This is a genomic window from Methylobacterium sp. P3_A11, from assembly GCF_056403155.1.
On the sequence record NZ_JBFUGA010000001.1, the window covers coordinates 1 to 55558 of the forward strand.

The window sequence follows — 55558 nt, forward strand, 5'->3', positions numbered from 1 at the left end:
GCACCGGCGCGGCGCGTGCTCGTCCGCCTCGCCCGCAACGGCACCGCCCTGGCCGCGCTCGCCGTGCTCACCGCGGTCGCCCTCGCCTGCCTCATCGGGCCTGGATTCACGGGCCATGATGCCGAACGCGCCTATCCCGACCTCCGTCAGCTCCCCGCGGGGGGCGCGGCGCAGCCGGATGCCGCGCATCTCGGCCCGGCCCTCGAGCGTCTCGCCTTCCGGATGCGGGCGAAGCTCGACGTAGTCGCCCGCGACGGCGACATGCTGCGGCTGACGCTCCGTTCCGATGCGGGTGTCGATCGACGCAGTCTGGTCTACCTGCCGCGCTCGGCCCTGTTCGGAACACCCACGGTCGTGGACACGGGGGATGGCGGCCGCAGCCTCGTGGTTGCGGTGCCGATCCAGCGACTGCACTTCCTCCTCGGCACGGACGTGCAGGGCCGCGATCTCCTGACCCGTTGCCTCGTTGCCGGCCGGATCTCACTGGCGATCGGCCTCGCCGCGAGCCTCGTGGCCCTGCTCATCGGCGTCGCCTACGGCGCCACGGCAGGTTTCGTGGGCGGGGCGCTCGATGCCGTGATGATGCGTTGCGTCGACGTGCTCTACGCCCTCCCCTTCGTGTTCTTCGTCATCCTGCTGCTGGTGTTCTTCCGACCGAGCCTGCTGCTGATGCTGGCGGCGATCGCCGCCGTGGAATGGCTCGACATGGCCCGAGTGGTGCGCGCCGTGACCCTGTCGCTGCGCGAGCGGGACTTCGTCCGCGCCGCACACGCCCTCGGTCTCGGGACACCCCGCATCATCCTCCGGCACATCGTACCCAACACCCTCGGTCCGGTGGCCGTGACGGCGACGCTCCTCGTGCCGCAGGTCATCCTGCTGGAGAGCTTCCTGTCGTTCCTCGGGCTCGGCGTGCAGGAGCCTCAGACGAGCTGGGGCGTGCTGATCGCCGAGGGCGCCCGTTCCATCGAAGCGGCCCCCCACCTGCTGGCCGCTCCGGCGACCTTCCTGATCGCCACCCTGGTGGCGCTCAACCTGCTGGGCGATGGCCTCGCCGATGCCCTGGACCCGCGCGCCGCCTAGCGTCAGCCCAGCGTCCGGATCGGAGATCCTGCGAGCCACGCCTCGATGTCCTCCACCGCCTGGGTGAAGAACGTCCGGTAGTTGTTGCGCGACACGTAGCCGAGATGCGGCAACGCCAGGACGTTCGGCAGCCGGCGAAACGGGCTGTCGGCGGGCAGCGGCTCGGTCTCGAACACGTCGAGGCCGGCGCCGGCGATCCATCCTTCCTCCAGCGCCCGCACCAGAGCCGTCCGGTCGACGATCGGCGCCCGGGAGGTGTTCACCAATAGCGCATCCGGACGCATGCGTCGCAGTTCGGCCTCGCCGAGAAGGCCCCGCGTCCGGTCGCCCAGGACGAGATGGATCGTGACCACATCGCTCGCTTCCAGCAGCGCTTCCTTGGAGGCCGCCCGCTCCACGCCGGCCGCTGCGGCCCGCCCGTCATCGAGATTCGGGCTCCACGCGATCACCCGCATGCCGAAGGCGCGCCCGATGGCGGCGACCCGTGCCCCGATCTTGCCGAGACCCAGGACGCCCAGCGTCGCGCCGGCGAGATCGGTACCGATGGTGCTCTGCCAGGGCCCGCCCGCGCGCAGGGTTCGGCTTTCCGGCGCGAGGTGGCGGGCCAGGCCGAGGATCAGAGCCCAGGTCAATTCGGTGGGCGGGGTCGGGCTCGAATCCGTTCCGCAGACCACGACGTCGCGCGCGCGGGCCGCCGCGACGTCGATGGCGAGATTGCGCATGCCGCTGGTGACGAGGAGTTCCAGCCGGGGCAGCCGCTGCAGCAGATCGCCCGGGAACGGCGTGCGCTCCCGCATGATCACGAGGATCTCGGCCTGCGCGATCCGCGCCACGAGAGCATCCGGATCCGGGATATGCTCGGAGATGGCGGATACGGTCACCCGGTCGGCGAGGCGTCCCCAATCGGCGAGCCTCAGGGCCGCGTTCTGGTAATCGTCGAGGATCAGGCAGTTCCGCATGGCGATGGTCCCAGCGCATCCCGGCAGTCGGTGGCGCGGGGGCCCCGGGGGGACGTCTCGAGCCGCCCGCGCCGGTTAGGCGCGAGCCGGCATAGCGTCAACCGCAGGTGCGCGTGCCGCGGCAACCTCAGGGCGAACGGGCTAGTCCCTCACGCATCCGCCAGCGCCGCGAAGGCCTCGGCGACGCCGGCGGCTCCCGGATCCTGGACCCCCGCGAGATCCGCCGTCGCCAAATAGCTGGACCGGCCGGCACCCGCCCGCTCCATCCGGGCCGTAGCGTCGGCACCGGCTCGGGCGGCCGCGGAGGCGGCGCGTAGATCGCCAGTCTTCAGAGCCTCGACGGCGGGGATCAGCGCGTCTAGGAGGGTCCGGTCCCCGGCGGCGGCGCCGCCATAGCCCTGTACCCGCGCCACGCCCCGGCCGAGGGCCTCCGGCTAGGCTGCGCCCTCTGCCAGGGCGGAGGCCGTGGCGGCGAAGAAGATCGAGCCGAGCACGCCGCTCGACCCGCCCACGGCTCGCCCGATCCGCTCGGCCAACGCCCGGCACAGGGCCGCCGGCTCCGCCTGCGGCAGACGGTCGAGATCCGCCAGGACCGCGCGCGCGGCGCCCGCGAAGGTCGTACCGGCATCGCCGTCGCCGACCTCCGCATCGAGGGCGTTGAGCGGGCCTTCGGCGGCGATCAGGGCCTTGGCTACGGCGGCGATCCGGCTCGCCGTGACGGCATCGTGCGAAGGCGTGAAGGTTTCACCCGCCAACCCCTCCGGCATGGGCCTCAGGACCGGCGGCGCGATCCGAACGGCGCCGGGCCAGGCCGGCACCGGCACGGGCGCCGCGAGCGCCGCTTCGCGGGCCTCGTCGAGTGGCAGGACCGACAGCGAGACGCCGTGCATGTCGAGCGCCGTCATCAGCGGCGCGGGACCGAGCAGCAGGGATACGCGCTTGCCGAGATCGGTGGCGAGGACCGCCCGCGTCAGCACCTGCATCTCAAGCGCGGTGGCCGAGCCGAGGTTGTTCACGAGGAGCGCCAGCCGATCGGCGCCGGCGACCGACTCGGAGAGCCGCTCGGCCATCATGCGGGCGAGGTCGCTCGCCCTCGGCAGGGTGATACGCTCCACGCCCGGTTCGCCGTGTATGCCGAGGCCGAGTTCGGCCTGCCCTTCGGCCAGGCGCTCGCTGCGCGGCGAGCCCGGGATCGTGCAGGTCGAGACCGCGAGACCCAGGGATTTCGCGGCGGCCGCGGCCCGCCGCGCCAGGCCGGCGACGGTCTCCAGCGGCGCCCCGGCTTCGGCGGCGTGGCCCGCGATCTTGTGCACGAACAGCGTGCCGGCGACGCCGCGGGGTTGCTTGGCCGCCGGCAGAGCGATGTCGTCGGAGACGATGACGGTCTCGATCCTGTGGCCCAGCGCCCGGGCGCGTTCCGCCGCCAGGCCGAAATTCAGACGGTCGCCCGCGTAGTTCTTGATGATGAGCAGGCACCCGGCCGGCCCGGTCACCGCGAGGATCCCGGCCAGCACGGCGTCGACGCTCGGCGAGGCGAAGACGTCGCCGCAGATTGCGGCACTCAGGAGCCCCGGTCCGACGAAGCCCGCATGGGCCGGTTCGTGGCCGGAGCCGCCGCCCGAGATCACCACAACCTTGTCGGGATCCGGCGCCGCACGCAGGACTACGCGGATGCCGGGATCGCCCTCGAGCCGCGCGAGGCGTCCGCCGCTGGCCGCGAGCAGCCCGTCGAGGGCGTCGTTGACCAGGGTGGATCAGGCGTCGATGAAATGGGCCATGGCGTGACCTTCAATGGGGCCGGTCCGCGATTCTGCGCTGGCGGATCCGCGCGCATTCTCCGCGTCATCGAGCCCTGCTGGCAACGGTGTCCGTCCTTGCGAGCGCAGCGAAGCAATCCAGTCAGCGCCACGTCGGCCGACGTCCCGCCGCCCTGGCTCGCTTCGCTGCGCGCGCGATGACGAAGGTCTGAACCGTCCCCTTACTCCTTCACTGCGCCGGTAAGTGCCGAGACGTAGTACTCGACGAAGAACGAGTAGAGGATCACCAGCGGCAGCGAGCCGAGGAGCGCGCCGGCCATCAGCGAGCCCCACTTGTAGACGTCGCCGTCCACGAACTCGCTGACCACGGCGATCGGGACCGTCTTGTTCTGGGTCGAGGACAGGAACGTCAGCGCGTAGATGAATTCGTTCCAGCACAGCGTCAGGGAGAAAATCCCGGCCGAGATCAGGCCGGGGAAAGCAAGCGGCAGAACGATCTTGGTGAGGATCTGCCACCGACTGGCGCCGTCCATCAGGGCGCATTCTTCCAGCTCGTAGGGAATGGTCTTGAAATACCCCATGAGCAGCCAGGTGGAGAACGGAATCAGGATCGTCGGGTAGGCGAGGATCAGGGCGATCGGCGAATCGAACAGGCCGTAGGCCTGGATGATCGTGGCCAGCGGAATGAACAGGATCGAGGGCGGTACGAGGTAGGCGAGGAAGATCGCCGCCCCGACCCAGCCCGCGCCCCGATAGCGGACGCGCACGCAGGCATAGGCAGCCAGCACGCTGGCGAACAGCGACAGCATCGTGGCGGCGACCGACACGTACATCGTGTTCCAGAGCCAGCGGGGATACTGCGTCTCGAACAGCAGCTTGTGGATGTGCTTGAACGTCGGATCCACGACCCAGAACGGGTTGAACCGCTCCATGTCGATCAATTGCTCGTCCGGTTTGATGGCTGTCAGTGCCATCCAGTAGAACGGGAACAGCAGCACCGCGAGAATGACCAGGAGCGGCAGGTAGGTGGTCACGAGGCGCCGGGGCAGGCGTTCGAGATAGGCCATGCCCTCGGAATTGTCGGTGAGCCCGGCCGGCCGCGCCTCCATCACCGGAGCGAGGTGCGGGTCGGCATGGGCCGGCGGTGCGGGCGCGCTCATCGGTCGGACTCCCCGGCCTGCCAGGCCCGGCGCTGCAGGCCGAACCACGAGATGCCGATGGCGACGAGCAGGAACGGCACCATGGCGGTGGCGATGGCCGCCCCCTCGCCCAGCGTCCCGGAGAGGATGCCCCGCTGGTAGGACAGGGTCGCCATCAGGTGGGTGGCGTTCACCGGCCCGCCCCGGGTCATGGCCCAGATCAGCTGGAAGTCGGTGAACGTGAACAGCACCGAGAAGGTCATCACCACCGCGATGATCGGCGTCAGCAGCGGCAGGGTGATCCGCGAGAAGATCTGCCAGTTGGAGGCGCCGTCGAGCGTCGCGGCTTCGTAGAGCGAGGGCGAAACCGTCTGGAGGCCGGCGAGCAGCGTGATCGCGATGAACGGCACGCCGCGCCAGATATTGGCGAAGATCACGCAGGCACGGGCGAGATTCGGGTCTCCCAGGAAGTCGATGTTGCCGTCGATGACCCCGAGATGGCGCAGCGACCACGAGATGATCGAGAACTGGCTGTCGAAAATCCACCAGAACGCGATCGCCGACAGCACCGTCGGCACGACGAACGGGATCAGCACGATCGACCGGATGATCGACTTGAACGGCATATTCTTGTTGAGCAGCAGGGCGAGGTAGAGGCCGACGCCGAACTTCACCACCGATGCCACCGCCGTGTAGAGGCAGGTGTTGAACACCGAGAGCCAGAACACGTCGTCGTCCCAGAGCCACGCGTAGTTCTCGAGGCCGATGAACACCCCCTCCCGGCCGATCCGCGCATTGGTGAAGGACAGCCAGATGCCCTTCAGCAGCGGGTAGGCCAGGAACAGGCCGAGGATCAGCGCGGTGGGCAGCATGAACCAGAAGGCCGCCCAGCCCCGGCTCGCCCGCAGGCGTGCCCAGGCCGAGCGGGTCGGGACCGCGACCGGGGCCGGCTGTGTCAGGGCGGTGTGCGCCATGGTCTCGGTTCCGCTCCCGGCTCAGGTGTTCCTGAAGATGCGCGTGGCGGCGCGCTCGGCATTCTTGATGGCGCCCTTCACGTCCTCGCGCCCGGTGCAGTGGCTCGCGAACATGTCGACAACCACGAAATCCGCCAGCACCGCGGCAATGCGCTCGCTCACCGGTGCGAGTCCGCCGGCCGCCAGGGAGCGCCGCCCCGCCTCGGCGAAGACCGCGTTCTTCGGGTCGCTCGTCCAGATCGGGTTCTTGGGGTAGTTCGACAGCGGCTCGCAGAGGTAGCCCTGGGCGGCCTCCAGCCAGGGATTGTAGTTCGCCGCCTCCATCATGAAGGCGATGAAGGCCTTACAGGCATTGGGCGCCTTCGAGTACTTGAAGGCCAGGATCGGGAAGGCGAGCTGGAACTCGGTGGGCTTGCCGGCCGGTCCGATCGGCCAGACCGCGTGGTCCATGTCCTCGGCGAGCTTGGGGTTGTCCTTCTTGGCGGCGGCATAGATCGAGATGCCGTTGTTGGTGAGGTAGAGATCGCCCGCCAGGAAGGCCTTGTTGTTCGACGAGTCGTTCCACGACACGGTGCCCGGCACGAAGGTCTCGTACAGGGATTTGACGTATTCGAGGGCCTTGGCGGTTTCGGGCGAGTTGATGACGATCTTCTCGTTGGCGTCCACGAGGTTGCCGCCATGGGACCAGAGCGCCCAGTGGCACCACGTGTTGCCGTCACCTGTGGCATGGCCGAGGGCGAAGCCCGCCGGGGTGTTGTTCTTCTTCAGGCCGCGGCACAGTTCGAGGAAGCCCGCCGTGTCGGTGGGAAACTTGTCGAAGCCGGCCTTCTTCATCGCCGAGATGCGGTAGTTCGGATAGCCGCCGTTGAAGGCGACGGGGATCGCGATCCACTTGCCCTTGACCTTGCCGTAGGCTTCCGCGGACGGGAACCACGGGCCGTATTTCTTGGCGAGCGAATCCGCCACATCCTCCAACGGCAGGCACTTGTCGGGGAACAGCGCGGGGAATGAGAACAGGCCCCAGACCATGTCGGGTCCCTGACCCGTATTGGCGGCCACCGACGCCTTGGGCTGGATGTCGTCGAACGACTCGTTGCTCACCGTCACCTTGACCCCGGTCGCCTGGGTGAAGGCGTCCACCATCTTCATGAAGGCCTCGTCCTCGCTGGGGACGAAGCGCTTCCAGCGCAGCAGCGACAGGCTGGCGCCGGGCTCGGGCTTCCAGGCGCTGTTCTGCGCCCAGGCCCGAGCGAAGCCGAACAGGTCGCCGCCGGCAGCGAGGCCGGTCGCGGCCGCTCCGGCAAGGAGGGAACGGCGATCGAGAACGGACATCGTAGTTTACTCCCTCGGTGATCCTGAATTCGGGGGCGCAGTGCGCCCCGCCACCTGCATCCCCCCGGCGCAGGTCAGCTTGGCAGGCGACGGCCGGTTTCGGCGTCGAAGAAGTGCACGCGGTTCGGCCGCAGGTAGACGGTTTCCCCAGGGCGCTCCTGCACGCGTTCACGCAGCACGCAGGTGAGATCCTGACCGACGGCCCGAACGGCCAGCATGGTCTCGGACCCGGTCGGCTCCACGACCACCACCTCGGCGGCGATCCCGTCCGGCGCGAGGTCGAAGTGCTCGGGGCGGACGCCCAGGATGAGCGGCCTACCTTCGACGCCGCCCGGCGCGCCGGTGAGCGGGAACGTCAGTCCGGTCTCGGTCACGAAGGTGAGGCGACCATTCGCGCGGACCTTGCCGGGCACGAAGTTCATGGCCGGCGAGCCGATGAAGCCCGCGACGAACAGGTTGTCGGGCCGGTCGTACAGTTCGAGGGGCGGCCCGATCTGCTCGACGATTCCGTCGTGCATCACCACGATCCGGTCAGCCATGGTCATGGCCTCGATCTGGTCGTGGGTAACGTAGATGGTCGTGGTCTTCAGCCTCTGGTGCAGTTCCTTGATCTCGGTGCGCATGGCGACACGCAGCTTGGCATCGAGATTCGAGAGCGGTTCGTCGAACAGGAAGACCTGCGGATCGCGCACGATCGCCCGGCCCATGGCGACGCGCTGGCGCTGTCCGCCCGAGAGCTGGCGCGGGTAGCGGTCGAGGAGATGGGTGAGTCCCAAGATCTGCGCCGCCTTGTTGACCCGCAGGTCGACCTCCGAGGTCGGCGCCTTCCGGATCCGCATGGAAAAGGCCATGTTTTCGCGGACGGTAAGATGCGGGTAGAGCGCGTAGTTCTGGAACACCATGGCGATGTCCCGCTCCTTCGGCGGAACATCGTTCACCACGCGCTCGCCGATACGGATCTCCCCGCCGGAAATGTTCTCCAGCCCGGCGATCATCCGCAGTAGGGTCGATTTCCCGCAACCCGAGGGGCCCACGAGGATCACGAATTCCCCATCCGGGATGTCGACCGACACACCGTGCAGGACGTTCGTCGATCCGAAAGCCTTGCGAACCTCGCGGATTCCCACCGAGGCCATGCTTCCTCCCGATCAAGGCCACTCTGTCGGCGGCTCTAGGGCAGCAGTACAAAGGAGCGGCCTCGTGAAAGCAAGCGCGAAGCTGCACGATCCTGCAGAATGTCTTCGTTCTGTCAGGTGCTGCCGAGAGCACCGGTGACGAGCCCGCCGCCCTGAAACACGTCGGCGGACCGCGGGCCGCCCGAGATGCTAAAGCGGGCGCCGCTCCGGCCTGCGGGTCGGTACCGCGTTCCGGATGGGTCGGGCACGGCCGCTGCCCGCGATCGAGGCGACAACGTTCGCGGTACCGGGCAACCCAGAGGCGAGCAATGCGGCCGGGTTCTTCGGGGAAGCGAGCATGAAGTCCTTATCCGCCCTCACCGCACGCGAGATCTTGCCTGCCGATGGGTGCCGCGGCGCCCTGGTCGGACGGGTCTGGCGCCCGGATGTGTTGGGTCCGAGCGTCGTCGCTATCCGCGCCGACGAATCGGGCACGGCACGGGCCATCGACATCACGCGCAGCGTGCCGACCGTCAGCGACCTGTGCGAGATGCACGATCCTGCCGCCGCCCTCCGCGCCGCGTCGGGCGAAGACCTCGGCAGCCTCGACGCGATCCTGGCCAACACGCCACCCGACAACCGCGATTCGAGCCGGCCGTGGCTGCTCGCGCCGGTCGACCTGCAGGCCTTGAAGGCGGCCGGGGTGACCTTCGCGACCTCCATGCTGGAGCGCGTGATCGAGGAGCGCGCCCGGGGCGATCTAGCCGCCGCGGCGGCGATCCGCGCCGAAGTCGAGCGCCTCGTCGGACACGACCTGCGTCGTCTCAGGCCCGGCTCGTCCGAGGCGATGGCGCTCAAGGAGGTTCTGGTGGCCCAGGGCGCCTGGAGCCAGTATCTCGAGGTCGGCATCGGCCCCGACGCTGAGATCTTCACCAAGGCGCAGCCGCTCTCGGCGGTGGGTTGCGGTGCCGATGCGGGCCTGCACCCGGAATCGCGCTGGAACAATCCGGAACCCGAGGTGGCGCTCGCCGTCGCTTCCGACCAGCGCATCGTCGGCGCGATGCTCGCGAACGACGTCAACCTGCGGGACTTCGAGGGACGCTCGGCCCTGCTCCTCGGCAAGGCCAAGGACAACAACGCCTCCTGTGCCCTCGGCCCGTTCCTGCGGCTCTTCGACGACACGTTCGGCCTCGCCGAGGTCCGGCGCACCACCGTCACCCTTGAGGTCACCGGGACGGACGGGTTTCACCTTGAGGGCACCTCGCCGCTGGCCGAGATCAGCCGCGATCCGGAGGAGCTGGTCGCCGCCCTGATGGGGCGGACGCACCAGTACCCGGACGGGGCGCTCCTGCTGCTCGGCACGATGTTCGCACCGATCCAAGACCGGCACGGGCCGGGCCTCGGCTTCACCCACGCCGAAGGCGATCGCGTCGTGGTGGCGAGCCCGGAACTCGGCAGCCTCGTCAACCGCATGCGCCCGTGCGACGCCTGCGAGCCCTGGAGCTTCGGCGCCCGCGCGCTGATGCGCAACCTCGCGGCGCGCGGCGTACTATGACAGAGCGTCGTGCGGAGCGCCGCCCGACCCGATGCCTGACCCCTCCGAGATGCCCACGATGACGAATGCCGCCTTCCTCGACCGGCTCGCCGCGATCGTCGGGGCCTCCGGCCTCGTCACAGGCGACGAGTTGCGTGGCCGTTCGGCGAACTGGACGCGCCCGTCCGAACCCTGCGCGGCCCTCGCCCTGGTCCGGCCGCGTGACACCGCGGAGACGAGCGCCGTGATGGCGGCCTGCCACGCGGCGGGCGTGGCCGTCGTACCGCGGGGCGGGGCGACAGGCCTGGTCGACGGCACGCTGTGCCAGCCCGACGAGATCACGCTCTCGACCGAGCGTATGACCGGGATCGAGGCGGTGGACCCGCTGGGCATGACGGTGGTGGTGGGCACCGGCGCCACCATCGAGAGCGTTCAGGACGTGGCCGCCGCCGCCGGCCTGTTCTTTCCCCTCGACCTCGGCGCCCGCGGGTCTGCGACGATCGGTGGAGCCATCTCGACCAATGCCGGTGGCTTGCGCGTCCTGCGCTACGGCATGATGCGCGAGATGGTGCTGGGCCTGGAGGCGGTGCTCGCCGACGGGACCGTGGTGTCGTCGATGCGCCCGCTGATCAAGAACAACACCGGGCTCGACCTGAAGCAGCTCTTCCTCGGGACGGAGGGGACGCTCGGCATCGTCACGCGGGCTGTGCTGCGGCTGCGCCCGGAGCCCGCCGGCTACGCCACGGCGCTGATCGCCTGTCCGGGCGTCGATGACGGGGCGCGGGTGCTACGGGCGGCGCAGAGCGCCTTCCAGGGCCGCGTGTCCTCCTTCGAAGGGTTGTGGCCGGACTTCTACCGGTTGATGACCGCACCCGGACGCGCGACGCCGCCGCTCGCGCACGATTACCCGTTCTACGCGATCATCGAAATCGAGTGCGTCACCGAGGAGTCCGACCGCTTCCTCGGCCTGCTGGAAGGCCTGATGGCCGAGGGCACGATCCTCGACGCCGCCCTGGCCTCGTCGGAGGAGCAGCGCCGCGGGATGTGGCGGATCCGCGACCGCGTGGAGCATCTGAATGCCGACGGGATCGAACGCGCCTTCGACGTGAGCGTTCCGCTCTCGCGGATGGACGGGTATGTCCGCGGCGCCCTCGACCGCCTCGCCGCGATCCCGGGCTGCCGGGCGGTCGTCTACGGGCATATCGGCGACAACAACCTGCACTGGAATACGACCCGCCTCGACGCCGCCGGCAACGCCGCCATCGACGCGGCGATCTACGAGCCCCTCGCGGGGCTGAACGGCTCCGTCTCGGCGGAGCACGGGATCGGACTGGAGAAGCGCGGCAAGCTCCCGCTGTCGCGTTCGCCCGAGGAGATGGCCGTGATGCGGCTGGTCAAGCGGGCGCTCGATCCGGACAACCGGCTGAACCCGGGCAAGATCTTCTGAAGGGTCGGCCGTGGCGATCCGGCTGGCTGTCCGCCTGACTCCGCGCGGCGGACGCGACGCCATCGACGGCTGGGCGCGGGACGGGAACGGCCTCGCCTACCTGAAGGCCCGCGTCGCCGCGCCCCCGGTGGACGGGGCCGCCAATGCGGCGCTCGTTGCCATGATCGCCAAGATGCTCAAGGTCGGACGCGGCTCGGTCCGAATCGTTTCAGGCGAGCAGGGCCGGTTGAAGATCCTGGAGATCGAGGCGGCCGCGCAGGCTGACCTCGATCATGCGTTCGGTCATCCCTGACGGGCGCGTCGACGCTCCGTCCACGGCTCAACGCGGCATGCCGTCCGGTGCCTGGAGGTGCCTTGCAGCGCTCGCAAGGTCGGAGGTCGCTCGCGAGCGCTCGGGCCGGGGGGCGCGTCGATCGTGACGCGCGATCCCGGGATGCGGGCCGCAGCGTCAGAACCCGACCTTGTCGCCGCCCTTGAGGTCCAACATCTCGCGCGCCTCGTCGGGCGACGCGACCGCGAGGCCCAGCCCCTCGATGATCGAGCGGACGCGGCGCACCTGCGCGGCGTTGGTCTCGGCGAGCTTGCCGGGTCCGTCCCAGAGGCTGTCCTCCAGCCCGACGCGGACATTGCCACCCATCGCCGCCGCCATCGCGGCAATGTTCATCTGGTTGCGGCCCGCCCCCAGCACAGACCAGCGGTACTGATCGCCAAAGAGCCGGTCGGCGGTGCGCTTCATGTGCATCACGTCGTCGGGATGCGCACCGATGCCGCCCTGAAGGCCGAACACCGTCTGGATGAACAGGGGCGCCTTCACGAGGCCGCGGTCGAAGAAGTATTTGAGATTGTAGAGGTGCGCCGTGTCGTAGCACTCGAACTCGAACCTGGTGCCGTTCGGGCTGCAGGTCGTCAGGATGTGCTCGATCTGACCGAACGTGTTGCGGAAGATGATGTCCTTGTTGCCGAGGTAGTCCCGCTCCCACTGGTGCTTCAGGTCCTTGAAGCGGTCGAGCATGCCGAACAGGCCGAAATTCATCGAGCCGAGGTTCAGCGAGGCGACCTCCGGCTGGAAGGTGGCGGCGGGACGCACCCGCTCCTCGATCGACATGGTCGGCGCACCCCCGGTGGTGAGGTTCACCACGCAGTTGGAGCGTTGCTTGATCACCGGCAGGAACTTGGCGAACGCCTCCGGCGACTGGTCCGGCTGACCCGTCTCCGGGTTGCGGGCGTGCAGGTGCACGATGGCGGCGCCCGCCTCGGCGGCGCCGATCGCGGCGTCGGCGATCTCCTCGGGCGTCACCGGCAGGTGTGGCGACATGCTCGGGGTGTGGATCGCGCCCGTCACCGCGCAGGTGATGATGACTTTCCGCTGGGAGGCCATGCTCAGTCCTTCTGTGAAGCCTTGTGGGCGCGCAACGCCGCCAGCCGCGCGTCGCGGCGGTCCATGCGGGCGGGGAGGTCCGTGGGCGCCTGCCACTGCGTCAGGATCGCCTCGGTTGCCGGTGCCTCGTAAACGCTCGGCGGCGCCGGATCGGCGGCGAGATTCTTGTAGAAGCCCGTATAGCGGGCGCAATAATCGGCGATGCCCCCGGGCGCGTTGAGTTCAATGGTCTCGAACGGACCCATGAAGCTCCAGCGCAGGCCGAGCCCGTCCGATACGGTCTTGTCGAGATCCTGCGGGGTCACGTAGCCCTCCGAGGCGAGGCGGAATGCCTCCGCCAACAGGGCGCCCTGCAACCGGTTGAGGATGAAGCCCTCGATCTCCTTCAGCACGGTGATCGGCACCTGGCCGATCCGCTCGTAGGTGGCCCGGGCGCGTTCCAGCACCGCCGCGTCCGTCCAGGGTGCGCCGGAGATCTCCACCAGGGGGATCAGGTGGGGTGGGTTCACCGGATGGCCGATGAGGCAGCGCCCGCGACCGGGCAGGCCCTCGGTGAACAGCGAGCAGCGAATGGCCGAGGACGAGGAGGCGATGATGGCGTCCGGCGGGGCCAGCGCGTCCAGATCCGCAAACAACGCCTGCTTCACGTCGAGCCGTTCCGGCCCGTTCTCCTGGATGAAGGCGACCCCCTCCAGGGCGGCGGCGAGGCTCCCGGCCGCGCGGATGCGGTCTGCCGCGCTCTCCGGTTCGGCGCAGAGTCCGTTCGCCGCGAGGGTCCGCAGACCTTCGGCGCAGAGGGGGACCGCGGCTTCCGCCACGCCGGCAGCGGCGTCGAACAGGCGCACATCCCAACCCGCCCGGGCGAAGATCATCGCCCAGGCCCGGCCGATCAGGCCCGCACCGACGATCGCGACGCTCTCGGTCATAGCCACAGCACCTTCCGCCTCAACTCCTGATCCTCGCGCAGCAGGCGCGACGCGCCCGTCCACTGCACGCTGCCCCGCTCCAGCGCCACGGTCCGGTCGGAGAGGGCCAGCGCGAGGTCGAGGTGATGGTCCACCAGGATGATCGCGATCTCGCGGCGCAGCCGATCGAACGCCTCGAACAGCTCCTCGGTCACGGCCGGCGACAGGCCTTCGAACGGTTCATCGAGCAGGAGGAGCCGCGTGTCGCCCGACAGCGCACGGGCCACCGCCACCATCTGCTGCTCGCCGCCGGACAAGCGGGCGGCGTCGATGGTCCAGCGCTCCTTCAGCCGCGGGAAGAACTCGAGGACCTTCTCCTCGTCCCAGTGGATGCCCGCGCCGGTGAGCCGCCGCAGCCGGCCGAGACCGAGATTCTCGGCGACGGTCATTCCCGCGAACAGCGCCCTGCCCTGCGGCACGTAGCCGATGCCGAGCCGCGCGATCCGGTCGGCCGACAGGCCTGCGATGTCCTGGCCTCCGAGCACGATGCGGCCGGCAGCCGCCGGCGCGGTGCCGATCAGGGTCTTGAGCAGGGTGGACTTGCCCGCGCCGTTGCGTCCGAGCAGCGCCACGACCTCACCCTTGCGGACTTCCAGCGTCACGCCGTTGAGGATGTGCGACTTGCCGTAGAAGGTGTCCACGCCCGCCATGGACAGCAGCGTCTCGGCCTCGGCCGCGCTGGCACGCGGCCTGGCGGCGATCGCCGCCGTGCCCGAGCCGAGATAGACCGCCTGGACCCGGGCATCGTCCCGGGCGTCCGCCACCGAGCCGTCGACCAGGACGGCGCCGTCGGCCATCACGGTCACGCGGTCGGCGAGGCGGAACACCCGGTCGATGTCATGCTCCACGAGCAGGACCGGGATGTCGGCCGAAAGCGCCTTGATCAGGTCGCCGACGCGCTCGCGCTCGGCTGCGGCGAGGCCGGCGAGTGGCTCGTCGAGGAGGAGCACCCGGGGACGCGTCGCCAGCGCCAGACCCATGTCGAGGAGCCGCTGACCGCCGTAGGACAGGCTCCCGGCCTCGGCTCGCTCGATGCCGGCGAGGCCGGTCCAGCGCAGCAGCTCGGCGGTGTCGTCGGCGACCTCGCGGATCGCCAGCGCGTCGCGCCAGGGGCTGAAGTGGGCCGGATGGCGTGCCTGTACGGCGAGGCGGACGTTCTCTTCCACCGAGAGGCCTGGGAACAGGTTGGTGATCTGGAACGAGCGCCCGAGACCGGCCCGGGTGATCGCGTGCGGCTCGAGGCCGGCGATCTCATGGCCGTCGAGTCGGATGCTGCCGGCGCTCGGGGGGAACAGGCCGGAGAGCAGGTTGAAGGCCGTGGTCTTGCCCGCACCGTTGGGTCCGATGAGGGCGTGGAGCGTCTTGTCCGCCACCGCGAAGGAGACGCCCCGCACCGCCGCTACCGGCCCGAAACTCTTCTTGATGGCATCGGCGACGAGAACCGGCCCGGCGCCGCGTCCCTCGGCGATGAAGCGCGCCGGGACGCGGCCCGAGGCGCCGGCGCGGCGGGCCGACATGGCAGCCCCTTCCGTCGGCACGCGGCGGAACGGCTTCAGGAGCCGCGCCGCGATACCGACGAGCCCGTCCGGCGAGAACACGATGAACGCGACGAACAGCAGGCCGAAATACAGGAGCCAGTCGGCGGTGTAGATCGACAGGAACTCCCGGAACAGGATGTAGAACAACGCGCCGAGGGCCGGTCCGAGAAAGGAGCGCATCCCGCCGATGACCACCATGGCCAGCAGCTCGCCCGAGAACGCGATGGAGATCGGGTCCGCGGAGGTGAAGCGGTGGCTGTAGGCGGAGAGCGCGCCGGCGAGCCCGGTGATGGTCGCCGAGATGGCGAACGCGGCGAGCTTGTACCGGTTCGTCGCGTATCCCAGGAACCCGGCGCGCTGCTCGTTCTCGCGGATCGCCACCAGAACAGTGCCCATCGGCGAGCGGCGGAAGCGCCAGAGTCCGACCAGGACTACGAAGGCGATGGCGGAGACCGCCGCGTAATAGGCGCCCGGCTCCTGAAGCATCGCCCAGCGATGCAGGTTGCCGATGCCGTTCTCGCCCCCCGTCAGGTCGGTCCAGCGGAACGCGATGGCGTAGAGCATCGCCGTGAAGGCGAGCGTCAGCAGCGAGAAGTAGACACCCCGCCGTCGCAGGATCAGGCCGCCGGCCGCGAGGGCCGCGAGCCCGGTGATCGCCAGGGCGCCGAGGAGCGGCAGCGCCATGTCGCCGGGAAAGAGCCGGGTCTGAAGGATCGCCACCGCGTAAGCGCCGATGCCGAACCACGCTCCGTGACCGAAGGAGGTGAGCCCAGTCCAGCCGACCAGGATGTTGAGGCCGAGCACGGCCAGAGCGAAGATCACCACGTCGGTGGCGGTGATCAGGGTCAGGCCGATCGCGTCGAGGGCGAAGGGCAGGACGATCAGGGCGGCGAGCGCCGCCCAGAGCTGGCGGCTCTCGCGCAGGATCAGGCCGCGCTGGGGCAACGCCAGCGGCAGCGGCTCGGCGGCTCCGGACATGGGACGCTCTCCGCTCACTCGAACCGGGCGATATGCTCGCCGAACAGGCCGCGCGGGCGCAGCAGCAGGACGAGCACCATGAGGGCGTAGACGGCGGCCTCGGTGGCCGGCGGATAGGCGTAGGCGGTCAAGCCCCGGACCACGCCGACGATCAGGGCCGCCAGGACCACGCCCCAGAACGAGCCGAGGCCGCCGATCACCACCACGACGAAGGCGAAGGTCAGGATCTCGGCCCCCATGGCGGGTTGCACGCCGGTGACCGGGGCCATCATGGTCCCGGCGAGGGCCGCAAGCCCCACCGCGATGGTGACCACGGCCGTCATGTAGGGCCGGAGCGAGATACCGAGGGCCGCGACCATGTCGGGGTTCTGCACGCCGGCCCGGACCACGCGCCCGAAGCTGGTGCGGGTCAGAAGCAGCCACAGGCCGGCCACGCATGCCACAGCCACCACGAGAATCGAGAGCCGGTAGCGCGAATAGATCAGGTCGCCGATGAAGACCTGCCCGCGCAGCCACGTCGGGATCCCGAACGGGACCGGCGCCGCCCCGAAGGCCATGCGCAGGGCCTGCTCGGCCACCATGGCCAGCCCGAAGGTGAGGAGCAGGCCGAGGGTCGGATCGCCGCGATAGAAGCGCCGCAGCAGGAAACGCTCGATCGCCAACCCAAGTACCCCGACCGCGAGCGGCGAGGCCACGAGCGCGCCGCCGAAGCCGATCGTGGGCGTCAGCAGGACGGTGAGGTAGGCGCCGATGGCGTAGAAGGCGCCATGGGCGAGATTGACGATCCCGCCGAGGCTGAAGATCAGCGACAGGCCCAGCGCGATCAGCAGGTACTGCACGCCGATCAGCAGGCCGTTGAGGACCTGCTCCAGGATGAAGACGAGCTGCATCGCCGCCTCACGCCGGGAAGGTGCAGGCGTTCTCGTCGCGGGTTGTGGCGAGGATCTCCAGGCTCTCGCCGGGACCGGGCAGCGGCCCGGTCGAGCTGAAGATGTCGTAGGGGTTCTTGACCTGATCGGCCGGCAGGGCGGTGATGGCGAACATCTCCTGCATCAGCTCATGGTCCCAGGGGCGGAAATAGCCTTCCCGTACCTTGGCGATGTCGAATTTCGCACCCGATTCCAGGTGCTCCACGATCTTGAGCGAGTCCGTCGCCTTCAGCTCGTTCATCGATTGGGCTACGATCTTCAGGGCCGTGTAGTCGCCCCAGCCCTGGTTTTCCGGCGGCTTCTTGTACTTGGCCTTGAAGGCCGCCACGAATTTCTTCGCCGAGGGCGAATCGATCTGGTGGTGCCAGATCACCGGCCACGTGCCGAGGAAGTTGCCCGGCCCCGCACCCCAGGCCAGAGCCGTGTCGAAGCCGAAGCCCGCGACCGGGAACGGCAGGCCGAATTCGCTGTACTGCTTCAAGAAGTTGGTGATTTGTGCGCCCGCGAGGTTGCAGATCACGAGATCCGGCTTGGCCTGCCGGAGCTTAAGCAGGAAGGGCGAGAAGTCGGTGAGTTCGGTGGGGATCAGGTCCTCGCCCACCAGGGTCGCGTCGTTGGCCGCGAAATACTTCTTCGCCTGCTTCAGCAGGTCATGCCCGAACGCGTAGTCGGCTGTAAGCGCATAGACCTTGCGGCCCTTGATCAGGCCGCGTTCCAGCAGGGCGCGGCCGCAGGCCCGCACCATCATGGTGTTCTGCGATTCGACGTGGAACATGAAGCGTTTGCAGTCGGAGCCGCGCAGCGCGTCCGAATTGGCGCCGGTGTTGATGAACAGGATCTTCTCGCGCTGCGCCACCTGGCTGATCGCCAGCGCCGATGCGGAGTTGATCTCGCCGACGAGGCAGGCGACGCGGTCGCGCTGGACCATGCGCTCGGCCTTGGCCGAGGCGGTCTGCGGATTGACGCTGTCCTCCGAGAGCAGCTCGACCTTCCGGCCGGCGATGCCCCCGGCAGCGTTGATCTCTTCGACCGCCAGTTGAGCCGCCTGCACGGCGAACTCGCCCAGCGGTCCCAGGAAGCCGGTGCGCGGCGTCAGGTGCCCGATCCGGATCACGTCCGACTGGCCCTGCGACAGAGCCGGGCTCGCGAGCGCCGGCGCGAGCAGCGCCGCGCCACCGGCCCTCAGAAGGCTGCGGCGAGAAAGGGAATCCCCGAACCGGTCCGTCATCGTTCCGCTCCCGTGCGTTTCCTCCAGCCGGGTTGTTGTCGTGGGCTCTCGCGGCCCTCACCCAAACTGTGATCACAGATCACTAGCGCGATAGTGCCGGATCCGTCTAGTGTCGGCACATGAATTCCAGCGTGGCCCTGGCCGAACTGCCCCAGCTCGAGCGGCGGACCCTGTCCGACACCGTCTACGAGGCGCTAGCGGATCTTCTGGCGTCCGGGCGGCTGGCGCCGGGCGACCGCCTGTCCTTGCGCCAGAGCGCGGCGGCTCTCGGCGTCTCGGTGATGCCGGTGCGCGATGCGGTGAGCCGCCTCGCGGCGGACGGGGTGCTGGAGGTGGCACCGAACCGGGTGATCCGCGTGCCGGTCATGAGTGCTGCGGCCTTCCGCGCGCTGGCCGAGACGCGCATCGCGGTCGAGGGTATCGCCGTCGCCCGGGCCGCGAAGCGCCGTACGGACGATGAACTCGCGGCGATCCGGCGGGCGGAGGCGGCCTTCCGTGCCGAGGCCGAGGCCCCCCGGCCCGATTGCGCACGGGCGGTCCAGCTCAACCGCGACCTGCATTTCGCGATTTACGGAGCCTGCGGGCTCGCGCCTCTGCAGGAGATCATCGCCCGGTTGTGGCTCAAGGCCGGCCCGGTCATCAACCTGGACCTGCGTGCCCATCCGGAGCGGCTGTTCCAGGGGTTCGCGCTCCGGCGCCACGCCGAGGCCCTGGTGGCCATCGAGAACCGGGACGGCATCGCGGCGGCGGCCGCCATCGCGGCCGACATCCGGGAAGCCGCCGACTTCATCATGTCCCGCGGCGGCTTGCGGGACGCCCAAGGAGAGGACTGACCATGGATCTCGGGATCACCGGCCTGCGTGTCCTGGTGACGGCGGGTGCCGCCGGAATCGGCCGCGCCATCGTCGACGCCTTCGTGGAAGAGGGTGCACGGGTCTTCGCTTGCGACATCGACACGGATGCGCTCGCCGGGCTGCCGGACGTCGTCGGGCGCTGCCGAACGGATGTCGCCGACCGTGACGCGGTCGCCACGATGATGGACCAGGCGGTCGACTTCCTCGGCGGCCTCGACGTGCTGGTCAACAATGCCGGCATCGCGGGGCCGACCGGCCGCGTCGAGGAGATCGCCCCCGAGGAGTGGGACCGGTGCCTGACCGTCTGCCTGACGAGCCAGTTCAACTGCGCGCGCCTGGCGGTGCCGCATCTACGTCAGAGCGCGAACGCCTCGATCGTCAACCTGTCATCAGCCGCCGGGAAGTTCGGCTTCGCCCTCCGCAGCCCGTATGCCGCAGCCAAATGGGGCGTGATCGGCTTCACCAAGTCCCTGGCCATCGAGCTCGGAGGCGCCGGCATCCGCGTGAACGCGATCCTGCCCGGGCTGGTGGCCGGCGACCGCCAACGCCGGGTGCTGGAATCCAAGGCCCAGCAGCAGGGCACGAGCTTCGCCGAGATGGAGGCGCGGGCGTTCTCGTTCGTTTCCGTGAAAGAATACGTCACCGCGGGCCAACTGGCCGATCAGATCATGCTGCTGAGTTCGCCACGCGGCCGGACCATCTCGGGTCAGGCGATCTCGATCGACGGTGACACGCGGATGCTGTCCTGAAATCAATCCGGCGTCGTTTCTGCTGCGGACCGAGACGCGGCAGAGTAGGTATTCCCGATGGGATTCCGTCGAGGCCGGACCGTCGACGGGGAACGGGATGCGCAACATTGCCGCCCGTCTCCCGACGCCGGCCTGAGGATGTGAGGAAGCGACCATGAGCGACAAACGCCGGATCACGCCCGCCGACCTGCGCTCGAAGGCCTGGTTCGACAATCCACACAACCCGGGCATGACCGCGCTCTACCTGGAGCGCTACCTGAACTACGGACTGACGCCTGAGGAACTGCGCTCGGGCAAGCCGCTGATCGGCATCGCCCAGACCGGCTCGGACCTGTCGCCCTGCAACCGCCATCACCTCGAACTCGCCAAGCGGGTACGCGAGGGGATCACGGCGGCCGGCGGCGTCGCCTTCGAGTTTCCCTGTCATCCGATCCAGGAGACGGGCAAGCGCCCGACCGCATCCCTCGACCGTAACCTCGCCTACCTCTCCCTGGTCGAGGTGCTGTACGGCTATCCGCTGGACGGGGTCGTGCTGCTCACCGGCTGCGACAAGACGATGCCGGCCTGCCTGATGGCGGCCGCGACGGTGAATATCCCGGCGATCTCGCTGAACGTCGGGCCGATGCTGAACGGCTATTTCCAGAAGGAGCTGACCGGCTCCGGCACGATCGTCTGGAAGGCCCGCGAGCGCCACGCGGTCGGGGACATCGACTTCCAGCAGTTCATGGACATCGTCGGATCGTCGGCACCGTCCACGGGCCATTGCAACACGATGGGCACGGCATCGACCATGAATGCTCTGGCTGAAGCGCTCGGCCTCGCCCTGCCCGGCTCCGCGGCGATCCCGGCGCCCTATCGCGAGCGTGGACAGGCCGCCTACGCCACCGGCCAGCGAATCGTCGAGATGGTCTGGGAGGACCTCAAGCCCTCCGACATCCTCACTCGGGAAGCGTTCGAGAACGCCATCGTGGCCAACGCCGCGATCGGCGGCTCGACCAACGCGCCGATCCACATCAACGCCATCGCCAAGCATATCGGCGTGCCGCTGAGCTGCGACGACTGGGAGCGGATAGGGTTCGAGATCCCGCTCCTGGTGGATATGCAGCCCGCCGGCCGGTGGCTCGGCGAGGAGTATTTCAGGGCCGGCGGCCTGCCGGCGGTGTTCGCCGAGCTGATCGAGGCGGGCAAGGTCCACGAGGGCGCGCTGACCTGCAACGGCCGCTCCGTGGGCGAGAATTACCGGGGCCGACACAGCTGGAACCGCGACGTGATCCGCGCCTACGCCGAGCCGCTGATGGAACGCGCCGGCTTCCTCAACCTGAAGGGCAGCCTCTTCGATTCGGCGATCATGAAAACCTGCGTGATCTCCGAGGAATTCGCCGCCCGCTACCTGCGCAACCCGGCCGATCCGATGGCCTTCGAGGGCCGCGTGGTCGTGTTCGACGGGCCGGAGGATTACCACACCCGGATCGACGACCCGGCCCTCGACATCGACGAGACCACCATCCTGATCATGCGCGGTGCCGGTCCGATCGGCTATCCCGGCGCTGCCGAGGTGGTGAACATGCAGCCGCCCGGCGGCCTGATCCGGCGCGGCGTGACATCCCTGCCCTGCATCGGCGATGGCCGGCAATCCGGCACGTCCGGTACGCCGGCCATCCTCAACGCCTCGCCCGAGGCCGCGGCGGGCGGCGGGTTGGCACTGCTGCAGACCGGTGACCGCATCCGCGTGGATCTCAACCTCCGGAGCGCCGACATACTGCTCCCGCCGGAGGAGCTGGAGCGCCGGCGGGTGGACCTGCAGGCGCGGGGCGGCTTCCCCTACCCGGCGTCCCAGACGCCCTGGCAAGAAATCTACCGCGACCAGGTCGATCAGCTCGACCAGGGCATGGTGCTCAAGGGTGCAGTGAAGTTCCAGAAGGTCGCGCAGGCCTCCGGGGTCCCACGGGACAACCACTGAGGCGGCCCGCACCTGCGGCGGGGCGCGGCCGTCCCCGATCCGCGGCGCACCCGCCGATACCGGTTCGGCACCGTGGCCCCGTCGTGAGATTACGACGGGTTTGCTCGGCTATGAATTTTGAATACATTTCTTTCCGGGTGGGTGCGGACCATCCGGGGAGGAAGCGACCTTGACCGAAGCGAGGGCACAAGCCCCAGCGCCGCGCGCGGCGGCGCGCCTGGATTCCGGATTGGCGCGCAGGCTGGCGGAACAACTCCAGGGCGAGGCACGGTTCGACGCCTTCACGCGCGGGCGATACAGCACCGATGCGTCGATCTATCAGATCATGCCGGCCGGAATCGTGCTGCCGCGCTCCGCCGCCGACATCGCCGCGACCCTGCGGATCGCGGCCGAGCACGGCGCGCCGGTGGTCATGCGCGGCGGCGGCACGTCCCAGAACGGTCAGCCGATCGGCGCGGGGCTCGTCGTGGACTGCGCGCGCCATTTCAACGGCGTGCTCGCCTATGATCCTGACGGCGGGACCATCACGGTCGAGCCGGGGATGGTGCTCGAGCGGCTGAACGCCCGCGTGAAGGCCGACGGCTGGTTTTTCCCCGTGGAACCCTCGACCGCCACCCGCTGCACGATCGGCGGCATGGCGGGCAACAATTCCTGCGGCGCCCGCTCCCTGCGCTACGGCAAGATGAGCGACAACGTGCTGGCGATGGAGGCGCTGTTCCACGACGGCGAAGCCTTCGGCTTCGGCTTGACCGGAAACGCCCGCTCGGGCGTGAGCGGTTCGGTCCGGGCCGAGGCGCTGGCCGGGCGCATGCTCGACCTCGCCCACGGCCATCGCGAGGAGATCGCGGCCCGCTATCCGAAGGTGCAGCGCCGGGTGGGCGGCTACAATCTCGATGCGCTGATCGAAGCGCAGCCGAACCTCGCGCATCTCCTCGTCGGGTCGGAGGGGACGCTGGCCGCCACCACCGCGGTCACCCTGAAGCTGTCGCGTCTGCCCCAGCACCGGGTGATGGGCGTGTGCCACTTCCCCTCCTTCCGGGTCGCCATGGAGACGACGCAGCACATCGTCGCCCTGGACCCGGTGGCGGTCGAGCTGGTGGACAACAACGTCCTCGTTCTCGGCGCCGACATCCCACTGTTCCGCACGACCCTCGCCGACATCACCCGCGGCCAGCCGAACTGCCTGCTGCTCACCGAATTCGCCGGCGACGACCTGACTGCCCTGCGGCGCGCCCTGAAGCGCCTCGAGACCTGCATGGCCGACCACGGTTTTCCCGACGCCGTCGTCGAGGTGGTGGAGCCGCCCCGGCAGAGAGCGGTCTGGGAGGTGCGCGAAGCCTGCCTCAACATCATGATGTCGATGAAGGGCGACGCGAAGCCGGTCTCGTTCATCGAGGATTGCGCAGTCCCGCTGGAGAACCTCGCCGACTACACGGATGCGGTGACCGCGGTGTTCACCAAGCACGGAACCCGTGGCACATGGTATGCGCACGCCTCGGTCGGCTGCCTGCACGTCCGCCCGATCCTCGACATGAAGGAGGCGGGCGACGTCCGGCGGATGCGGGCCATCGCGGAGGAGACCTCCGCCCTGGTGCGCCGCTACAAGGGTTCGTATTCCGGCGAGCACGGCGACGGCATCTCGCGCTCGGAATACATCGAACCCTTGTTTGGCTCGGTCCTCACCCGCGCCTTCGAGACGGTGAAGGATGCGTTCGATCCCGACAACCGGCTGAACCCCGGCAAGATCGTGCGCCCGCTCGCGATGGATGACCAGTCGCTGTTCCGGTTCAAGCCGGATTACGCGGTGACGGAGCCCGTGAGCCCGGCCCTCGACTGGTCGGACTGGGGCGGCTTCGGCTCAGCCGTCGAGATGTGCAACAACAACGGCACCTGCCGGAAACTCGCTGGAGGCGCCATGTGCCCCTCCTACCGGGTGACCCGGGAGGAGCAGCACCTGACCCGGGGCCGCGCCAACACGCTCAGGCTCGCCATCTCCGGCCAACTCGGGCCGGACGCGTTCACCAGCCCAGAGATGAAGCGCACCCTCGACCTCTGCGTCTCCTGCAAGGCCTGCCGCCGGGAATGCCCGACCGGCGTCGACATGGCCAAGATGAAGATCGAGTTCCTGCACCACTACCATGCCCGGCACGGGCTGCCCGTGCGCGAGCGGCTGATCGCCCTGATGCCGCTCTATGCCGGGACCGCGGCGAAGCTCGCGCCGCTCCTCAACCTGCGCGACCGGTATCCAGCCCTCGCGACCCTGTCCGAGCGGCTCGTCGGCCTGTCGGCGAAGCGGTCTCTGCCGCGCTGGCGCCGCCCCTGGAACGAGCAGGGCGAAGCCGCCCATGTCGACGACGTCGCGGGCGATTTCCGCGACGTCATCCTGTTTGGCGACACCTTCAACCGCACCTTCGAACGGGAGAATCTCGAGTCCGCCGAGCGCGTGCTGCTGGCGGCGGGCTACCGGCTGCACCGGGTCTACCCGCCGCGCGGCCGGCGTTCGCTGTGCTGCGGACGAACCTGGCTGTCGGCCGGCCAGACCGATCGGGCGCGCCGGGAGGCGCGCCGGACCCTCGACGCGCTCCTGCCGTTCGTCCGCGCCGGTGCGCGGGTCGTGGGCCTGGAGCCGTCGTGCCTGCTCACCTTCCGAGACGAATTCGCGGCGCTGCTGCCCGGAGCGGAGTCCGCGCTGCTGGCACGCCAGTCCGTTCTGTTCGAGGAGCTGCTGGCCGCTGACTTGGCGGCGGGTCGGATCGCGCTGCCGTTGGCCGACCAGGGCGGACGGGTCGCGCACCTGCACGGCCATTGCCATCAGAAATCCTTCGGTCTGATGGGGTCCGTGGAGACAGTGCTCCGGGCGGTGCCGGGGCTCGATTTGCGGGTCGTCGAATCGAGCTGCTGCGGCATGGCCGGGGCCTTCGGCTACCGGCCGGAATCCATCGAGACGTCCTTCGCCATGGCGGAGCTGTCCCTGTTCCCGGCCCTGCGGGCCGCCGGACCTGACGACCTCGTGGTCGCCGACGGCACCAGCTGCCGGCATCAGATCCATGACGGTCTCGGCATCCACGCGGAACATGTGGCTCGCACACTCGATCGAGCCCTCCTGCCTCGACACTCCAGGGTCGGGGACCTACAGATAGATCACAGGCCGCAATGATCTGGCCTGGGTCGGGGGACCATGAATAAGATCGAGCCCGGGATCGGAATCAGCCGACGCTACCTCCACGACGAGGTGGCGGACCGGATGCGCGAACTGATCCGCTCTGGCGAGATGGAACCGAAGGCCCGGATCAACGAGGGCGAGCTGACGGAGCGGTTCGGGATCTCCCGGACACCGCTTCGGGAGGCGATCAAGATCCTGGCGACGGAGGGGCTGCTCGAATTGCTGCCGAACCGCGGCGCCCGCGTCGCCAGTATTTCGGACAGCGAACTCGAAGAGATGATGGAGGTGATCGCCGGCCTGGAGGCGACGGCTGGGGATCTCGCCTGCCGCACGATCACCGAGGCCGAGATCGACGCCCTGGTGGTCGATCACGATGCGATGGTGGCGGCCTGGAAGGCGGGCGACGAGGCCGGCTATTTCAGCCACAACCGGCAGATCCACGAAGGGATCATGGCGGCCAGCCGCAACACGACCCTGTCGAACATCTACGAGAGCCTCTCGGGCCGGATCCAGAGGTCGCGCTATTCGGCGCATCAGACGCCGGAACAGTGGGCGCGGGCCGTCTCCGAGCACGAGCGGATGATCGAACTCCTGCGCGCCCGGAACGGCGCCGCCCTCGCCGTGCTGATGCGCGAGCACATCCGCGGCAAGAAGACGGTGATCGCCGCCAATTACGGGGCGGCGGAGAGCGCCTGATCGCTCAATCCGGCGCTCTCGTCATCTCGAACCAGGACGACGCGCCCGGCGTGCGGGAATCGTTGGGGTAGAGAAACGGAATGTCGGGGCCGGTTCCGCGGGCGGCGAAAACGGTCTTCACCCGGGCGCTCATCGCCGGATCCTGACAGATGTACATCACCTGTGCAGTCACCCGGAACGGCGAGGCGCCGCACATCAACATCGCGGCGAGAAGATACTGCTCGTTGTAGAGGCGGCACTTCCACGCGGACGGATAATCGTCCGGGATGAAGATGTCGTGGATCTGCACGATCACGCCCGGCGCCAGGCGCGGCATGACCTCGAAGAAGAACACCGTCACGTCGGAATTCGCGAAGGAGCGATGCGAGCCGTCGAAGAACAGGACGTCGCCCGCCTTGAGCTCGTCGAAGATCTTGAGGTCGCAGGATTCCAACGGGCTGCGCACCGTCCAGTCGCAGATCTCGTCGATCTCGCGGCGCGGCATCGGATCGATGGTGGTGATCCGCGTCGGCAGCGTCAAGGTGTCGATCGCATGGCGCGCGAAGCAGGTCGAGCAGCCGGAGCCGATCTCGAAGAACCACGCCGGGCGCTTCCAGGCCAGCATCGTCATCAGCGCGGCCCCGTCGAGGGCGGTGAACCACGTGTTGTTCCAGTGGGGTACCGCCGAATGCGCACCGGGCGCCTCGTGCGGGACGCTGTGGAGCAGGTCGGCCTGCGCTTCCAGGGCGGCGAGGAACGCGTCGTAGGCGGCCTGATGGCGGGCGAGGACCACCTTCAACTGGCCGTGCGGCGCGGCGCCCGTCTTCCAGCGCGCGGAGGGCACCACCGGGTAATAGTTGTGGACCGTGTGGCTCCAGCGGAACGCCTCGCCGCTCGCGCGGAAGATATCCACGCCGGCACGGCGGCCGACACTCCTGACGACATCCTTCAGCATGGTCACTCCCGCGGCTTCGGGCTGACAATGGCGGCATTACAACTTACGGTCGAGTCGTTCGGAACACCTACGCAGTCCAACCCGCGTGTAGGGTTAGGACGCGATGAACGATACCGGCCGACCTGTCGCGGCGCGTTCGGGTGCGTGCCGTCGCATTCAGGCGGCGCTGGGCGCCCGCAGGCCCGCCACCAGGTCGGTGAAGCGGTCGCCCTGGACGATGACGTGACTGCGCAGCGCCTCCGCCGCCCCGTTCTCGTCGCCCGACAGGATCGCCGCGACGATCGCCGCGTGCTCGGCGAGCGACTGCGGCAGGCGTTGGCGGACGCGCAGCTGCAACCGGCGGTACGGCGCCAGACGGCGATGGAGCGAGAGCGCCTGCTCCGCCAGGAAAGCGTTGCGGCTGGCCCGGTACACTACCGTGTGGAAGACGTAGTTCTCCGCGTAGTAGGATTCGGTGTCCTCGGTCGCCAGCGCCGCGCGGCACCCTTCGAGGGCCGCGCGCAGGGCGGCGGCATCGTCGGCCACGAGGCGGCGTGCGGCGAGACGGCCGCACGCCGCCTCGATCTCCGCCATCGTCTCGAACATGGCCAGCAACAGATGGGGCTCGGGGGCGCTGACGATCGCGCCGCGCCGGGGTTTCGTCTGCACCAGGCCGGTGACCGCAAGCTGCAGCAGCGCTTCCCGGATCGGCGTGCGCGAGACGCCGAAGCGGGCCGCGAGCTGGTTCTCGTCGAGCCGGGCGCCCAGGGCTAGGTCGCCCGAGACGATCTCGTCCTCGATCCGCTGCCGCAGACGCTGAGCGTGGCTCATGCTGGTGGTTCCTCCCCCGCTCGACGGGCCGCGCGCCGCCCCGCCATTTCGGCCGGCGGAGGTTCGACGCACGCGAACATTATGCTGGAGCATTGACAAAATATACAAGCCGGTTTTCCATGCATACAACGAACCGGCGCACTATTGCGCCGCATAAAACGATGCCGCGTTGTTTGCGGTGCGGGAGAACGCCATGACGCCAACTCGTCGTTCGCTGATCGCGGCCACGCTCGCAGCACCGGCGGTCCTGCGGTTCGGACTGGGCACCGCCCAGGCGGCCACCACCCTGAAACTGTCCCACCAGTTTCCCGGCGGCACGATCGACGAGGGCGATTTTCGCGACCGCATGTGCCGGAAGTTCGCCAAGCTCGTCGGCGAGCGGTCGAAGGGCGCCCTGGACGTTCAGGTCTATCCCGGCTCCTCGCTCATGAAGACGAACGCGCAGTTCGGCGCCATGCGCAAGGGCGCCCTGGACATGTCGCTCTATCCGAGCCCGTACGCGGGCGGCGAGGTGCCCGAGCTGAATATCGGCCTGATGCCGGCGCTCGTGACGTCCTACGCTCAGGCGGTGGCCTGGAAGGCCGCACCGGTCGGCCGCAAGCTCGCCGAGATCCTCGACGCCAAGGGGATCGTCCTGGTCTCGTGGGTCTGGCAGGCCGGCGGCGTCGCGAGCCGCGAGCGGCCGCTCGTCTCTCCCGCCGACGCCAAGGGCATGAAAGTCCGCGGCGGCTCGCGCGAGATGGACATGATGATGAAGGAAGCCGGGGCGGCGACCCTCTCCATCCCGTCGAACGAATCCTACGCGGCGATGCAGACCGGCGCCTGCGACGCGGTGATCACCTCGTCCACCAGCCTGATCTCCTTCCGCCTGGAGGAACTGTCCAAGGCGCTGACCTCGGGCCGGGAGAAGTCCTACTGGTTCATGCTCGAGCCGATCATGATGTCCAAGATCGTGTTCTCCGGGCTGCCGAAGGACCAGCAGGATCTGATCATGGCCGTCGGGACCGAGCTGGAGGCCTTCGGCCAGGCCGGCGCCAAGGAGGACGACATCCGCGTCGAGGAGATCTTCGCGAAGGCCGGTGCCAAGGTCTCCCAGCTCGACGAGAAGTCCCTCGGCCAGTGGCGGGACATCGCCCGCAACACGGCCTGGAAGGACTATGCCGGCAAGAACGCGAATTGCGCGGAGCTTCTCAAGCTCGCGGAGCAGGTCGCGTGAGCCACGCCTTCGACGCGGCCACGGCCGCGCCGGACGCGCGGGGTGCCGACGAGCCGCGCGTGCCCGGCCTCCTGGGTGTGTTCGACCGGGCGATGCGCCTCCTGAACCGGGTGATCCTGGCGTTGGGCGGCCTGTGCCTGGTGGCCGCCTGCCTGGTTCTGACCCACAGCGTCGTCGTCCGCTACCTCCTGAAGGAGCCGACGGAGTGGCAGGACGAGATGGCGGTGTTCCTGATCGTCGGCGCCACCTTCCTGTCGGCGGCCGGCGTCCAGGCGAAGCGCGGCCACGTGGCGATCGAGGCGCTGACCGGGCTCCTCCCGCCGGCCGCCAACCGGGTTCGCCTGCTGCTGGCCGACATCGTGAGCCTCACCTTCTGCCTGTTCTTCGCCTGGAAGAGCTGGTCGCTGGACCATGAGGCCTGGGTGGATGGCCAGGTCTCGCAGTCGACCTGGGGGCCGCCCCTGTGGATCCCCTACACGCTGATGTCCGCCGGCATGAGCCTGCTCTGCCTGCAGTTCGTCCTCCAGATCGCCGAGGCCCTCGCCTACGGGCCGCGCGCCGCCGGCTGGGCGAAGCCCAAGATCGGGCTCGGCGCCGACGTGAACCGCGACATGCACGGGGCGCCCGAGATCGAGCCCCGGGGACCGGATCCGCTGGGTCAGACCGTCACCGCGAAGGTAGAGCGATGAGCACGGCCGCGATCGGCTTCCTGTACGCGGGCGCGACCCTGGGGGCGATGCTCTCAGGCATTCCCATCGCGTTCGCTCTGGGCTTCGTCGCCCTGGCGTTCATGGTGGCGTTCATGCCCGGCGCCTCCCTCGATACGGTGGCGCAGAACGTCTACGAGGAGATGGCCTCCATCACCCTGCTGTCGATCCCGCTCTTCATCCTGAAGGGCGCAGCGATCGGCCGGTCGCGGGCGGGTCAGGACCTCTACTCGGCGATGCACGCCTGGATGCACCGCATCCCCGGCGGCCTCGGCATCGCCAACGTCTTCGCCTGTGCACTCTTCGCCGCCATGGCGGGCTCGAGCCCGGCCACCTGCTCGGCGATCGGCTCGGCCGGCATCCCCGAGATGCGCAAGCGCGGCTATTCGCCGGGCTTCGCCGCCGGGATCATCGCGGCCGGGGGCACGCTGGGCATCCTGCTGCCGCCCTCGATCACCATGATCCTCTACGCCGTGGCGGCCGAGCAGTCGCTGGGCCGCCTGTTCCTGGCCGGGATCGGACCCGGCCTGCTGCTGGTAAGCCTGTTCGCGACGTGGTCGGTCGTGCGCTTCCGATCCGAATACGCGACCGCGAAGGCCACCCTCGAACGCGGCGGCCCGGCCTCGCCGATCCTGGCGGACGAGCAGTACAGCATGGCGCAGCGCTTCTCGACGCTGCCGCGGGTGCTGCCCTTCGTGATCCTGCTGACCGGCGTGATGGTCGCGCTCTACGGCGGCTACGCGACGCCCTCGGAGACAGCCGGTCTCGGCGGCCTGATGGCCCTCCTGCTGATCGCTGCGATCTACGGGGTCTGGCGCTTCCGCGACGTCACGCCGATCCTCACCGCGACGCTGCGCGAATCGACGATGCTGATGCTGATCATCGGCATGTCGCTGCTCTACGCCTACGTGATGAGCTACCTGCACATCTCGCAATCGGCCGCGCAGGCGATCGTGGCGATGCAGCTGTCGCCGTGGGTCCTACTGGTGACGATCCTGGCTCTCGTGATCGTCCTCGGCTTCTTCCTGCCGCCGGTCTCGATCATCCTGATGACCGCGCCGATCATTTTGCCGCCGTTGAAGGCCGCGGGCTTCGACCTCGTGTGGTTCGGCGTGGTGATGACCATCACCATGGAGATGGGGCTGATTCACCCGCCGGTGGGCCTGAACATCTTCGTCATCAAGAACATCGCCCCGGACATCCCGCTCTCGGACATCATCTGGGGCACCCTGCCCTTCGTCATCCTGATGGCGGTGGCGATCTTCATCCTGTGCCTCGTCCCGGGCATCGCGATGTGGCTGCCGGACCTGCTGCTCAGCTCGACCCGGTAAGGTCGCGGCGTCCGCTCGCCCGGAATCCGCCATGAGCCTCGAATCCGTCCGCGCCTTCTTCGCCGAGAAGGCGGCCGACATCGCGGTCCTCGAACTCGAGACCCGCACGGCGACCGTGGCGGAGGCCGCGGCCGCCCACGGCGTCGGCCCTGCGCAGATCGCCAAGACCCTGTCGATCCGCATCGGGGATCAGGTCGCCCTGGTCGTGGTCCGCGGCGATGCGCGGCTCGACAATCGGAAGGCCAGGGCCGCGTTCGGCGGCAAGGTGCGGATGCTCGATCTCGACGCGGTCGAGGCCGCCACCGGTCACCCGGTCGGCGGGGTCTGCCCCTTCGGGCTGATCGCCCCGCTGCCTGTCTACTGCGACGTGTCGCTCAAGGCGTTCGACGAGGTCGTGCCGGCGGCCGGCAGCACGCACAGCGCCGTCCGCATCGCACCCGACCGCATGGCCGAACTGACGGATGCGACCTGGGTCGATGTCTGTGGGGAACTGGTCTGAGGCCCGTGCTCAGCGCCCGTTCCACTCGGGCGTGCGCTTGCCGAGGAAGGCCTCCATGCCTTCTCGGAAATCCGCGCTCATGTAGCACATGAGGATCAGGTCATCGCCGGGATGGGACGCGCCTTCGGCGGGAGCCTCCTCCTCGGCGAGGCGGCGCAGGCCCTCCTTGGTGGCCTGCATGGTGAGCGGCGCGTGGCCGGCGAGCAGCTGCGCCAGGGCGTCCACCCGGGTGCTGAGGGCCGATCGGTCCTCGACGACCTCTCCGACGAGGCCGATGGCCAGCGCCTCCTCCGCGCCGACGAGGCGAGCGGTGAAGATGATGTCCTTGACCCGGGCGGGGCCGATCAGGCCGGCGAGCCGCTTCAGGTTGCCCTGGCTCAGGCAGTTGCCGAGCGTCCGCGCGATCGGGAAGCCGAACCGGGCGTCACGGGTTGCGACGCGCAGGTCGCAGGCCGCCGCGATGGCCGCACCGCCCCCCGTGCAGGCGCCCGCGATCGCCGCGATGGTCGGCACGCGCAGCCGCTCCAGGGATCCCAGCACCCTGTCCATGAAGCGCTCATAGCCCAGCGCGTCCTCGGCGGTCTTGAAGCTCCGGAACTGGGCGATGTCGGTCCCGGCCGCGAAGGCCTTGTCGCCGGCCCCGGTGATGATCAGCGCCTTGACGGCCGGGTTCGCGGCGATCGCCTCGCAGCAGGTGATCAGGCCCTGATACATCGCGAAGGTCAGGGCGTTGCGGGCCTGGGGCCGGTTGAGGACGATCCGGGCGATGCCGGCCGCGTCGGTCGTGAACAGCAGCTCGTTGGTGGCGGGCTCGGCGCTCATCGCAGCGTCTCCGGAGGGCAGGTTCAAGCCAGGGTCTCGCGGACAACGCCCCGCGCGATCAGACCGTCGATCTCGGCGGCGGAATAGCCGACCTCCGCCAGGATCGCCCGGGAATGCTCGCCGAGCAACGGTGCAGGTCCGTGGACCCGGCCGGGCGTATCCGAGAATTTGACCGGCAGGCCGAGGGTCTTCATGCGACCGACCCGGGGATGCTCGACCTCGACCACCATGTCGCGGGCGAGCGTCTGCGGGTCGCGGTGCATGGCGTTCACGTCCAGCACGGGGCCGGCCGGGACACCGCCGGCCTCGAGCCGCGCGAGCCACTCCGCCGAGCCGTGGGCGCGGAAGATCGGCGCGAGGGTCGCGGCGAGTTCGTGCCGGTTGGCCATCCGGTCGCGATTCACGGCAAAGCGCGGATCATCGGCGAGGCCGTCGGCGCCGATCGCCTTGAGCAACCGCAGCCAGTTGGTCTGGTTGGCCGCCCCGATAGTGATCCAGCCATCGGCGGTCTCGAACGCTTCGTAGGGGGCGTTCAGCGGATGGGCTGAGCCCATCGGACCGGGTGCGAGCCCGGTCGCCATGGCGATGGCCGACTGCCAATAGGTGTGGGTAATCCCGGCCTCGAACAGCGAGGTGTCGACGGCCTGCCCCTTTCCGGTGCGGAGCCGGTTCGCATACGCGGCCAGGACACCCATGGCCGCCAGGATACCGGCGGTGATGTCGGTGACCGGTGGCCCGCACTTCATCGGCGGCCGGCCAGGCCCCTCCCCCGTCACCGACATGAGGCCGCTCATGCCCTGTGCGACGAGGTCGAACCCCGCCCTATCGGCGTAAGGTCCGGTGCGACCGAAGCCGGAGAGCGAGCAATAGACGAGTTCGGGAAACTCCGCGCGCAGCGTGTCGTAGCCGATCCCGAGGCGCTCCATGGTGCCGCCGCGGTAATTCTCGATCAGCGCATCGGCCCCCTTCAGCAGCCGGCGCAGGACGGCGACGCCGTCCGGATCCTTCAGGTCGAGGCTGATGCCGCGCTTGCCGCGGTTCATCATCATGTAGGCGGCGCTCTCGTTCTGGAGGGCCGGCGGAACGGTGCGACGGGTGTCGTCACCGTCCATCTTCTCGACCTTGATCACCTCCGCGCCCATGTCGGCGAGCATCAGCCCGCAGACCGGACCGGCCATGATGTGAGCGAGTTCGATCACCCGCATGCCCGCGAGCGGACCGGACCGCCCCGTCGCTTCGGCCATCGCGCCCTACTCCCCTGCGGCCGCGGTGGCCACGGGGCCGCCCGTCGGCGCTGCGGGATCCACGAATTCCCGCTCGGGATGCATCGTGAAGGCGAGCCCGGCGCCGAGCAGGCACAGGCCGATCGAGCCGACGAACGGCAGGGTCCAGCTTCCGGTCAGGTCGACGATGACGCCGAAGACGATCGGCGAGACGATCGCCGCCACGGCCGAGCCTGTGTTCATCAGCCCGCTGGCGGTTCCGGCATACTTGGGTGCGATGTCCATCGGCACCGACCAGATCGGCCCGATCACGAGTTCGGCGAAGAAGAAGCCCGAGGAGAGGAGCAGCGCCACCAGGGTCAGGTCACGCGTCATGAACACGCCGGCGAGGCTCGCGGCCGCGCCCAGGAAGCCGACGACGATCACCGACAGGCGCGCGAGCTTCACGTTGCCGGTTCGATGCAGGATCGCGTCGCTCATCAATCCGCCGACCGTGTCGCCCACCACGCCGGCGAAGAACACGCCCGAGGCGAACAGCGCGGAGTTCTTCAGATCGAGGCTGTAATTCTCCTTGAAGAAGCTCGGGAGCCAGCCGAGGAACAGCCACAGGGTCCATCCGTAGCAGAAATACGTGATGCTCACGGGCAGCATGCGGCGGGTCAGGGCGCCCCACGGCACGTTCTGCTTCGCGCCGACTTTGCGGGGCGGCGGCAACGTGTCGAGTTCCGCCCGGGTGATCGCCGGGTGGTCGGAGGGATCGTCGCGGAAGTACAGCCACCAGATTGCGACCCAGACGAAGCTGGCGGCGCCGAGGATCACGAAGCTGGTGCGCCATCCGAAATGGTAGATCAGGAAGGCGACGATCGGCGGCGCCACCGCATTGCCGAGCCGCGCGAAGGCGTGGGTGATGCCCTGCGCGAAGCCGCGCCGGCCGGGGGCCGTCCAGTTCTGCATGGCGCGCGTGGCGGTCGGAAAGGTCGCGCCCTCGCCGAAGCCCAGCAGGACCCGGGCCAGGAACAGGCTGACCAGACCGCCGACCATCCCGGTCAGGATCGTCGCCATGGCCCAGATCATGCCGCAGATTAAAAGGGTCCGCCGGGCGCCGAACTTGTCGCCGACCGACCCGCCGATCACCTGGAAGATTGCGTAAGGATAAGCGAAAGCCGACAGGATCAGCCCGAAATCTGTCTTCGACATTCCGAAATCGCGGATGATTTCGGCTCCGGCGGTCGCGATGTTCACCCGGTCCAGATAGGTGATGAAATACATCACGCAGAGCAGGCCGAGTACGCCGTTCGTGGCGCTCACGCGCTTCAACATCGACCGTTCCTCCAGCGGTGAGCGTCGCGGCAAGCGGACGCCGGGCGCCTCGGCTCCGGGCCGCACGCTTTCTTGTAATGCATTATTCAAACGCCTCGGGCCGCAGAAGGCAACCACCGAACTGCATCCGCACAGCGATTCGATACCGATCCCGGCAAACGGAAACGGGGGCCGCAAAGGCCCCCGTACCAGGTGGATCGCCGAAATGGATTACCGTGCCGGCGGCGTACGGTTCCGTCAGGCCGTGGCCGGCCGCAGCTGGCCCTGCTCGGCTTCGGTCGCGAGGCCGAGCGCCTTGCCGCGGGGTCCGACCCAGCGGCCGACCCACTTGCGCTGCCACAGGGCGAGGCATCCGAGGACGAGCGCCGTGAAGGCCGCGTACCCGATGAAGCCGATCGAGAACGACCCGGTATACTGCTTGGACAGACCCATGACGTTCGGCAGGATCGCGCCGCCGAGCGCACCGATCTCGCCGATCATCGAGCCGGCCACCGCGGTGTTGCTCGGCCAGCGCAGCGGCACGAGCTGGAAAAGCGCACCGTTTCCGGCGCCGAGCGCCGCGAAGCACAGCATGAACAGGATCGTGGTCAGCGCCAGCGAGGGCGTGGCGGTGAGCGACAGGAACGTCGCGATCGCGGCGAGCAGGACCACCGACAGGACCGCGATGCCGCCCATCCGGTCGGCGAAGTAGCCGCCGACGATCCGGATGCCCGAGCCCATGAAGGCCGCCAGCATGGTGAGTCGCCCGGCCTCGACCTTGGTCACGGCGAACTGCTCGTAGAAGAAGGTCGGCAGGAAGTTCGACAGGCCGATGAAGCCCCCGAAGGTGATCACGTAGATCAGCGAGAAGGCCCAGCCGTCCTTCGTGAACAGACAGGAGACGTGCTCCCTGAACGACTGGTGCTCGCAATCCGGCGGCTCCTTGGCGAACACGATCATGATCGCCAGCGGCAGCAGCATCACCACCCCCGCAAAGGCATAGGTGGTCTGCCAGCCGTACGCCTGCGCCAGGGGCGGCGCGAACAGCACGGCGAGCACGGTCCCGGAATTGCCGGCGCCGGCGATGCCCATCGCGAGCCCCTTGTGCTCCGGCGGGAACCAGCCCGAGCCCAGCGACAGCGCGACGCCGAACGAGGCGCCCGCGATGCCGAGCAGGACACCCATGGCGAGCACGTCGCCGTAGGACGAGACGAAGAAGAACCCGTAGGCCATCGCCAGGATGATCACGCTCATCTCGGTGATCGCGGCGTTCTTGCGGCCGATATACTGGGCCAGGATCCCGAGGGGGAAACGCATGAGCGCGCCCGCGAGGATCGGTAGCGAGATCATGAAGCCGGTCTGGGCCGGCGTCAGCCTGAAGGTCTCCGTGATGAACGGACCCATCGCGCCGTTCAGGACCCAGATGGCGAAGCAGAAATCGAAGTACAGGAAGGCGGCGAACAACGTCGGGGGGTGACCCGACTTCATCACGGTCTTGAAGCTGGCCATAGCTGGTGCTCGTCTCAAGTGGGCGAACCGTCACGCGGTCGCTCATGCCGGGGGGTCCGGACTCACACCGTCCGCTGTTGGGAGCGCCGTTGCTCCGCCGCCGCAGCAGGCGCGGCTGATCCAGCAATGCAGCAAGTGTGCCAATCGAACGCGGTGCGGGAGAYGTCGGCGGCGCGGATCGGCACTCTGGCGGCGCCGACTGGAAAACGGCCAAGCCGGTGCCCTTGATCGCGGCATCCCTGCCGAGCAAGCGGGCCACGGAACAGGCTCCTCACGGATCGGTGAGCGGCGACCTGGAAATCATTGCTGCATGTGAGCAACACAGGGTCGGAGAAAGTGTCCTCAACACCCCGTAAGTAGCCCGGGATCGCTCTCGGCAACTTGGCGGTAATGCGTGATCTTTGCTAAGCCCCGGCATGAGCTGAGCCGTGTCTTCGTGCAGGCCCGCTCCACCGCGCGCCGCGGCGGGTCCCGGCGTCGCCTCCCGAGGAATTCTGACCCATGTCCGCCCCGATCCGTCGCTTCCTCTTGGCCGGCTTCGCCGTCCTAGCCCTAGCCTCGACCGCACACGCCCAGGGCCGCGGCCCGGTCGGCGACTCGGGCATCGACGGGTTCGGAGACGACGGGCAGCTCTATCAAGATCAGAACGGTGCCTACTATGTGCGCCGCGGCGGCCGCTACCTGCCCTATACCGGGCGGACGGACTTCGTTCGCCCGGCGCCGCGAACCCCCGCTGCAGCGGTCCCGGCGCCAGCCGCGCCGGCCACCGCGCTCACCGAAGACCCGACGGTTCCGGTCCGCCCAGGCAGCGTGCCGCCCGCCGAAGGTCTCTCGCCCCTCGAAGCCGCCAAGGCCAAGGCGGTGTTGCGGGCGCCCGACAACGAGCCGATCGACTATGCCAAGGCCTATGGCCCGGTCACGGATGACGTGTTCCCGGTCCAGGCGTTCAATTACAAGAAGATGAGCCCGGCCTTCCTCCGGCAGGAAATCGCCTATAACGGCCCCTACGAGCCCGGGACGATCATCGTCGATCCGCGGGCGCACCAGTTGACTCTCGTGCAGCCCAACGGCCGGGCTCGGCGCTACGGCGTTGGCGTCGGCAAGCAGGGCTTCTCGTGGTCCGGGACTGCGACGGTCAACTCGAAGCAGGCCTGGCCGGACTGGTACCCGCCCAAGGAGATGATCGCCCGCAGCCCGAAGCTCGCAGGCGAGGTCGACAAGCTTCAGAGCGGGCTCGGCGTCCCCGGCGGCCTGCGCAATCCCCTGGGCGCGCGGGCCATGTACCTGTGGCAGGGCAACAAGGACACGCTGTTCCGCATCCACGGCACGCTGGAGCCCTTCTCCATCGGGAAGAGCGTGTCTTCGGGCTGCATCCGGATGATCAACCAGGATGCGATCGACCTGTTCAGCCGCGTCAACGTCGGCTCCAAGGTCGTGGTGCTGAACTGAACTGAGCTCCGAAGGAAAGCGTAGCGCCCCTGTCCGGATGCGTCCGGACCAGGGCGCCGGTGCTCCGCCTTAGCTCAGACTGCGGCGGTGTTCGCCGAGGATCCGCCGGACCGTCCCGGCCTCGGAGCGGTAAACGAGGGTCTCGGTCTGGATCCGGTCCGGCCGGAAGCGGACGCCCCGCAGGAGCGCTCCGTCGGTGATGCCCGTGGCGGCCACGATGACGTCGCCGCTCGCGAGGTCGGTGAGGTCGTACTTCCGATCGAGATCCGTGATGCCCATCTCGGAGGCCCGACGCCGCCGCTCGGGGGTGTCGAGGATCAGGCGCCCCTGCATTTGGCCGCCGATGCAGCGCATGGCAGCGGCAGCCAGCACGCCCTCCGGGGCCGCACCGGTGCCGAGATAAAGGTCGATGCCGGTCTCCTCGGGGCTCGCGGTGAAGATGATCCCGGCGATGTCGCCATCCGAGATCAGGCGGACCGCCGCACCGGCGGCCCGCACTTCGGCCACCAGGGCCGCGTGGCGCGGTCGGTCGAGGATGAGGGCGGTGATCTGCTGCGGATCGACCCGCTTGGCGCGGGCAAGCGCGGCGATGTTGTCGGTGGGACTCGCATCGAGATCGACAAGTCCGGGCGGATAGCCGGGGCCGATGGCGATCTTCTGCATGTAGACGTCGGGGGCGGCGAGGAGCGAGCCGCGCTCGGCCATGGCCATCACGGCGATGGCGCCAGGCATGTCCTTGGCGCAGAGCGTCGTTCCCTCCAGCGGATCGACGGCGATATCGACCTCCGGTCCCTCGCCGAGGCCGAGCTGCTCCCCGATGAAGAGCATCGGCGCCTGATCGCGCTCCCCCTCCCCGATCACCACCGTGCCACGAATGGGCAGGCCGTTGAGTTCGTCGCGCATCGCGTCGACGGCCGCCTGATCGGCGGCCTTCTCGTCTCCCTTGCCACGCAATCGCGCCGCGGCGATCGCAGCACGCTCCGTCACACGGGCGAGTTCGAGGGCAAGCGTGCGTGGAACGCCGCGCGGTGCCGACTTGGGGGCCTCAGCCATTGTTTCCTGCCTTTGTCCAGGCCCGATCTTGAGGTCGGATCCCGGGTGGACACCGCCGAATGACGGCCGTCCAGCCTACACACCGTTCACCGACGCCCAATATCCTGCATTAAGGCCTAGCTGGTCGGCACCCAAGATGCATTCTTATTCACGCTCGATCCGGATGAGCTGCGGCGGTTCCGCCAGCAGCCCGTCGGACCCAATGGCGTCGAGGGCCGCCCGGATGTTCCCCTCGGTGGCCGCATAGGTGATGAGGACCAGCGGCACGGGCCGGCCGGAGCGCCCGCGCGGATCAGTTTCCGCGCCTTCGATGCGGCGCTGCAGGATGCTTTCCAGCGAGATCTCGCGCTCCGCCATCCGCTGGGCCACGCCGGCCGCGACGCCGGGGCGATCGTGGACGGTGAGGCGGATGTAGTAGCCGCCCTCGTGACGCTGCATCTCGACGCGTTCGCTGGCGCGCATCGCGCTGGCCGGGATCCCGAAGGTCGGGCGCGTCACGCCGCGCGCCACGTCGGCGATATCGGCCACCACGGCAGAAGCCGTCGCTTCGCCGCCGGCACCGGGGCCGATCAGCGTCAGCTCACCCACCGCATCCGCATCGATCGTCACGGCATTGGTCACCCCCATGACTTGGGCGATCGCCGAGGATTTCGGCACCATCGTCGGGTGAACCCGCTGCTCGATGCCGGCCTCGGCGGCCTGAGCCACGCCGAGCAGCTTGATCCGGTAGCCGAGTTCGTCCGCCATGCGCAGGTCGAGGGGCTGGACCCGCGAGATCCCTTCCACCGACACGCCCTCCGCGTCGATGGCGGTGCCGAAGGCAAGGCTGGTCAGGATCGCGAGCTTGTGGGCGGTGTCGAAGCCCTCGACGTCGAAGGTCGGATCCGCCTCGGCGTAGCCCAGGGCCTGTGCATCCCTCAGGCAGGCCTCGAAGGTCAGCCCCTCCCGCTCCATGCGGCTCAGGATGTAATTGCAGGTGCCGTTCAGGATCCCGTAGACGCGGGAGATGACGTTGCCCGGCAGGCCCTCGCGCAGGGTCTTGATCACCGGGATCCCGCCGGCGACCGCCGCCTCGAAGGCGAGCGCCACGCCCTTCTCCTCGGCGCGGGCCGCGAGGGCGGCACCGTGGCGTGCGAGCAGCGCCTTGTTGGCGGTGACCACGGGCTTGCTGGCCGCGATCGCCGCCTCCACGACCGCCTTGGCCGTCCCGTCGGCTCCGCCGATCAGCTCAACCACGCAATCCACGGTGTCGGACTCGGCGAGCGCCACCGGATCGTCGAACCATGCGAAGCCGGCGAGGTCCAAGCCGCGGTCCCGGCTGCGGTCGCGGGACGAGACCGCGGTGACGCGGATGTCGAGGCCCGCTGCCGCGAAGGCGGCGCGCCGACGCTCGACCATCCGGACCACGGACGCTCCGACAGTGCCGAGTCCGGCGATCCCGAGGCGTAAGCTCACTTTCATGACCCCTTCCGTGCCCAGGCGACTGCGATGGACCAGCCGCCCGATGCGGCGCACTTTTGCAAGACACGACCCATATTCGTCAAGGCCTTGACTTCCTTTATGTTTTCGCTGTGTCCGATTGTCTTAAGTCTAGTTGAGGGGGCGTTTCGACGGTGGAGCGGGCACTTGTTGAAGACGAGCTGTCGACGTTGCTGTTCAGCTTGGATGCGCGTCTCCCAGCCCTGCCGCTCCTTTCAGAGCCAACATCGCGGGGGCCGCCGCAAGGAGGATCTCACGACCGGGACCAGGCGGCTTCGGAAGACGATCACGGATCCCACTCATAATCGACTGATCCTGCAGCGCTGCGCCGAAAGTGCCGCGTGCGATTAACGCCCGTCGCTTATTCAAAGATGTGGCAATACAAGCTTAATTTGAGACTTCGGCCCAGCACTTCAGTCTGATATATCTTTCGCAATCCATGCATTATATCGAATATTATACTGTTCATCTGCAGCGATTGAATCAATCGGCGGTTGAATTTTACAAATCAAACACAGTTATTTGCCCATCCATCGTCCCAAATGCATAAATATCGGGCAGAAAACTAATTCTACGACAACTCGAAGACGAAGATTAGTCGCTGTGACACACATGCAGACCACAAAGTCGATACGTACGAGGTTCGGCTGTTCGCTTTGTTCAGTTAGGCACGCTGCTTTTGTGGGCCGACCGTTGACAACATCAACGCATCGCGTGCCCCCGACTTCGCCTGGCTCGTCCGCCGCGGCATTGAGCATCGACGTAACCTATTCTTTACCATCCCATGCGGACGCGGCTACCGAATGCAGGCCAGAGTCGTTGAGGCGCATGGACATGTCCGCACCTTCCAAACGGGACGACCCTACGTCCGAATTGGACACCGTGGCCGATCTGCCAATCAACCTTTTCATCAAGCGCTGGCGGCAGATCACCGGCGAGCCGCCGGCCATTCTCCTGAACTCGCGCTCGGCGATGATCGCGCTCTTGGTTGAGAGTGTGCCCGTCGCACCGATTGAGGTCCACGGCGGGGCGGTTGGTGAGCCGCGCGACGAACAAGCCCCGAACTCACTCCCCTGTCGCGGGCGTGAACCGGATTCAGACCGAGCGGCATGACGGATCGGCGCAGAGAGGGCACCTCATCCTCGTGGTGGCCAATCGGTCAGCCCCGCGGTCAACGGCAGTCTTCTCTCCTGACCGCGACGGAGAGCCGTTTCGGACCGGCGCGGCCCTGGACGCACCCATCCGCACGTGCGGGCGCGGCAATGATCCCGATGCACGCGCGGCCATCGGACCTGCAGAGGGTCCGACAGCCGATTGCGGACCCTGTGATCCCATGCGTCGAGGTCGAGCGCATCAAGGACAGAATGCCCTTCAGCCAAGAGCGCACTGACACGGTCAGCAAGACCCTTCAAGCGCGGCTTTATCATCAACAGAAGCGGGATCGCTTGCCGCCAGGACGATCCGGCACTCGCGGAAGACCAGTAACGAACACGGCTGTTACGTTGTCCGAGCCGCGTCGGTCAGCGGTCGAATGCCCCTCGCTGGATTCAATCCGTGAGGGCTTGTGTCGTTTCAGCGAAGAAGAAATACGGGCCCCGAGGCCGAAGCCCCGGGTTCTGTTGCTAGGCGTGCCCACGCCCCGGAAGATTACGCCGCGAGGCGCATCTCCATGCCGACGTTGTCGTTGGCATTTAGAGTTTTGGTCAGGTGCTCGGAACGGGGGTTGCCCGCGCCGAACCGGTCGAGTCCTTACCGAAAGTCGCATCTTACCCTGCCGAGGCAGGACAGAACTCGCGATCCCTTTACCGTCCAGTCGAACCTGTTTCGCCCCCAGCAGAAGCACCCTGGCAACGCGCATCCGCAACGCCGGACGCTCGCTCTCGCCCCCGTGCGGTATCCGGGGCAGGATGCTTCTGGTGGAGGCGCCGGGTACCGCCCCCGGGTCCTGAAACGTTATTATGAACCGGTCATCAACCTCGCCCACACCTTACACCGAAACGGATGGCCGGGTCCACCGACGGATTACGGCCCCACCGTCAGCCGCGCCGTAAAGTCGCCTGCCGGGTTTCCCTGGCGAATCCGACCATCGACTGCGCGAGGCGGGATCTGGCACGACATCCCCTGGCCATCACCGGTGTGCGCGCCGCTTCAGCCACCTGCGCTGTCAGTACCGGACGTTGCGGAAGCCGCCGCCGCTGCCGGCGACGACGTGCTCGATCACTTCCTTGGTGGATGGGCTGATCCCGCCGTCGCCGCGCAGCCGCCGTCCATCCGCCCTTTCCAGGCGCGCGACATCATCGGAGCACCGGTTCAGCGCCTCACGAACCTTCGCCGTGAGCGGCTCCCGACGTTGCATCGGGGCGCCTCCCATCTCGAACCGCAGGCAGGAGGCCAGGTAGCCTTTCAGGTCGTCGAAGGCGGCTGCCTGCGCGCCTGACGTCAGGATTAGGAACAGCACAGCGGATCGGGCGAGCATCGAACACTCCAGCCGAGGGCGGACCGAGCTGAAACGCGCGAACAGGGCGTTGGTGGCCGAGCATCGCTTCGGTAGCTCTCCCCAAAGGGATGAAAGCAGCCGGTCCATCTGCTCAGACGTCAGGAAGCCATCCGCGACTGGCCTGCGCGTCCCTCGCCAATAAACGGTCCTATGGACGCCGCGCCGATTGGCCCGCCGCCTCGCGACTGGACCGTGCGGAGTACCCACGGATCGGAGAGCCGGAATCGATCCGCCTCCCGGCTTTCGCGCCGAAGCCCGTCGCCGCACGACCGGCCGATCAATTATCGAGGGGGCAGAACTCGGGAAAGATTGGTCGGAGTGGCAGGATTTGAACCTGCGACCCCCACGTCCCGAACGCGTTTCCATTCGATCTTGCCGCGTCGTCCCTAGGAGACGCTCAGATCATCACCCCGCTTTGTTCACGTTCGGTGCGCGGGAAAGCGTCCCGGTAGGCGTCCCGGTACTCCTACGACCGCCGGTCGCCTTGAGCGCGCCCTGGAAGTGCTCGGGGCAGTGGTGACCGTAGACATCCTGCAGGACCTCCAGCGTCACGCCGAAATAGCCGCACGCCTCCCATGGCGGACAGCCGCCGCGGAGCGCCAGGGTGATCGCCGTGTGGCGGAACGAGTGCGGGATGACGTCGGCGCCGAACCCGGCATCCTCGCGCGCCGCGCGGAACGCCTTGTTGATCCGCCCGATCCGCTTGCCCTGCCACTCGACCACGTAGCGGAACGCGATGCCGGTCCGCTCCCAACGCCAGAGGTGCGCCAGGAGCCGCGGGTGCAGCGGCGCCGGCGGCTGGCGCTTCTTGGTCTGCCGCGATCCCGGCGGCCGCCGGTAGAAGGTGCCGTGCTCAAGGTCGACGTAGCCGCTGCCCACGGTGGGGCGGATCGCGGCGCCGCAGATCGCACCAGCACGGGTACCCGTGTACAGCGCAACCAGGATGAACCGGGCGACGTGCTGGCGGGACCGCCGGCCGGTGGCGTGGCCCTTCTGCACCTCGCGGTAGCGCCAGGCCGACCAAATCAGCTTCGCGACCTCGGAGCGGGTGAGCCATCGCTCCCGCGCGGCGCCGCGTTCCGGCAGAACCACCGGCACCGGCGAGGCGAGATGCCCCTCGCGGTGGTAGTGGTTGATCGCCGCCCGAAAGTCCTCCAGCTCGCGCCGCGCCACCGCGAGGCCCCGGTGCTCCGCATAGTCTCGGCAGGCCCGGCCGGTGACCGTCGACAGCCGCTTGCCCTCGAAGAAGGCCAGGATGTTGCCCAGGCGGCCGGCGATCTCCTTCGGCCGCGCCTTCTTGCTGGCGATGTCGTCGAGGTAGACCGAAACTACGTCGGCGACCCAGACCTGAGCGGGGTCACGATCGCTCTCCCGCGCGGGTTCGTGCTTTTCGGCGATGTAGGCGGCGAGCCGCTTTTCAGCCGCTGCAGCCTCATCAGCGCGGCGACCTGTGCGGATTTTCCGTCGTCCGTCTCGGATGATCCAGGACGCATGCCGGGTGATCCGGCCTTCGAAATCCGTCTCTGCCCGTTCGAGCTTGAGGTGGGGGCCTTCGGAGCGGCGCGGCATAGCTCGATCATCTCGGCAATCGCACGAAGCGTGGTCCAGTCTTTCCCTGCCACGCGCGAGACAGCAAGCCGGTTGCGGGCTGCCTCGCGGCGCAACCCCGCCCCCGTCATCGCGCCGCCGGGGAAGGCGATAGCGGCCGCCACGTCGAGCCGCAGCGGCGTCGTGTCGTCGACCTCGTGCCGGTCCGGGATGCGAACGCTACGCGGCACGGTCCCCTCCCCTCGCCTTCAGCCCGGCGTCGCGCGCCCGGTTCAGATCGGCCATCAGGTCGTGGGACCCGCCCGGCCGGTCTGGGTGCCGCCGCTGGGCGAGCGCGCGATAGGCGGCATCGATCGCCTCAGGGCTGGCGGTCTCCTCGACGCCGAGCACCTGCCACCAGGGCATCATGCCCGGTGCCGGCAGCGCCTGGAATCCACGCATCGAAGCCCGCACCAGCGCCAGAGTCCCGTGCCGGAGTTCGACGCGCCGGGCCTCAATGATGTGATGGATCGCCTGGAGGTTGGCAGCGGGGTCGCGTAGCGGTCGACTGGGATGCAGCGCTGCTCGCCGTCCCATTTGAACCACACCGCGACTCCCGGGTCGGCCGGCTTCTCGTGCCCGAGCGAGACGTTCGACGAGAGCACGATGTCGGCGACCGGCTTGCCGCTGTCTGAGCCGAACAGGCCCAGGCTGTCGCGAACGTTCGCCAGGGCTGCCGAGAGCGTCGTCTTGAACTTGCCCTGCTCCCGGCGCGTCGAGCGCGGGATGAAGTCGGGCCACTGGAGCGGGTAGGCCCGGGTCACGCTGCCCTCCCGCTCGTGTCCTCAGTCGTCCGGATGACGTCCAGGCTCTCCCAGATGCTGAGCCGCCTTTCGTAGCCGAGCATCAGAGGGTGTAGCGGGTGGCCGTCCTGGGCGGTGCCGAGGCACATCAGGCGCCTGCCGGCAGCGAGCGCCATGTCGTGGAACCGTGCCCAGCGCCGACGGAGCCCAGGTGGCAGTTTGGCGAGCGCGCCCCAAGCCGCGATGCACATATCCGACTCGCCGAGGATCCGGCGCAGATGGGCGTCGTTCTCCACGCCGACCGGGGCTGGCGCGCTGTGCAGCACCCTGATGTCGGTTGCCCGGAAGGCGAACAGGTTGCCGACGACGACATGCCGGGCGCCCATCCGCTCGGAGAAGCCGACAACCTTCCGGATCGTGGCGTCATCGGTCTCGGCGTCGGCGGTCGACGGGTTGACCATGATCCAAGCCACAGACGGGCCTGCCAAGTAACCGCCGATGCTGCGCTCCAGCCGATAGCGGTAGGTGCCACAGGGTGAGATGATAGCGTTCACACCACCTCCGGAAGATCCATCACGCCGCATTGCTTAATATTTTCAGAGTAAATGAGTACTGGCCGCCAAAATGGGCGACCGATATAAAACCCGCCTCTACGGGGACTCTGAATGCCCAACGAACGCAGAGTCACCACGCGCGGAACCGCCTTGAAGACGGGGCACATCCTTTTCGGACCTGACCAAGATTTCTGCGACTGTCTTATATGGGATCTCACCAAATCCGGCGCGATGATTGAGACAGGACCCGAGACTAATCTTCCGGCCGAATTCCAGCTGATCTCAGAAAGGCTGTATCTTAACAAGACCTGTCTAGTGATATGGCGCGCTGGCAGGAAATTGGGCTTGAAGTTCTCCGGCTGAGTCCTTCGATCATACATGGCGGCACTCGTCGCCGAACAGATCCCCCTTCGCGCCCTCGGCACCGGCCTCCGCGCGGAGCTTGCGCGCGATCGCCTGCATCAGCGCAGTCTGGCGGTCGGCGAGCTGCTGCGTCATGCGCCCGGCCTCGACCCAGCGCGGGTAGGCGCGCAGCCTCTGGCGGACCTCGCGCTCAGCGCAGCCGGCGAGATCGGCGGCGGTGAAGCCCTCGCGCGTGATGGTGCTGGACTCGGCCATGCTGCTACTCCGAGGCTTGGGTTAATGTCTGCCTGTGGCAAGGTGCCCCGAAACGCCCTAGGTCCTGGAGCCACTCCTCGAGAGACCCGTCATGGCCATTCCCACCACGACCGAAGTTACCGACGAGCCGGACGACGACATGGCGATGATCAACGGGCTCATCGCGCGCAAAGAGGCCGGCGAGCCGGTCGATGCGGACATCCTGGCGCTCTTGACCGACATGGAGCAGATCGGGCTGACCAATACGGAAGCCTACGCGGCGCTGGACGCCTACYGGCCCGGACTGGCAGTCGGCGCGACAGGCGGGGAGGATGAGGCTGTGTCCGAGGCATAGACGACGCGGCACCGAGCTCCTCCACCGCGACCGGTGCGGGATCGGCCGAAGGGCCGTCTCGCTGTGAGACGCGTTCATGCCGCGGCTTCCTCGCCGCTCGCCTGAAGTGGCGCGACGTCGAGCACACGAACCGCGCATAAGATCAGGCCGTTAGGTCCCCGATGCCCGACCTGACGATCCMGCTGATCTCGGCTGCCGCGTTCGTCGGCGTGGGCTGGCTGATCGTCCACGCCGGACGTGAGTTCGAGGACGCGGTCCACCACACCCTGACCATCTTCGCGCTGGTCATCGGAATGCTCGTGTTGATGGGCGTGACCGCGAAGCTGCGATCCATAATGGGTGTCGGTCGGATGTCGCATCGGATCGAGGCACGATCGCAGGTCGACGCTGCGCCGGGGCGGCCTGTACGAAAGCCTGTTTCGGGGCCAGGTCGGTAAGGCGCACTCGGTGCCGCCACTGCCGCCACGTCCGACCAGCAGCCGGCCGGCGAAGCGGTAGAGGTCACCGGAATGCAGGGGCTCGTAGTGGAGCGCGGACGGAGTGACCAGCTCAATTAATAAGCCATTGCATGACCGTAGCCACGTCATTGGCCCATCCTTAATACTCTGCTACGTAGTGTTATGAGAGTTGTAAGCCTGCGTATCGAGGCGTCATGAGCGACATAGCCGATCAGCCAAAAGCCGATACTGAATTGGCGCTCGACATGATCGGACGCGCCTACCTGGCGCTGGCGATCCTCTTCGAGACCGCCCATCCCGGAGAGTTCGAGAAAGTTCAGACCAAGATTCACGCCTTCGTCGAGGCCAATCTGCGCCTGATCGCGGAGACTAACGACCGAACGATTGAATCCGGTCCCGAGGGCGTCGCGGCGAGAGTGAACGGCATTCTTACTGACATCGAACGGGAGGTAGGCGCGATGATCCGCCCCCGCGGGAAGCCTGGCCCCTAAGGGGCAGACCCGGCCAGCACGCCCCCCGCCTGTTGCAGCTTGGCCATATGAATGCGAAATACCACTGCCGAAGTGGTCGCCAGACACACCGCCGCTTATCTCGGATCGACAGTTTTCCACAGCCATGTTAGGCCGGAAAACAGTCGGTCCGTCAGAGAACGAGCAGAAATGAACAATATCGAGCGCGAAGAGACAAACGACGTCGCGCTGAAATTGATGGCGCGTGCTTTTCATGCATTGGCAATCTTTTATGAGATCAAATGTCCTACCGACTACAATTATTTTGACAGAAAAATCATACCGTATTTGATCGAAATCTCTCGCATCGACAGTACGCACGATGCGGACGGCGCGATGCGGACGGCGCTGGCGCTCGACCGCGTGCGCGCCCTCCTGAACGAAGTCGGCACCGACGTCGCGGCGATCCGCAGTCAGATCTTGGTCGAAGGCTAGCCACATCACGCCACCGCCTCGAGGAAGGGGCCGGACTCCTCCCGGGTCTTCGGAGCGGCGTCGGCCATGATGGCGGCGACGCAGGCCGTCATCTTCGCGACCGAGACGGCGTTGCCGATCTGCTTGATCTGCTCGGTCTTCGTGCCGGTGAACTCGTACCGCCGCTCCTCGTCGTTGAAGCCCATGGCCGCGGCCAGCTCGTGCGGCTCCAGCATCCGGAAGAGGATGTCGTAGGTTTCTGTCCCCTCGACGAGGTTCACGCGGCCGGTGGCGCAGAGCGTCGGCGCCGGGTCCGCGATGTCGTGGACGCGGGGCGCCTGTCCCTCGCGCTCACCGAACTGCGCGGCGATGAACGCCAGCTCGCCGCGGTGCGCCGTCGTGATCGTCGGCAGCGGGTCGACCGCGGCATCCCTGGCGCGGTTGCCGCCGTCGGCGTGCGTGATCGGCACGACCATGCCGAACCGTGCCTTGGCCGTGGCGGTCGGCAAGGGATCCTCACCGCTTGCGCAGGTCTCGCCTGAGCCGGAGCTGTAGTAGGGCGAGATCAGAAGGTGCGAATGCTTCGCGACCTGGGTGGGAGTGGGCTGGCTGACCGGGCGCGCGGCGCCCTCCGCGTGGCGGGACAGCACGAGCGGCTCGATCAGCATCGGCCGGGCGCAGCCAGGATCCTCCGACCCCGCACCGCCGGTGGTGATCGTTGGGAGCGGGTCGGCAGTTACGCGGGGCACCCCCGTGCTCCCCGTGGCCATGACGAAGGGCTCGGCCGCGTAGAGATGGCCCGCGTGTGCCGTCTGGGTCGGCAGAGGCTCGTCAACGGCGGTGGCCGTCGACTGCCCCTTCATGTTGACGATGACGGGCTCGGCGAGGCCGAGGCGTGCCTGCGTCATCACCGTGGGTGCCGGGTCGTCCACGCCCTGCACGTCGCGCCGGAAGTTCTGCTTGATGAGGACCGGCTGTGCCAGGCCGAGGTGAGTGCCGCCCGCGGTGATCGCTGGAAGGGGCATGTCCATGCCCCGGGGCGGTCATGTGGTTGCGCAAGACCACTAGGAACGGCTCGGGCCAGCCGTGCTTCTGGGCGCCGGCATAGATCCGGGAGAGTGTCTTCGGCGCGAGGGGCTTCTTCCGGTTGAAGATCGATCGTCCCTTGATGTCCCAGTCGATGATCTCGCGGGCCGCCCGCCATGGCTTCGTTCCCGAGAACAGGTCGGCGACCTTGTCGTCCCGTCGTCGGTGCGTTGGCGTCGGCCACACGAGCCGCTTGCCGTCGGACCGGCCCATCAGGATGAAGCGGCTGCGCGTTGTGGCGTCGCCGTAGTGGCCGCGTTCAGCTTGCGCCATTCGAGCCGGAATCCGAGCCGCTTCAGCGTGTCGATCCAGGCGCGGAAATACTCGCCCTTGCGCGACGCCACCGGTCGGCCGGTGCGGTGGTCGACCGGTCCCCAGCCGATGAACTCCCACACGTTCTCGATGATGATGCGCTTCACCCGCAGCTCGGTGAGCCACGTGATGATTTGCCAGGGGTCGCTCCGCTGCTGGTCGGACGTCGGCTTGCCGCCGCGCGCCACCGAATGGTGCGTGCAGGTCGGCGAGGCCATCAGCAGGTCCAGGTAGCCCTCCGGCACCAGGAGGTGCGGGCGCACCGTCGCGATGTCCTGCACGTAGTGCCGGGCTGTCGGGTGGTTCAGCGTGTGGGTCGCGATCGCGGTAGGCCAGTGGTTCACGGCCACCAGCTCCATTTCGAGCCCGAGGTCCGCGAGCGCCCGCTGGCAGCCAGTCGAGGATCCACCGGCCCCGCAGAGCCCCGTGTTCGCGCCGCCCGGCCGCCGCGTGGTTGATTCCGTGACTGTGCTCCTGCCGGTCCCGCCATCGGTGAATGCCCTCTACCGGCATGGTAACGGCAAGGGGCCGCATCGGTCCGACGTCTACCGATCCTGGATCGACGGCGCCGGCTGGCGCCTCCAGGCCCAGCGTCCGGGACGCGTGCCCGGTCCGTACGTCCTCCTGCTGGCCGTGCCGCGCACGTCCCGTATGGATCTCGACAACGCGGCCAAGGCGGTCTCCGACCTCCTGCAGCGGCATGGCGTCGTCGACAACGACCGCGATGCCGTCCGCGTGCTCCTGGAGTGGCACGCCGAGCACGACGAGGTCGCCGCTACGGTGCGCGGCCTGTCCGACGGCGCGGCCCTGAAGCTGATCGCCCCCGTGCGCCCTCCGCTGGAGGCGGTGGCATGACATGGCACCTCCCCATCCTCGCGGGCTGCGCCCTCTCCGGCAGCATCTCCGCTGTCGTGCGCGCCAGCGCCGGATCCTCGCGCCTCCGGAGGTCCGCGCCGTGACCCACCGCGAGAACAAGGCTCACGCGCTCTCGGAGCGCGGGAACGACCTCTACGAGACGCCAGCGGTCGCCGTGCGGGCTCTGATAGGGACCGAATGGCTGCCGCAACGGATCTGGGAGCCAGCCTGCAGGCCTGGGGCGATCGTGAGCGAGTTGTACGCGGGCGGGCACGACGTGCTCGCCACCGATCTCGTCGACTACGGCTGGAGGGGGCAGGTCTCGGGCGTCGACTTCCTGAAGGTGCCGGAGGCCCCCGAGGGCATCGACTGCATCGTCACGAACCCGCCCTACAAGGACGCTCGCGCCTTTGTGGAGCAGGCCGTGCGGCTCTGCCCGCGCGTGATGATGCTGCTGCGGTTCTCGTTCTACGAGAGCATCTCACGCGGCTCCATCCTCGACACCGGCACGCTCGCTCGGGTGCATTGCTTCCGCAAGCGCCTGCCGATGATGCACCGGGACGGCTGGGATGGCCCGAAGGCCTCCTCGAATATGGCCTTCGCTTGGTTCGTCTGGGACGTCTCCCACGGCGGCCCGACGCAGCTCAGCCGCATGTCCTGGGAGGACTTCACCGACGAAGACGGCGCCGATCCTCTCCTCATGGCCGCGGAGTAGGCGATGGCGATCCGTTCAGAAGCCCTTCGCGCGCTCGTGGCGGCCGGAGCCTCGGCTGAGATGCTGCTCGCGGTGATCGAGGCGGACGAGAAGGCCGCGGCTGCCGAGATCGATGCCATGACCGAGAAGCGTCGGACCCAGACCGCCGCCCGGGTGCGCCGGCACCGTGAAACGCATCTTAACGCTGGTAACGGCGGTAACGCGTTACCCCCCGTCCCCTCCCCGAATGGTCCGCCCCCTCTTCCTGCACCTCCACCCCCACCCCTTAACCCCTCCCCGACCCCCGGTTCCGATCCTGACGGATCGGCCGACGATGTCGGGCAGGCTGGCGGCGCTGGCGCGGCCGAGCAGGCCCGAGCTTTCCGCCAGGAGCTGCTGACCCGGGGCGCCGCGCTGATCTGCGCCAACACCGGCCGGTCCCAGCGCTCGGCCCTCGCCCTGATCGGCCACTGGCTGGCCATCGCCCACGACGAGGCCGTGGTGGTGCTCGGCCTGATCGAGGACGCCGACGGCCGCGAGCTGGCCGACTTCACGAGTTGGGTCGACCGGCGCCTCCAGGCCCGCCGCGAAGCCCTCGGCCGCCGCCCGGACCGCGGCCGCCCTGCCCAGCCCGCACCGACCGGTCTCGCCGCCCGCCTGATCCGCCAGCGCGCCGAATCCCAGACGGGAGCCTACGATGTCGAACCGCCTACCATCGACGCAAACGACCCCGATGCCGGCCCAAGTCGAGGAGAGGATCTCGGCACTGCATGGCAGGCTGGAAGCGCATCCCGTCCTTCCGACCCGCTACTCCGTGCGGCGGGACAGGGCGGCCACGATAGCCGAGCGTCGAGTGCTCTCCGACGTCGCCGAGCGGCTTAACGCCGAGCTGACTGCGGCCTCGAATCCTCGCCACGTCGACACGGTCGTGACCCGGGTCCTCCTGGGATTTGAGCAGGGGCGCGGGCGCGGCGACGACGAGAACGAGGTGCTGATCGCGGAGTACGTGTCGGCGCTGAAGGACCTGCCGCTGGCCGCGATTCACGCCGCGGCTGAGCGCTTCCGGAACGGCAAGACGCTGCGGCCCTGGGTGAAGCGTTGGCGGCCCTCCCCGGCTGAGTTCGCCGACGAGGTGCGCGAGGGCCTGATCCCGCTCCGGACGCAACTCCTGCACATCCGGCGCGTGCTCGATGCCGAGGTCTACGACGTGCCGACGCCGGAGCAGCGGGCGGAGGTCGCTCGTGCGGCCGAAGCACATTTGCAGCGGATGCGGCAGGCCGAGCCGCAGCGGCATCGGGTCGAGACGCCGGCAGAGATCGCTCGAGCGCAGCGAGCGAAGTTGAACGAGGACCTCGCGCGGCTCCGCGAAACCGGGCACGGGCCGGACATCGGTCGGCTAATCGCCCGCCTCGACCAGCGCCAGGGCCATACGGGAGGCGCGTCGTGAGGCCGAACCTCTGGGAGATCGAGCTGCGCCAGCGCGAGGCGGCGCGGAAGACAGCCGAGGAGGAAGCGGCCGCGAAGGCCAACGGGCCTGTCGAGCGCACCTGCGCCTCGTGCGGTGTGTTCGACGCCTCGTTCGGCTTTGGGTGCTTCCGAAAGCGCAGCGACGGCATGTGGTCGTGCGCCGATCGGGAGTGCCGTGCCATCGTCGCGGCCCGCGTGGCGCTGCCGCCGATGCCGGCGGATCCGCCGGCGTCCCGCGACCAGGACCTATTCAGCCGCTCGGCCGCCTGACCGAGTCACACCCTTCACCAGGAGAGAAACCATGGCCAGAGGCACACAGGTCGAGCGACCGCGTGACGGGCGTGATGAAGGACCAGGGAGGGCAAGGAAGGTGAATTACGTGAAGCTGGGGCTGGCGGGCGTCGCAGGGCTCCTCGTCCTCTCCGTCGTCGGCGGATCGTTCTACACGGTCGACCAGCGCGAGCGGGTGGTGCTGCTGACGAACGGCGCCGTGGTCGGCGAGGCCGATCCTGGGCTGCACTGGAAGGCGCCGTTCGTGCAGACGGCGGTCGCGATCAGCGTCGAGTCCCATCGCGTCGAGTTCGACAAGATGGAAGCCTACTCGCGAGACCAGCAGCCGGCGGTCATGAAGCTGTCCGTGCTCTACCACGTGCCGGTGGACCGGGTGTCCGAGGTCTACAGCCGATTCACGTCGACCCGGAACCTGGAGGCGCGTGTCGTCCAGTCGAAGGTGCTGGAGCAGTCGAAGAACGTTTTCGGCCAGTTCGATGCGGTGACGGCCGTGCAGGATCGGGTTCGGCTCAACGCGCAGATGGCCAGCGCCATCCACGAGGCGATCGGCGCCATGAACGCGCCCATCGTGATCGAGGCCGTGCAGATCGAGGACATCCAGTTCTCGCCAGAGTACATGCGGTCGATCGAGCAGCGCATGCAGGCCTCCGTCGAGGTCGACCGGCTGAAGCAGAATGCGCTCCGCGAGAAGGTCCAGGCCGAGATCGTGGGCACGAAGGCCGGTGCCGAGGCGAACGCGATCCGCCAGCGGGCACAGGCCGAGGCCGATGCGACGAAGCTTCGAGGCGATGCGGAGGCCAGCGCGATCCGAGCCAGGGCTGAGGCGCTGGGCTCGAATCCCGGCCTCGTCGCGCTGACCCAGGCGGAGCGGTGGGACGGCAAGCTGCCGACGACCATGGTGCCCGGTGGCGCTCTCCCGATGCTCAACTTGGGGAAGCAGTGAGGGGGCGCGTCGCCTCTTCTGGCGGACAGTAGGGGATCCTTGACCCGGTGCTGATGGCGAATCCGCTGCGGATCGAGGGGCCGGCCCCGCCGGCGATGACGTGCCGCGATATCGAGCGATGGTTGGTGGCGGCGTTCATGGCCTTCACCAGATCGGGCATCTTCAGCGTCCGGGCCAACCGGATGCAGCCGAACGAACCGCGCGAGATGGCTGCCACCTTCGACTGGATCGTGTTCTCGGCCGAGATCCTGGGCCGGGACAGCTCGGAGCGGATCGCGTTGCTGACCTGGGCGAGGGCCAAGGCGCGGCGGCGGATCAGGCAGCACCGCAATCTGCGGCTCCTGAGGGACGTGCCAGGCGGTACCGTCTCCGACTATTGCGACGAGTTCCGGATCTGGCGGAGGACCTTTGACCGGCGCCGAAAACGGGCCTGCGAGCGGTTTGCCGATGCTTGGAACGTGCGCAGCGCTCAATAGCCGAGACGGATGGTCAGGCGGTGAGGTCGACGAGGCTGCCAGGTGGGAGCTGTGCCTGCGAGGTCTCGCCGTTACCCGACGCCTTGGCCTGGGCGAGCTGAGCCTGCGCCTTGTCCACCAGCTTCTGATCGCAGGCGACACAACCGGGACTGTGGTTGCGCTTGTCCTGGTCCACGATGCCGTTGGCGTTAGCGAGCTCCTGCTGCGCCGCCGCGACCTTGGCCTGAGTCTTGGCCGTTTGTTGCGCCGATAGAGCGGGGTCGGCAGATTGCGCCTGCCCAAACGGTTTGACTGGCAGCGCGTAGGCCCCGCCCGAGGCGGCCGCGCCGATGCTGATCGACATCAGTTCGTATCCAAGCCTGCGGCTCGGATGGGATGGTGAGGACGAGAGATTGATATCGCACTAACTGGCGATGCTCGGAACGAACGGAACGCGGGCATGCTGGAGTGACGCACGCATAGATCACGCTTGCGTGTGTCCAAAAACGGGACGCAGATCAGGTGTCACGGATCGGCGGAAGGCCGGCCGCCTCAAGGGGCATCACCGTGGCAGCGTCCAGGACCAAGGCCATCACCCTCGCCGGCTCGCCGGCAACCCACTCGCACGTGCGCGTTGAGAAGCGCTCAGCCGGGGCTCGCCGTCGGGCGGCCGCGGCCCAGCCGATCACTGCGCGCGACCGCGAGATCCAGCCCGGGGCCGCGACTGTCCCGTGCCCCTTCGAGCTGGGCACCTTCATTCCGGCCACCGTCAACCGCCAGGTCGACGTGCTGGCCGCCGAGCGTGCCCGCGGGGACATCACCGACGCGCAACTCTTCGTCGGACGCCTGATCCAGGCCGTCTACGAGCGCGGCTCCGGCGCCCGGCTCGGCTCCGGCGGATGGGACATCGCCGGATCCCGCGACCAGACGATCGCCCACGAGCTGGCCATCATCTACAGCGTCGAGGATGCCGAGCGGGTGCGGAAGTTCTCCGCCCGCCTCGAGCGGGCCGTCGGCTCGGTCGGCGCCCGATTCCTCCGCGCGATCCTGACCGAGGGCTGGCCCTTCCGGACCTATGCGGCCGCGCGGGGCAAGGGCAGCGAGAAGGGCACGGCGCAGGTCGCGGCGCACTTCCGCTTCCTCCTGGAGGGACTGACCGCAGCCCAGCACACCGCCCGCGGCGCAGGGCGGTCGACACCGGACGATGTCTACCTCGCCGACGCGGAGAGCGTGCCGGGCCGGATCGCGGCGGCGCTGGCGCGGGACGAGGCGCTCGAGGAGGTCGAGGCGCCGGCGGCTTGACACCCGACGGGCGAACAGCCAGATTAATCTAGTCGCTAGACGCACGCCCGGAGCCCAAGGGCTGCCGGGCGTTCGCATGTGCGGACCCAGCTTCACCGAACCCGCGTAACAGCTTAGGCGTTGCCCCGTGAGACGCGGGCGGTGTTCCATGCCATGAGCGGTCTCCGATGAGCGCCCACGCTATCGTCACCGCGATCGAGGAGGAGAGCCTCGCGCTCTGCCACCTGCGCGCGACCGGGCGCCAGGATGTCGACCTCGAAGCCTGCGATCATCACTGCCGGCGCATCCGGTCCCTGATCCGCCAGCTTCGGCCGCTGATCGCGACCGTCGAGA

The 55558-nt window shown here is 68.4% G+C and carries 54 protein-coding genes, 1 other RNA gene and 2 pseudogenes (1 of these 57 cut by a window edge); 28 read left to right on the forward strand and 29 right to left on the reverse strand.

Annotated elements, in window-relative coordinates; translation table 11 throughout:
- Positions 1 to 1080, forward strand: a 1080-nt coding sequence (locus tag AC1DXK_RS00005) for an ABC transporter permease (RefSeq protein ID WP_477296320.1), incomplete at its 5' end; no start/stop codon positions are given.
- A 2-nt stretch (positions 1081 to 1082) separates the two neighbouring features.
- Here AC1DXK_RS00005 and AC1DXK_RS00010 read toward each other — a convergent pair.
- The 6 genes and pseudogenes from AC1DXK_RS00010 to AC1DXK_RS00035 all read right to left on the reverse strand — a co-directional run bounded on the left by AC1DXK_RS00010 (position 1083) and on the right by AC1DXK_RS00035 (position 8377).
- The gene (locus tag AC1DXK_RS00010) at positions 1083 to 2039 is read right to left on the reverse strand and encodes a D-2-hydroxyacid dehydrogenase family protein (RefSeq protein WP_457104284.1); all 957 of its coding nucleotides are present in this window, start codon (positions 2037 to 2039) and stop codon (positions 1083 to 1085) included.
- Between the two features lie 149 nt (positions 2040 to 2188).
- Positions 2189 to 3787: pseudogene (locus AC1DXK_RS00015) on the reverse strand (dihydroxyacetone kinase subunit DhaK).
- A 230-nt stretch (positions 3788 to 4017) separates the two neighbouring features.
- Complete coding sequence (locus tag AC1DXK_RS00020; protein WP_457104416.1) at positions 4018 to 4905, reverse strand: carbohydrate ABC transporter permease; 888 nt, start codon at positions 4903 to 4905, stop codon at positions 4018 to 4020.
- 47 nt (positions 4906 to 4952) lie between these two features.
- A complete protein-coding gene (locus AC1DXK_RS00025; protein WP_457104285.1) occupies positions 4953 to 5909 on the reverse strand; it encodes a carbohydrate ABC transporter permease in 957 nt (318 codons plus the stop codon).
- Between the two features lie 21 nt (positions 5910 to 5930).
- A complete protein-coding gene (locus AC1DXK_RS00030; RefSeq protein WP_457104286.1) occupies positions 5931 to 7241 on the reverse strand; it encodes an ABC transporter substrate-binding protein in 1311 nt (436 codons plus the stop codon).
- Between the two features lie 74 nt (positions 7242 to 7315).
- Complete coding sequence (locus tag AC1DXK_RS00035) at positions 7316 to 8377, reverse strand: ABC transporter ATP-binding protein (protein WP_457104287.1); 1062 nt, start codon at positions 8375 to 8377, stop codon at positions 7316 to 7318.
- 337 nt (positions 8378 to 8714) lie between these two features.
- On the opposite strand from AC1DXK_RS00035, the gene AC1DXK_RS00040 reads away from it, so the two are divergent.
- The 3 genes from AC1DXK_RS00040 to AC1DXK_RS00050 are packed head-to-tail and all read left to right on the forward strand — an operon-like array spanning position 8715 to position 11629.
- On the forward strand, positions 8715 to 9911 hold the full coding sequence (locus AC1DXK_RS00040; protein WP_457104288.1) for a fumarylacetoacetate hydrolase family protein: 1197 nt from the start codon (positions 8715 to 8717) through the stop codon (positions 9909 to 9911).
- A gap of 31 nt (positions 9912 to 9942) precedes the next feature.
- Entirely contained in the window at positions 9943 to 11337 is a 1395-nt protein-coding gene (locus AC1DXK_RS00045; RefSeq protein WP_477296324.1) for an FAD-binding oxidoreductase, read from the forward strand.
- 10 nt (positions 11338 to 11347) lie between these two features.
- Positions 11348 to 11629: a DUF167 domain-containing protein gene (locus AC1DXK_RS00050; protein ID WP_457104290.1), complete on the forward strand. Its 282-nt coding sequence runs from the start codon at positions 11348 to 11350 to the stop codon at positions 11627 to 11629.
- A 156-nt stretch (positions 11630 to 11785) separates the two neighbouring features.
- Here the strand turns inward: AC1DXK_RS00050 and kce are convergent, their stop codons facing one another.
- The 5 genes from kce to AC1DXK_RS00075 are packed head-to-tail and all read right to left on the reverse strand — an operon-like array spanning position 11786 to position 18353.
- Entirely contained in the window at positions 11786 to 12715 is a 930-nt protein-coding gene (gene kce, locus AC1DXK_RS00055) for a 3,5-dioxohexanoate:acetyl-CoA acetone transferase (RefSeq protein WP_457104291.1), read from the reverse strand.
- Between the two features lie 2 nt (positions 12716 to 12717).
- On the reverse strand, positions 12718 to 13641 hold the full coding sequence (locus tag AC1DXK_RS00060) for a 3-hydroxyacyl-CoA dehydrogenase (protein ID WP_457104292.1): 924 nt from the start codon (positions 13639 to 13641) through the stop codon (positions 12718 to 12720).
- Positions 13638 to 16196: a branched-chain amino acid ABC transporter ATP-binding protein/permease gene (locus AC1DXK_RS00065; RefSeq protein ID WP_457104293.1), complete on the reverse strand. Its 2559-nt coding sequence runs from the start codon at positions 16194 to 16196 to the stop codon at positions 13638 to 13640. Before AC1DXK_RS00065 ends, AC1DXK_RS00060 begins: the two co-directional genes overlap by 4 nt.
- Positions 16197 to 16210: 14 nt before the next feature.
- Positions 16211 to 17086: a branched-chain amino acid ABC transporter permease gene (locus tag AC1DXK_RS00070; protein WP_457104294.1), complete on the reverse strand. Its 876-nt coding sequence runs from the start codon at positions 17084 to 17086 to the stop codon at positions 16211 to 16213.
- Between the two features lie 7 nt (positions 17087 to 17093).
- Positions 17094 to 18353 (reverse strand): ABC transporter substrate-binding protein, encoded by a 1260-nt coding sequence (locus AC1DXK_RS00075; protein ID WP_457104295.1) that lies wholly within the window; start codon positions 18351 to 18353, stop codon positions 17094 to 17096.
- A 119-nt stretch (positions 18354 to 18472) separates the two neighbouring features.
- Between AC1DXK_RS00075 and AC1DXK_RS00080 the strand changes: the two genes are divergently transcribed.
- The 5 genes from AC1DXK_RS00080 to AC1DXK_RS00100 all read left to right on the forward strand — a co-directional run bounded on the left by AC1DXK_RS00080 (position 18473) and on the right by AC1DXK_RS00100 (position 25775).
- On the forward strand, positions 18473 to 19186 hold the full coding sequence (locus AC1DXK_RS00080; protein WP_457104296.1) for a GntR family transcriptional regulator: 714 nt from the start codon (positions 18473 to 18475) through the stop codon (positions 19184 to 19186).
- A gap of 2 nt (positions 19187 to 19188) precedes the next feature.
- Positions 19189 to 19956 (forward strand): SDR family oxidoreductase, encoded by a 768-nt coding sequence (locus AC1DXK_RS00085; protein ID WP_457104297.1) that lies wholly within the window; start codon positions 19189 to 19191, stop codon positions 19954 to 19956.
- A 154-nt stretch (positions 19957 to 20110) separates the two neighbouring features.
- The gene (locus AC1DXK_RS00090; protein ID WP_457104298.1) at positions 20111 to 21916 is read left to right on the forward strand and encodes an IlvD/Edd family dehydratase; all 1806 of its coding nucleotides are present in this window, start codon (positions 20111 to 20113) and stop codon (positions 21914 to 21916) included.
- 169 nt (positions 21917 to 22085) lie between these two features.
- Positions 22086 to 25073: an FAD-binding and (Fe-S)-binding domain-containing protein gene (locus tag AC1DXK_RS00095; protein ID WP_457104299.1), complete on the forward strand. Its 2988-nt coding sequence runs from the start codon at positions 22086 to 22088 to the stop codon at positions 25071 to 25073.
- A gap of 21 nt (positions 25074 to 25094) precedes the next feature.
- Entirely contained in the window at positions 25095 to 25775 is a 681-nt protein-coding gene (locus AC1DXK_RS00100; RefSeq protein WP_457104300.1) for a GntR family transcriptional regulator, read from the forward strand.
- 4 nt (positions 25776 to 25779) lie between these two features.
- Here the strand turns inward: AC1DXK_RS00100 and AC1DXK_RS00105 are convergent, their stop codons facing one another.
- On the reverse strand, positions 25780 to 26709 hold the full coding sequence (locus tag AC1DXK_RS00105; RefSeq protein WP_457104301.1) for a class I SAM-dependent methyltransferase: 930 nt from the start codon (positions 26707 to 26709) through the stop codon (positions 25780 to 25782).
- Between the two features lie 156 nt (positions 26710 to 26865).
- Positions 26866 to 27519 (reverse strand): GntR family transcriptional regulator, encoded by a 654-nt coding sequence (locus AC1DXK_RS00110; RefSeq protein WP_457104302.1) that lies wholly within the window; start codon positions 27517 to 27519, stop codon positions 26866 to 26868.
- Between the two features lie 193 nt (positions 27520 to 27712).
- Here AC1DXK_RS00110 and dctP point away from each other — a divergent pair, with 193 nt between their 5' ends.
- From dctP to AC1DXK_RS00130, 4 genes are read left to right on the forward strand one after another with little or no spacing between them, the layout of a single operon-like run.
- The gene (gene dctP, locus AC1DXK_RS00115) at positions 27713 to 28735 is read left to right on the forward strand and encodes a TRAP transporter substrate-binding protein DctP (protein ID WP_457104303.1); all 1023 of its coding nucleotides are present in this window, start codon (positions 27713 to 27715) and stop codon (positions 28733 to 28735) included.
- Complete coding sequence (locus AC1DXK_RS00120; protein ID WP_457104304.1) at positions 28732 to 29424, forward strand: TRAP transporter small permease; 693 nt, start codon at positions 28732 to 28734, stop codon at positions 29422 to 29424. The genes dctP and AC1DXK_RS00120 overlap by 4 nt, the downstream gene beginning before the upstream one ends.
- Positions 29421 to 30773, forward strand: coding sequence for a TRAP transporter large permease (locus AC1DXK_RS00125; protein WP_457104305.1), 1353 nt, complete (start codon positions 29421 to 29423; stop codon positions 30771 to 30773). Before AC1DXK_RS00120 ends, AC1DXK_RS00125 begins: the two co-directional genes overlap by 4 nt.
- A 31-nt stretch (positions 30774 to 30804) precedes the next feature.
- Positions 30805 to 31272: a YbaK/EbsC family protein gene (locus AC1DXK_RS00130; protein WP_477296331.1), complete on the forward strand. Its 468-nt coding sequence runs from the start codon at positions 30805 to 30807 to the stop codon at positions 31270 to 31272.
- 9 nt (positions 31273 to 31281) lie between these two features.
- On the opposite strand, the gene AC1DXK_RS00135 is transcribed toward AC1DXK_RS00130, so the two are convergent.
- From AC1DXK_RS00135 to AC1DXK_RS00150, 4 genes are all read right to left on the reverse strand, one after another.
- The gene (locus AC1DXK_RS00135) at positions 31282 to 32094 is read right to left on the reverse strand and encodes an enoyl-CoA hydratase/isomerase family protein (RefSeq protein WP_457104307.1); all 813 of its coding nucleotides are present in this window, start codon (positions 32092 to 32094) and stop codon (positions 31282 to 31284) included.
- Between the two features lie 23 nt (positions 32095 to 32117).
- Complete coding sequence (locus tag AC1DXK_RS00140; RefSeq protein WP_457104308.1) at positions 32118 to 33338, reverse strand: CaiB/BaiF CoA transferase family protein; 1221 nt, start codon at positions 33336 to 33338, stop codon at positions 32118 to 32120.
- 6 nt (positions 33339 to 33344) lie between these two features.
- Positions 33345 to 34637, reverse strand: a complete 1293-nt coding sequence (locus AC1DXK_RS00145) for an MFS transporter (RefSeq protein ID WP_457104309.1) — start codon at positions 34635 to 34637, stop codon at positions 33345 to 33347.
- A gap of 237 nt (positions 34638 to 34874) precedes the next feature.
- Complete coding sequence (locus AC1DXK_RS00150; RefSeq protein ID WP_457104310.1) at positions 34875 to 36125, reverse strand: nitrate/nitrite transporter; 1251 nt, start codon at positions 36123 to 36125, stop codon at positions 34875 to 34877.
- Between the two features lie 501 nt (positions 36126 to 36626).
- Here AC1DXK_RS00150 and AC1DXK_RS00155 point away from each other — a divergent pair.
- On the forward strand, positions 36627 to 37574 hold the full coding sequence (locus AC1DXK_RS00155; RefSeq protein ID WP_457104311.1) for a L,D-transpeptidase: 948 nt from the start codon (positions 36627 to 36629) through the stop codon (positions 37572 to 37574).
- Between the two features lie 69 nt (positions 37575 to 37643).
- Here the strand turns inward: AC1DXK_RS00155 and glpX are convergent, their stop codons facing one another.
- Complete coding sequence (gene glpX, locus AC1DXK_RS00160; RefSeq protein WP_457104312.1) at positions 37644 to 38627, reverse strand: class II fructose-bisphosphatase; 984 nt, start codon at positions 38625 to 38627, stop codon at positions 37644 to 37646.
- 144 nt (positions 38628 to 38771) lie between these two features.
- Positions 38772 to 40088 (reverse strand): homoserine dehydrogenase, encoded by a 1317-nt coding sequence (locus AC1DXK_RS00165; RefSeq protein WP_457104313.1) that lies wholly within the window; start codon positions 40086 to 40088, stop codon positions 38772 to 38774.
- 846 nt (positions 40089 to 40934) lie between these two features.
- On the opposite strand from AC1DXK_RS00165, the gene AC1DXK_RS00170 reads away from it, so the two are divergent.
- The gene (locus AC1DXK_RS00170; RefSeq protein WP_477296335.1) at positions 40935 to 41219 is read left to right on the forward strand and encodes a hypothetical protein; all 285 of its coding nucleotides are present in this window, start codon (positions 40935 to 40937) and stop codon (positions 41217 to 41219) included.
- A 681-nt stretch (positions 41220 to 41900) separates the two neighbouring features.
- On the opposite strand, the gene ssrA is transcribed toward AC1DXK_RS00170, so the two are convergent.
- The 7 genes from ssrA to AC1DXK_RS00205 form a co-directional block, all read right to left on the reverse strand.
- Positions 41901 to 42072, reverse strand: a transfer-messenger RNA (tmRNA) gene (gene ssrA, locus AC1DXK_RS00175).
- Positions 42073 to 42270: 198 nt separating this feature from the next.
- Positions 42271 to 42582, reverse strand: a complete 312-nt coding sequence (locus AC1DXK_RS00180; RefSeq protein WP_457104315.1) for a hypothetical protein — start codon at positions 42580 to 42582, stop codon at positions 42271 to 42273.
- 426 nt (positions 42583 to 43008) lie between these two features.
- Positions 43009 to 44172 carry a site-specific integrase gene (locus tag AC1DXK_RS00185; protein WP_457104316.1) on the reverse strand — a complete coding sequence of 388 codons (1164 nt, stop codon included), beginning with the start codon at positions 44170 to 44172 and terminating at the stop codon, positions 43009 to 43011.
- A gap of 198 nt (positions 44173 to 44370) precedes the next feature.
- The gene (locus tag AC1DXK_RS00190) at positions 44371 to 44592 is read right to left on the reverse strand and encodes a J domain-containing protein (protein WP_457104317.1); all 222 of its coding nucleotides are present in this window, start codon (positions 44590 to 44592) and stop codon (positions 44371 to 44373) included.
- Complete coding sequence (locus AC1DXK_RS00195) at positions 44556 to 44954, reverse strand: hypothetical protein (RefSeq protein ID WP_477296338.1); 399 nt, start codon at positions 44952 to 44954, stop codon at positions 44556 to 44558. Before AC1DXK_RS00195 ends, AC1DXK_RS00190 begins: the two co-directional genes overlap by 37 nt.
- The gene (locus AC1DXK_RS00200) at positions 44951 to 45487 is read right to left on the reverse strand and encodes a DUF1643 domain-containing protein (RefSeq protein ID WP_477296340.1); all 537 of its coding nucleotides are present in this window, start codon (positions 45485 to 45487) and stop codon (positions 44951 to 44953) included. Before AC1DXK_RS00200 ends, AC1DXK_RS00195 begins: the two co-directional genes overlap by 4 nt.
- Before the next feature lie 372 nt (positions 45488 to 45859).
- Positions 45860 to 46105, reverse strand: coding sequence for a hypothetical protein (locus AC1DXK_RS00205; protein WP_457104320.1), 246 nt, complete (start codon positions 46103 to 46105; stop codon positions 45860 to 45862).
- A 91-nt stretch (positions 46106 to 46196) separates the two neighbouring features.
- Between AC1DXK_RS00205 and AC1DXK_RS00210 the strand changes: the two genes are divergently transcribed.
- From AC1DXK_RS00210 to AC1DXK_RS00225, 4 genes are all read left to right on the forward strand, one after another.
- On the forward strand, positions 46197 to 46439 hold the full coding sequence (locus tag AC1DXK_RS00210; protein WP_477296342.1) for a hypothetical protein: 243 nt from the start codon (positions 46197 to 46199) through the stop codon (positions 46437 to 46439).
- 161 nt (positions 46440 to 46600) lie between these two features.
- Positions 46601 to 46876, forward strand: a complete 276-nt coding sequence (locus AC1DXK_RS00215) for a hypothetical protein (protein ID WP_477296344.1) — start codon at positions 46601 to 46603, stop codon at positions 46874 to 46876.
- A 215-nt stretch (positions 46877 to 47091) separates the two neighbouring features.
- On the forward strand, positions 47092 to 47388 hold the full coding sequence (locus tag AC1DXK_RS00220) for a hypothetical protein (protein ID WP_457104323.1): 297 nt from the start codon (positions 47092 to 47094) through the stop codon (positions 47386 to 47388).
- Between the two features lie 168 nt (positions 47389 to 47556).
- Positions 47557 to 47841, forward strand: coding sequence for a hypothetical protein (locus AC1DXK_RS00225; protein ID WP_457104324.1), 285 nt, complete (start codon positions 47557 to 47559; stop codon positions 47839 to 47841).
- 5 nt (positions 47842 to 47846) lie between these two features.
- Here the strand turns inward: AC1DXK_RS00225 and AC1DXK_RS00230 are convergent, their stop codons facing one another.
- Together AC1DXK_RS00230 and AC1DXK_RS00235 are read right to left on the reverse strand one after the other, a co-directional pair.
- Positions 47847 to 48851 carry a DNA cytosine methyltransferase gene (locus AC1DXK_RS00230; RefSeq protein ID WP_457104325.1) on the reverse strand — a complete coding sequence of 335 codons (1005 nt, stop codon included), beginning with the start codon at positions 48849 to 48851 and terminating at the stop codon, positions 47847 to 47849.
- Between the two features lie 267 nt (positions 48852 to 49118).
- Positions 49119 to 49625, reverse strand: a pseudogene (locus tag AC1DXK_RS00235) (DNA cytosine methyltransferase); the annotation flags it as partial.
- Between the two features lie 55 nt (positions 49626 to 49680).
- Here AC1DXK_RS00235 and AC1DXK_RS00240 point away from each other — a divergent pair.
- The 7 genes from AC1DXK_RS00240 (at position 49681) to AC1DXK_RS00270 (ending at position 53944) form a co-directional block, all read left to right on the forward strand.
- Complete coding sequence (locus tag AC1DXK_RS00240) at positions 49681 to 50073, forward strand: RusA family crossover junction endodeoxyribonuclease (RefSeq protein WP_457104326.1); 393 nt, start codon at positions 49681 to 49683, stop codon at positions 50071 to 50073.
- A 100-nt stretch (positions 50074 to 50173) separates the two neighbouring features.
- Positions 50174 to 50788, forward strand: coding sequence for a TRM11 family methyltransferase (locus tag AC1DXK_RS00245; protein ID WP_457104327.1), 615 nt, complete (start codon positions 50174 to 50176; stop codon positions 50786 to 50788).
- A gap of 3 nt (positions 50789 to 50791) precedes the next feature.
- Positions 50792 to 51649, forward strand: coding sequence for a hypothetical protein (locus AC1DXK_RS00250; RefSeq protein ID WP_477296348.1), 858 nt, complete (start codon positions 50792 to 50794; stop codon positions 51647 to 51649).
- On the forward strand, positions 51621 to 52214 hold the full coding sequence (locus AC1DXK_RS00255; RefSeq protein ID WP_457104329.1) for a hypothetical protein: 594 nt from the start codon (positions 51621 to 51623) through the stop codon (positions 52212 to 52214). Before AC1DXK_RS00250 ends, AC1DXK_RS00255 begins: the two co-directional genes overlap by 29 nt.
- Positions 52211 to 52504, forward strand: a complete 294-nt coding sequence (locus AC1DXK_RS00260) for a hypothetical protein (protein WP_457104330.1) — start codon at positions 52211 to 52213, stop codon at positions 52502 to 52504. Before AC1DXK_RS00255 ends, AC1DXK_RS00260 begins: the two co-directional genes overlap by 4 nt.
- A 100-nt stretch (positions 52505 to 52604) precedes the next feature.
- Positions 52605 to 53468 carry an SPFH domain-containing protein gene (locus AC1DXK_RS00265; RefSeq protein WP_457104331.1) on the forward strand — a complete coding sequence of 288 codons (864 nt, stop codon included), beginning with the start codon at positions 52605 to 52607 and terminating at the stop codon, positions 53466 to 53468.
- A 53-nt stretch (positions 53469 to 53521) separates the two neighbouring features.
- A complete protein-coding gene (locus AC1DXK_RS00270) occupies positions 53522 to 53944 on the forward strand; it encodes a hypothetical protein (RefSeq protein WP_457104417.1) in 423 nt (140 codons plus the stop codon).
- A gap of 13 nt (positions 53945 to 53957) precedes the next feature.
- Here AC1DXK_RS00270 and AC1DXK_RS00275 read toward each other — a convergent pair whose 3' ends face one another.
- Positions 53958 to 54287, reverse strand: a complete 330-nt coding sequence (locus AC1DXK_RS00275) for a hypothetical protein (RefSeq protein ID WP_457104332.1) — start codon at positions 54285 to 54287, stop codon at positions 53958 to 53960.
- 203 nt (positions 54288 to 54490) lie between these two features.
- On the opposite strand from AC1DXK_RS00275, the gene AC1DXK_RS00280 reads away from it, so the two are divergent.
- Positions 54491 to 55225, forward strand: a complete 735-nt coding sequence (locus AC1DXK_RS00280; RefSeq protein ID WP_457104333.1) for a hypothetical protein — start codon at positions 54491 to 54493, stop codon at positions 55223 to 55225.
- Between the two features lie 167 nt (positions 55226 to 55392).
- Positions 55393 to 55558: the 5' portion of a hypothetical protein gene (locus tag AC1DXK_RS00285; protein WP_457104334.1), read on the forward strand. Its footprint extends 77 nt past the window's final position; the window shows 166 of its 243 coding nt (coding positions 1-166); the start codon lies at positions 55393 to 55395; the stop codon falls past the right edge of the window.

Bases quoted from the DNA above. Each gene is read 5' to 3' on its own strand.
- kce (WP_457104291.1), bottom strand. From the start codon at position 12,715: ATGGCCTCCCAGCGGAAAGTCATCATCACCTGCGCGGTGACGGGCGCG.
- AC1DXK_RS00065 (WP_457104293.1), bottom strand. From the start codon at position 16,196: ATGTCCGGAGCCGCCGAGCCGCTGCCGCTGGCGTTGCCCCAGCGCGGC.
- AC1DXK_RS00275 (WP_457104332.1), bottom strand. From the start codon at position 54,287: ATGTCGATCAGCATCGGCGCGGCCGCCTCGGGCGGGGCCTACGCGCTG.
- AC1DXK_RS00180 (WP_457104315.1), bottom strand. From the start codon at position 42,582: ATGCTCGCCCGATCCGCTGTGCTGTTCCTAATCCTGACGTCAGGCGCG.
- AC1DXK_RS00185 (WP_457104316.1), bottom strand. From the start codon at position 44,172: ATGCCGCGCCGCTCCGAAGGCCCCCACCTCAAGCTCGAACGGGCAGAG.
- AC1DXK_RS00230 (WP_457104325.1), bottom strand. From the start codon at position 48,851: ATGGACATGCCCCTTCCAGCGATCACCGCGGGCGGCACTCACCTCGGC.
- AC1DXK_RS00145 (WP_457104309.1), bottom strand. From the start codon at position 34,637: ATGTTGAAGCGCGTGAGCGCCACGAACGGCGTACTCGGCCTGCTCTGC.
- AC1DXK_RS00035 (WP_457104287.1), bottom strand. From the start codon at position 8,377: ATGGCCTCGGTGGGAATCCGCGAGGTTCGCAAGGCTTTCGGATCGACG.
- AC1DXK_RS00085 (WP_457104297.1), top strand. From the start codon at position 19,189: ATGGATCTCGGGATCACCGGCCTGCGTGTCCTGGTGACGGCGGGTGCC.
- AC1DXK_RS00075 (WP_457104295.1), bottom strand. From the start codon at position 18,353: ATGACGGACCGGTTCGGGGATTCCCTTTCTCGCCGCAGCCTTCTGAGG.
- AC1DXK_RS00150 (WP_457104310.1), bottom strand. From the start codon at position 36,125: ATGGCCAGCTTCAAGACCGTGATGAAGTCGGGTCACCCCCCGACGTTG.
- AC1DXK_RS00100 (WP_457104300.1), top strand. From the start codon at position 25,095: ATGAATAAGATCGAGCCCGGGATCGGAATCAGCCGACGCTACCTCCAC.
- glpX (WP_457104312.1), bottom strand. From the start codon at position 38,627: ATGGCTGAGGCCCCCAAGTCGGCACCGCGCGGCGTTCCACGCACGCTT.
- AC1DXK_RS00250 (WP_477296348.1), top strand. From the start codon at position 50,792: ATGGCGATCCGTTCAGAAGCCCTTCGCGCGCTCGTGGCGGCCGGAGCC.
- AC1DXK_RS00270 (WP_457104417.1), top strand. From the start codon at position 53,522: ATGGCGAATCCGCTGCGGATCGAGGGGCCGGCCCCGCCGGCGATGACG.
- AC1DXK_RS00070 (WP_457104294.1), bottom strand. From the start codon at position 17,086: ATGCAGCTCGTCTTCATCCTGGAGCAGGTCCTCAACGGCCTGCTGATC.
- AC1DXK_RS00020 (WP_457104416.1), bottom strand. From the start codon at position 4,905: ATGGAGGCGCGGCCGGCCGGGCTCACCGACAATTCCGAGGGCATGGCC.
- AC1DXK_RS00080 (WP_457104296.1), top strand. From the start codon at position 18,473: ATGAATTCCAGCGTGGCCCTGGCCGAACTGCCCCAGCTCGAGCGGCGG.
- AC1DXK_RS00030 (WP_457104286.1), bottom strand. From the start codon at position 7,241: ATGTCCGTTCTCGATCGCCGTTCCCTCCTTGCCGGAGCGGCCGCGACC.
- AC1DXK_RS00165 (WP_457104313.1), bottom strand. From the start codon at position 40,088: ATGAAAGTGAGCTTACGCCTCGGGATCGCCGGACTCGGCACTGTCGGA.
- AC1DXK_RS00130 (WP_477296331.1), top strand. From the start codon at position 30,805: ATGAGCCTCGAATCCGTCCGCGCCTTCTTCGCCGAGAAGGCGGCCGAC.
- AC1DXK_RS00060 (WP_457104292.1), bottom strand. From the start codon at position 13,641: ATGACCGAGAGCGTCGCGATCGTCGGTGCGGGCCTGATCGGCCGGGCC.
- AC1DXK_RS00090 (WP_457104298.1), top strand. From the start codon at position 20,111: ATGAGCGACAAACGCCGGATCACGCCCGCCGACCTGCGCTCGAAGGCC.
- AC1DXK_RS00010 (WP_457104284.1), bottom strand. From the start codon at position 2,039: ATGCGGAACTGCCTGATCCTCGACGATTACCAGAACGCGGCCCTGAGG.
- AC1DXK_RS00125 (WP_457104305.1), top strand. From the start codon at position 29,421: ATGAGCACGGCCGCGATCGGCTTCCTGTACGCGGGCGCGACCCTGGGG.
- AC1DXK_RS00135 (WP_457104307.1), bottom strand. From the start codon at position 32,094: ATGAGCGCCGAGCCCGCCACCAACGAGCTGCTGTTCACGACCGACGCG.
- AC1DXK_RS00025 (WP_457104285.1), bottom strand. From the start codon at position 5,909: ATGGCGCACACCGCCCTGACACAGCCGGCCCCGGTCGCGGTCCCGACC.
- AC1DXK_RS00155 (WP_457104311.1), top strand. From the start codon at position 36,627: ATGTCCGCCCCGATCCGTCGCTTCCTCTTGGCCGGCTTCGCCGTCCTA.
- AC1DXK_RS00220 (WP_457104323.1), top strand. From the start codon at position 47,092: ATGAGCGACATAGCCGATCAGCCAAAAGCCGATACTGAATTGGCGCTC.
- AC1DXK_RS00225 (WP_457104324.1), top strand. From the start codon at position 47,557: ATGAACAATATCGAGCGCGAAGAGACAAACGACGTCGCGCTGAAATTG.
- AC1DXK_RS00170 (WP_477296335.1), top strand. From the start codon at position 40,935: ATGGACATGTCCGCACCTTCCAAACGGGACGACCCTACGTCCGAATTG.
- dctP (WP_457104303.1), top strand. From the start codon at position 27,713: ATGACGCCAACTCGTCGTTCGCTGATCGCGGCCACGCTCGCAGCACCG.
- AC1DXK_RS00190 (WP_457104317.1), bottom strand. From the start codon at position 44,592: ATGCGTGGATTCCAGGCGCTGCCGGCACCGGGCATGATGCCCTGGTGG.
- AC1DXK_RS00110 (WP_457104302.1), bottom strand. From the start codon at position 27,519: ATGAGCCACGCTCAGCGTCTGCGGCAGCGGATCGAGGACGAGATCGTC.
- AC1DXK_RS00205 (WP_457104320.1), bottom strand. From the start codon at position 46,105: ATGGCCGAGTCCAGCACCATCACGCGCGAGGGCTTCACCGCCGCCGAT.
- AC1DXK_RS00040 (WP_457104288.1), top strand. From the start codon at position 8,715: ATGAAGTCCTTATCCGCCCTCACCGCACGCGAGATCTTGCCTGCCGAT.
- AC1DXK_RS00140 (WP_457104308.1), bottom strand. From the start codon at position 33,338: ATGGCCGAAGCGACGGGGCGGTCCGGTCCGCTCGCGGGCATGCGGGTG.
- AC1DXK_RS00105 (WP_457104301.1), bottom strand. From the start codon at position 26,709: ATGCTGAAGGATGTCGTCAGGAGTGTCGGCCGCCGTGCCGGCGTGGAT.
- AC1DXK_RS00045 (WP_477296324.1), top strand. From the start codon at position 9,943: ATGCCTGACCCCTCCGAGATGCCCACGATGACGAATGCCGCCTTCCTC.